Annotated in this window: 51 protein-coding genes, 2 pseudogenes and 1 riboswitch (2 of these 54 running past the window's edge); of the genes and pseudogenes, 41 read left to right on the top strand and 12 right to left on the bottom strand. The window is 72.0% G+C overall.

Annotated elements, in window-relative coordinates:
• From rimM to ACMATS_RS11425, 14 genes and pseudogenes are all read left to right on the top strand, one after another.
• On the top strand, positions 1-295 hold the 3' end of the coding sequence (rimM, locus tag ACMATS_RS11490; RefSeq protein ID WP_414167848.1) for a ribosome maturation factor RimM. It extends 302 nt beyond the left edge of the window; 295 of the gene's 597 nt are visible here — the last part of the coding sequence; the start codon falls outside the window, past its left edge; the stop codon is at positions 293-295.
• Entirely contained in the window at positions 295-1,104 is an 810-nt protein-coding gene (trmD, locus tag ACMATS_RS11485) for a tRNA (guanosine(37)-N1)-methyltransferase TrmD (RefSeq protein WP_390776735.1), read from the top strand. The genes rimM and trmD overlap by 1 nt, the downstream gene beginning before the upstream one ends.
• A gap of 131 nt (positions 1,105-1,235) precedes the next feature.
• A complete protein-coding gene (gene rplS / locus ACMATS_RS11480; protein ID WP_336415617.1) occupies positions 1,236-1,586 on the top strand; it encodes a 50S ribosomal protein L19 in 351 nt (116 codons plus the stop codon).
• 45 nt (positions 1,587-1,631) lie between these two features.
• Positions 1,632-2,462 carry a signal peptidase I gene (gene lepB / locus ACMATS_RS11475; protein WP_390776736.1) on the top strand — a complete coding sequence of 277 codons (831 nt, stop codon included), beginning with the start codon at positions 1,632-1,634 and terminating at the stop codon, positions 2,460-2,462.
• A pseudogene (gene lepB / locus ACMATS_RS11470) lies at positions 2,455-3,496 on the top strand (signal peptidase I). Before lepB (ACMATS_RS11475) ends, lepB (ACMATS_RS11470) begins: the two are co-directional and overlap by 8 nt.
• Complete coding sequence (gene lepB / locus ACMATS_RS11465) at positions 3,420-4,397, top strand: signal peptidase I (RefSeq protein WP_390776815.1); 978 nt, start codon at positions 3,420-3,422, stop codon at positions 4,395-4,397. The pseudogene lepB (ACMATS_RS11470) and the gene lepB (ACMATS_RS11465) overlap by 77 nt, the downstream one beginning before the upstream one ends.
• Before the next feature lie 83 nt (positions 4,398-4,480).
• Positions 4,481-5,242 carry a signal peptidase I gene (gene lepB, locus ACMATS_RS11460; protein ID WP_414167847.1) on the top strand — a complete coding sequence of 254 codons (762 nt, stop codon included), beginning with the start codon at positions 4,481-4,483 and terminating at the stop codon, positions 5,240-5,242.
• Complete coding sequence (locus ACMATS_RS11455) at positions 5,235-5,729, top strand: NUDIX hydrolase (RefSeq protein WP_390776738.1); 495 nt, start codon at positions 5,235-5,237, stop codon at positions 5,727-5,729. The genes lepB (ACMATS_RS11460) and ACMATS_RS11455 overlap by 8 nt, the downstream gene beginning before the upstream one ends.
• A 39-nt stretch (positions 5,730-5,768) precedes the next feature.
• On the top strand, positions 5,769-6,077 hold the full coding sequence (locus ACMATS_RS11450; RefSeq protein ID WP_007821609.1) for a DUF2469 domain-containing protein: 309 nt from the start codon (positions 5,769-5,771) through the stop codon (positions 6,075-6,077).
• 87 nt (positions 6,078-6,164) lie between these two features.
• The gene (locus ACMATS_RS11445; RefSeq protein WP_336415621.1) at positions 6,165-6,524 is read left to right on the top strand and encodes a YraN family protein; all 360 of its coding nucleotides are present in this window, start codon (positions 6,165-6,167) and stop codon (positions 6,522-6,524) included.
• Positions 6,524-8,134, top strand: coding sequence for a YifB family Mg chelatase-like AAA ATPase (locus ACMATS_RS11440; RefSeq protein ID WP_414167846.1), 1,611 nt, complete (start codon positions 6,524-6,526; stop codon positions 8,132-8,134). Before ACMATS_RS11445 ends, ACMATS_RS11440 begins: the two co-directional genes overlap by 1 nt.
• On the top strand, positions 8,131-9,312 hold the full coding sequence (gene dprA, locus ACMATS_RS11435) for a DNA-processing protein DprA (RefSeq protein ID WP_414167845.1): 1,182 nt from the start codon (positions 8,131-8,133) through the stop codon (positions 9,310-9,312). The genes ACMATS_RS11440 and dprA overlap by 4 nt, the downstream gene beginning before the upstream one ends.
• Positions 9,313-9,546: 234 nt before the next feature.
• Entirely contained in the window at positions 9,547-10,383 is an 837-nt protein-coding gene (gene whiG, locus ACMATS_RS11430; protein WP_390776741.1) for an RNA polymerase sigma factor WhiG, read from the top strand.
• 117 nt (positions 10,384-10,500) lie between these two features.
• Positions 10,501-11,040 carry a TetR/AcrR family transcriptional regulator gene (locus ACMATS_RS11425; RefSeq protein ID WP_390776816.1) on the top strand — a complete coding sequence of 180 codons (540 nt, stop codon included), beginning with the start codon at positions 10,501-10,503 and terminating at the stop codon, positions 11,038-11,040.
• Between the two features lie 153 nt (positions 11,041-11,193).
• Here ACMATS_RS11425 and ACMATS_RS11420 read toward each other — a convergent pair.
• Positions 11,194-11,655 (bottom strand): annotated as a pseudogene (locus ACMATS_RS11420) (peptidoglycan DD-metalloendopeptidase family protein); the annotation flags it as partial.
• Positions 11,656-11,950: 295 nt separating this feature from the next.
• Between ACMATS_RS11420 and rpsB the strand changes: the two are divergent.
• The 9 genes from rpsB to ACMATS_RS11375 all read left to right on the top strand — a co-directional run bounded on the left by rpsB (position 11,951) and on the right by ACMATS_RS11375 (position 21,742).
• Positions 11,951-12,808, top strand: coding sequence for a 30S ribosomal protein S2 (rpsB, locus tag ACMATS_RS11415; RefSeq protein WP_390776742.1), 858 nt, complete (start codon positions 11,951-11,953; stop codon positions 12,806-12,808).
• Between the two features lie 172 nt (positions 12,809-12,980).
• Positions 12,981-13,817, top strand: coding sequence for a translation elongation factor Ts (gene tsf, locus ACMATS_RS11410; RefSeq protein WP_391151762.1), 837 nt, complete (start codon positions 12,981-12,983; stop codon positions 13,815-13,817).
• 164 nt (positions 13,818-13,981) lie between these two features.
• Positions 13,982-14,755: a UMP kinase gene (pyrH, locus tag ACMATS_RS11405; RefSeq protein WP_390776744.1), complete on the top strand. Its 774-nt coding sequence runs from the start codon at positions 13,982-13,984 to the stop codon at positions 14,753-14,755.
• 179 nt (positions 14,756-14,934) lie between these two features.
• Positions 14,935-15,492, top strand: coding sequence for a ribosome recycling factor (frr, locus tag ACMATS_RS11400; protein WP_004944809.1), 558 nt, complete (start codon positions 14,935-14,937; stop codon positions 15,490-15,492).
• A complete protein-coding gene (locus tag ACMATS_RS11395) occupies positions 15,492-16,571 on the top strand; it encodes a phosphatidate cytidylyltransferase (RefSeq protein WP_390776745.1) in 1,080 nt (359 codons plus the stop codon). The genes frr and ACMATS_RS11395 overlap by 1 nt, the downstream gene beginning before the upstream one ends.
• A 79-nt stretch (positions 16,572-16,650) precedes the next feature.
• Positions 16,651-17,757: a 23S rRNA (adenine(2503)-C(2))-methyltransferase RlmN gene (rlmN, locus tag ACMATS_RS11390; RefSeq protein WP_414167844.1), complete on the top strand. Its 1,107-nt coding sequence runs from the start codon at positions 16,651-16,653 to the stop codon at positions 17,755-17,757.
• Positions 17,758-17,797: 40 nt separating this feature from the next.
• Positions 17,798-17,903: riboswitch (TPP riboswitch) on the top strand.
• A complete protein-coding gene (locus ACMATS_RS11385) occupies positions 17,899-19,008 on the top strand; it encodes a thiamine ABC transporter substrate binding subunit (RefSeq protein WP_414167843.1) in 1,110 nt (369 codons plus the stop codon). (Overlaps the previous riboswitch by 5 nt.)
• Positions 19,009-19,106: 98 nt before the next feature.
• Positions 19,107-20,720: an ABC transporter permease gene (locus ACMATS_RS11380; RefSeq protein ID WP_414170700.1), complete on the top strand. Its 1,614-nt coding sequence runs from the start codon at positions 19,107-19,109 to the stop codon at positions 20,718-20,720.
• Complete coding sequence (locus ACMATS_RS11375) at positions 20,720-21,742, top strand: ABC transporter ATP-binding protein (RefSeq protein WP_390776748.1); 1,023 nt, start codon at positions 20,720-20,722, stop codon at positions 21,740-21,742. The genes ACMATS_RS11380 and ACMATS_RS11375 overlap by 1 nt, the downstream gene beginning before the upstream one ends.
• A 71-nt stretch (positions 21,743-21,813) precedes the next feature.
• Here ACMATS_RS11375 and ACMATS_RS11370 read toward each other — a convergent pair whose 3' ends face one another.
• The 5 genes from ACMATS_RS11370 to ACMATS_RS11350 all read right to left on the bottom strand — a co-directional run bounded on the left by ACMATS_RS11370 (position 21,814) and on the right by ACMATS_RS11350 (position 26,867).
• Positions 21,814-22,740, bottom strand: a complete 927-nt coding sequence (locus ACMATS_RS11370) for a hypothetical protein (protein ID WP_390776749.1) — start codon at positions 22,738-22,740, stop codon at positions 21,814-21,816.
• 129 nt (positions 22,741-22,869) lie between these two features.
• Positions 22,870-24,078: a hypothetical protein gene (locus ACMATS_RS11365; protein ID WP_414167842.1), complete on the bottom strand. Its 1,209-nt coding sequence runs from the start codon at positions 24,076-24,078 to the stop codon at positions 22,870-22,872.
• Positions 24,060-24,797, bottom strand: coding sequence for an ABC transporter ATP-binding protein (locus ACMATS_RS11360; RefSeq protein WP_390776751.1), 738 nt, complete (start codon positions 24,795-24,797; stop codon positions 24,060-24,062). The genes ACMATS_RS11365 and ACMATS_RS11360 overlap by 19 nt, the downstream gene beginning before the upstream one ends.
• A gap of 217 nt (positions 24,798-25,014) precedes the next feature.
• Positions 25,015-26,394, bottom strand: coding sequence for an aspartate aminotransferase family protein (locus ACMATS_RS11355; RefSeq protein WP_414170698.1), 1,380 nt, complete (start codon positions 26,392-26,394; stop codon positions 25,015-25,017).
• Entirely contained in the window at positions 26,379-26,867 is a 489-nt protein-coding gene (locus ACMATS_RS11350) for an Lrp/AsnC family transcriptional regulator (protein ID WP_414167841.1), read from the bottom strand. Before ACMATS_RS11350 ends, ACMATS_RS11355 begins: the two co-directional genes overlap by 16 nt.
• 181 nt (positions 26,868-27,048) lie before the next feature.
• Between ACMATS_RS11350 and ACMATS_RS11345 the strand changes: the two genes are divergently transcribed.
• Positions 27,049-28,500 carry a gamma-aminobutyraldehyde dehydrogenase gene (locus ACMATS_RS11345; RefSeq protein WP_414167840.1) on the top strand — a complete coding sequence of 484 codons (1,452 nt, stop codon included), beginning with the start codon at positions 27,049-27,051 and terminating at the stop codon, positions 28,498-28,500.
• A 226-nt stretch (positions 28,501-28,726) separates the two neighbouring features.
• Positions 28,727-29,890, top strand: a complete 1,164-nt coding sequence (locus ACMATS_RS11340) for a spermidine/putrescine ABC transporter substrate-binding protein (RefSeq protein WP_390776819.1) — start codon at positions 28,727-28,729, stop codon at positions 29,888-29,890.
• On the opposite strand, the gene ACMATS_RS11335 is transcribed toward ACMATS_RS11340, so the two are convergent.
• Positions 29,856-30,575, bottom strand: a complete 720-nt coding sequence (locus tag ACMATS_RS11335; RefSeq protein ID WP_414167839.1) for a glycerophosphodiester phosphodiesterase — start codon at positions 30,573-30,575, stop codon at positions 29,856-29,858. The two genes, ACMATS_RS11340 and ACMATS_RS11335, sit on opposite strands and share 35 nt — an antisense overlap.
• A 47-nt stretch (positions 30,576-30,622) precedes the next feature.
• Positions 30,623-31,645, bottom strand: coding sequence for an adenosine deaminase (locus ACMATS_RS11330; protein ID WP_414167838.1), 1,023 nt, complete (start codon positions 31,643-31,645; stop codon positions 30,623-30,625).
• 114 nt (positions 31,646-31,759) lie between these two features.
• Between ACMATS_RS11330 and ACMATS_RS11325 the strand changes: the two genes are divergently transcribed.
• Complete coding sequence (locus tag ACMATS_RS11325) at positions 31,760-32,602, top strand: DUF4190 domain-containing protein (protein WP_390776756.1); 843 nt, start codon at positions 31,760-31,762, stop codon at positions 32,600-32,602.
• Here ACMATS_RS11325 and ACMATS_RS11320 read toward each other — a convergent pair.
• Positions 32,548-33,162, bottom strand: a complete 615-nt coding sequence (locus ACMATS_RS11320) for an NADAR family protein (protein WP_414167837.1) — start codon at positions 33,160-33,162, stop codon at positions 32,548-32,550. The two genes, ACMATS_RS11325 and ACMATS_RS11320, sit on opposite strands and share 55 nt — an antisense overlap.
• Positions 33,163-33,503: 341 nt before the next feature.
• Between ACMATS_RS11320 and ACMATS_RS11315 the strand changes: the two genes are divergently transcribed.
• The 4 genes from ACMATS_RS11315 to ACMATS_RS11300 are packed head-to-tail and all read left to right on the top strand — an operon-like array spanning position 33,504 to position 37,862.
• Positions 33,504-34,670, top strand: a complete 1,167-nt coding sequence (locus tag ACMATS_RS11315; protein WP_390776758.1) for an ABC transporter ATP-binding protein — start codon at positions 33,504-33,506, stop codon at positions 34,668-34,670.
• Positions 34,667-35,608 (top strand): ABC transporter permease, encoded by a 942-nt coding sequence (locus ACMATS_RS11310; RefSeq protein ID WP_414167836.1) that lies wholly within the window; start codon positions 34,667-34,669, stop codon positions 35,606-35,608. Before ACMATS_RS11315 ends, ACMATS_RS11310 begins: the two co-directional genes overlap by 4 nt.
• A complete protein-coding gene (locus ACMATS_RS11305) occupies positions 35,608-36,414 on the top strand; it encodes an ABC transporter permease (RefSeq protein ID WP_391151780.1) in 807 nt (268 codons plus the stop codon). The genes ACMATS_RS11310 and ACMATS_RS11305 overlap by 1 nt, the downstream gene beginning before the upstream one ends.
• A gap of 5 nt (positions 36,415-36,419) precedes the next feature.
• Positions 36,420-37,862: an NAD(P)/FAD-dependent oxidoreductase gene (locus tag ACMATS_RS11300; protein ID WP_414167835.1), complete on the top strand. Its 1,443-nt coding sequence runs from the start codon at positions 36,420-36,422 to the stop codon at positions 37,860-37,862.
• On the opposite strand, the gene ACMATS_RS11295 is transcribed toward ACMATS_RS11300, so the two are convergent.
• Both ACMATS_RS11295 and gabT read right to left on the bottom strand, forming a co-directional pair.
• Positions 37,822-38,661, bottom strand: a complete 840-nt coding sequence (locus ACMATS_RS11295) for a phosphatase PAP2 family protein (RefSeq protein WP_414167834.1) — start codon at positions 38,659-38,661, stop codon at positions 37,822-37,824. The genes ACMATS_RS11300 and ACMATS_RS11295 overlap by 41 nt on opposite strands.
• 107 nt (positions 38,662-38,768) lie before the next feature.
• Entirely contained in the window at positions 38,769-40,118 is a 1,350-nt protein-coding gene (gabT, locus tag ACMATS_RS11290) for a 4-aminobutyrate--2-oxoglutarate transaminase (RefSeq protein WP_414167833.1), read from the bottom strand.
• A gap of 217 nt (positions 40,119-40,335) precedes the next feature.
• Between gabT and ACMATS_RS11285 the strand changes: the two genes are divergently transcribed.
• From ACMATS_RS11285 to ACMATS_RS11235, 11 genes are all read left to right on the top strand, one after another.
• Positions 40,336-42,471 carry an ATP-binding protein gene (locus ACMATS_RS11285; protein ID WP_390776763.1) on the top strand — a complete coding sequence of 712 codons (2,136 nt, stop codon included), beginning with the start codon at positions 40,336-40,338 and terminating at the stop codon, positions 42,469-42,471.
• Positions 42,472-42,573: 102 nt separating this feature from the next.
• Positions 42,574-44,172, top strand: coding sequence for a PucR family transcriptional regulator (locus ACMATS_RS11280; protein ID WP_414167832.1), 1,599 nt, complete (start codon positions 42,574-42,576; stop codon positions 44,170-44,172).
• Between the two features lie 370 nt (positions 44,173-44,542).
• Positions 44,543-45,994, top strand: a complete 1,452-nt coding sequence (locus ACMATS_RS11275) for an aldehyde dehydrogenase family protein (RefSeq protein WP_390776765.1) — start codon at positions 44,543-44,545, stop codon at positions 45,992-45,994.
• 204 nt (positions 45,995-46,198) lie between these two features.
• A complete protein-coding gene (locus tag ACMATS_RS11270; protein WP_414167831.1) occupies positions 46,199-47,389 on the top strand; it encodes a sensor histidine kinase in 1,191 nt (396 codons plus the stop codon).
• A 28-nt stretch (positions 47,390-47,417) separates the two neighbouring features.
• Complete coding sequence (locus ACMATS_RS11265; RefSeq protein WP_390776767.1) at positions 47,418-48,110, top strand: response regulator; 693 nt, start codon at positions 47,418-47,420, stop codon at positions 48,108-48,110.
• A 133-nt stretch (positions 48,111-48,243) separates the two neighbouring features.
• Positions 48,244-50,178 carry an acyl-CoA dehydrogenase family protein gene (locus ACMATS_RS11260; RefSeq protein ID WP_414167830.1) on the top strand — a complete coding sequence of 645 codons (1,935 nt, stop codon included), beginning with the start codon at positions 48,244-48,246 and terminating at the stop codon, positions 50,176-50,178.
• 201 nt (positions 50,179-50,379) lie between these two features.
• On the top strand, positions 50,380-51,660 hold the full coding sequence (gene dxr, locus ACMATS_RS11255; RefSeq protein ID WP_390776769.1) for a 1-deoxy-D-xylulose-5-phosphate reductoisomerase: 1,281 nt from the start codon (positions 50,380-50,382) through the stop codon (positions 51,658-51,660).
• Positions 51,657-52,958 carry a M50 family metallopeptidase gene (locus ACMATS_RS11250; RefSeq protein WP_390776770.1) on the top strand — a complete coding sequence of 434 codons (1,302 nt, stop codon included), beginning with the start codon at positions 51,657-51,659 and terminating at the stop codon, positions 52,956-52,958. Before dxr ends, ACMATS_RS11250 begins: the two co-directional genes overlap by 4 nt.
• A 148-nt stretch (positions 52,959-53,106) precedes the next feature.
• Positions 53,107-54,261, top strand: a complete 1,155-nt coding sequence (gene ispG / locus ACMATS_RS11245; protein WP_414167829.1) for a flavodoxin-dependent (E)-4-hydroxy-3-methylbut-2-enyl-diphosphate synthase — start codon at positions 53,107-53,109, stop codon at positions 54,259-54,261.
• A 151-nt stretch (positions 54,262-54,412) separates the two neighbouring features.
• Positions 54,413-55,258: a GNAT family N-acetyltransferase gene (locus ACMATS_RS11240; protein WP_390782118.1), complete on the top strand. Its 846-nt coding sequence runs from the start codon at positions 54,413-54,415 to the stop codon at positions 55,256-55,258.
• A gap of 40 nt (positions 55,259-55,298) precedes the next feature.
• Positions 55,299-55,832, top strand: a complete 534-nt coding sequence (locus ACMATS_RS11235; protein WP_414167828.1) for a GNAT family N-acetyltransferase — start codon at positions 55,299-55,301, stop codon at positions 55,830-55,832.
• A gap of 69 nt (positions 55,833-55,901) precedes the next feature.
• Here the strand turns inward: ACMATS_RS11235 and ACMATS_RS11230 are convergent, their stop codons facing one another.
• On the bottom strand, positions 55,902-55,926 hold the 3' portion of the coding sequence (locus ACMATS_RS11230) for an aminoglycoside phosphotransferase family protein (protein WP_414167827.1). It continues 896 nt past the right edge of the window; 25 of the gene's 921 nt are visible here — the last part of the coding sequence; its start codon lies beyond the right edge, outside the window; its stop codon occupies positions 55,902-55,904.

Below are 55,926 nucleotides of genomic sequence, written 5' to 3'. Positions count from 1 at the left end.
GATGGACCTCGAGGTCGTCACCGTCGACGGCACGGTCGTCGGCCGGATCACGGAGATCTCCCACCTGCCCTCGCAGGACCTGTTCATCGTGGAGCGCCCCGACGGCGGCGAGGTCATGATCCCGTTCGTCTCCGAGATCGTCACGGAGATCGACCTGGACGCCCAGCGCGCGGTCGTCGACCCGCCCCGCGGGCTGCTCGACGGCGCCGAGGCCGAGGTCGCGAGCTCCCGCGAAGAGAGCTCAGGCGAGGAGAGCTCAGGCGAGGAGAGCTCCCGCGAGGAGGGTGACGCCTGATGCGCCTCGACGTCGTCACGATCTTCCCCGAGTACCTCGAACCGCTGAACGTCTCGCTCGTCGGCAAGGCCCGCGCCCGCGGGCAGCTGGACGTGCGCATCCACGACCTGCGCAGCTGGACGCACGACAAGCACAACACCGTCGACGACACCCCCTACGGCGGTGGCCCCGGCATGGTGATGAAGCCCGATCCGTGGGGCGAGGCACTCGACGAGATCATCGCCTCGGGAGAAGGGGCGCCCGTGATCGTGGTGCCCACCCCGAGCGGCAGGCCGTTCACCCAGGAGCTGGCCGTCGAGCTCTCGGAGAAGCCGTGGCTGGTCTTCACCCCGGCCCGCTACGAGGGCATCGACCGCCGTGTCATCGAGGAGTACGGCGACCGCGTCGACGTGCGCGAGGTCTCCATCGGCGACTACGTGCTGGCCGGCGGCGAGGCCCCGGTTCTGGTGATGGTCGAGGCCGTCGCCCGGCTGCTGCCCGGCGTGCTGGGCAACGCCGAGTCGCACCGCGACGACTCCTTCGCGCCCGGCGCCATGGCCGGCCTGCTGGAGGGCCCGGTCTACACCAAGCCCCCGGAGTGGCGCGGCCGCGGCATCCCGGACGTCCTGGTCAGCGGCCACCACGGGAAGATCGCCCGCTGGCGCCGCGACGAGGCGCTGCGCCGGACGACCGCGAACCGGCCCGATCTGATCGAGCGGGCCGACCCGGCGGCGTTCGACAAGAAGGACCGCGAAATGCTCTCGATCCTGGGCTGGGCCCCGGGTGAGGACGGCCGATTTGGGCGACTGGGCCAGGCCGTGGAAGAATGAGCCGTTGCCTTGCGTCCGGCGCGCGCCCCTGCCACAGGGGGAACGACGCCGCCCGTCGCTCGGGCACGATTTTCGACTTTCCCGAACCGTTCCGCCGATGACCTGTGGCATCGGCGAGGAAGCAGACTCCTATGTCTTCCCTGCTCGACAACGTCAACGCCGCGTCGCTGCGCACCGACGTCCCCGCCTTCCGTCCCGGTGACACCGTGAACGTCCACGTTCGCGTCATCGAGGGCAACCGCTCCCGCATCCAGCAGTTCAAGGGTGTCGTCATCCGCCGTCAGGGCGCGGGCGTCAGCGAGACCTTCACGGTCCGCAAGGTCTCCTTCTCCGTCGGCGTCGAGCGCACCTTCCCGGTGCACAGCCCGATCTTCGAGAAGATCGAGCTCGTGACCCGCGGTGACGTCCGTCGCGCCAAGCTGTACTACCTCCGTGAGCTGCGCGGCAAGGCCGCGAAGATCAAGGAGAAGCGCGACAACTGAACTGCTCGCGGGCGTTCCGACCGGGCCGGATAGGCTTTCGGCCCGATGGACACCGACGCACAGTTCGCACAGCTTCCGGAGCGCGACCACTCTCCAGAACCCGTCGAGGGGGAGGAGCAGGGGTCGCGCTCTGCGCGTGTCCGGGGCTCCTCCCCGCTGCGCGCCCTGCGGGAGTGGGCGACGGGCGGCGGGCCGCTGCGCCGGGCCGTGCTGCTGCTGGCCTGCTGCATGGTGTTCGTACTCCTGGTCAGCAGCTATCTGGTGCAGCCCTTCCTGATCCCGAGCGGCTCGATGGAGAACACGCTCCGGATCGGCGACCGGGTGCTCGTCAACAAGCTCGCCTACCGCTTCGGCGACACGCCCCGCCGCGGCGACGTGATCGTCTTCGACGGCACCGAATCCTTCGTCCAGGACCCGCCCGCCGAGAACCCCGTGACGGCCGTGATCCGCAAGGCGGGGTCGTCCGTGGGCCTGATGACCCCGGCGGGGACGGACTACGTCAAGCGGGTCGTGGGCATCGGCGGCGACCGCGTCACCTGCTGCGACAAGCGCGGGCTGTTGCAGGTCAACGGCCATCCGGTGCTGGAGGACGGCTATCTCCACCCCGGCGACGCCCCGTCCCGGGTACCGTTCGACATCGTGGTGCCGGAGGGAAAGCTCTGGGTCATGGGGGATCACCGCGACGACTCCCGTGACTCTCGTGATCATTTGGGGGAGCCCGGCGGGGGCACGGTCCCCGTGGAGCGGGTCATAGGGCGTGCCGACTGGATCGGCTGGCCGTTCGGCCGGATCCGCTCGCTGCCGAGGACCGGCGCCTTCGACGGCGTACCGGCCCCGGGGCCGGGGACCGCCCACGGCGGTATGCCGCATGGGTAGCCACAGTCGTACCGCCGCGAGGGGACGCGGCAGGGCGGCGGGGCGTGCGGCCGAGGAGCCCGTACCGGAGGGGCGGGCCGCACGGCGGAAGGCCGCGCGCCGGGTCGTACGGCGCAGGCGCCGGGCCACGATCCGGGAGGTGCCGGTCCTCATAGCGGTGGCGCTGCTGATCGCGCTGGTGCTCAAGACCTTCCTGGTGCAGGCGTTCGTCATCCCGTCCGGTTCCATGGAGCAGACCATCCGGATCGGCGACCGGGTGCTCGTCGACAAGCTGACGCCGTGGTTCGGGTCCACGCCGCACCGCGGCGACGTGGTGGTCTTCAAGGACCCGGGCGGCTGGCTGGAGGGCGAGCAGACGCACACCGGGCAGGATCCGGTGGGCATCCGCCAGATCAAGCAGGGGCTGACGTTCATCGGCCTGCTGCCGTCCGCCGACGAGCAGGACCTGATCAAGCGGGTGATCGGCACCGGCGGCGATACGGTCAAGTGCTGCGACAAGGACGGCAAAATCACGGTCAACGGAACGCCGTTGGACGAGCCGTACATCCACCCGGGCAACCCGCCGTCCCAGATCCGCTTCGAGGTGAAGGTCCCTCGGGGGCGGCTGTTCGTCATGGGGGACCACCGGTCCAATTCGGCCGATTCCCGCTTCCATCTGGACGAGGCCGGGCAGGGGACCGTACCGGAGAACCTGGTGGTCGGGCGGGCGATCGTGATCGCCTGGCCGTTCGGCCACTGGAGCCGGCTGGCCGAACCCGGCGGATTTTCATCGGTCGGGGACGCGCCGCGGGCGGGAGCGCGAGCGGAGGTCCCGGAGCATAGGGTGTCCCCCACGGATCAGGACGGAATGATCCGGCTCCCGACCCCTGCGGAACTCCCGCTCGTTATGGGAGTGGTGGGCCTGCGTCGTATGTACGACAGGCGGCAGCGTGGAGTGAGGAGTGGATTGTGGGGGATTTGGCGGTCGGCGCACGGTCCGGTCACGGAGAGCCCGAGAAGCGGCCCGGCGGGCCGGACGGGTCACCGAGGGGTGACGCGTCCGATGAGGCCATGTCCCAGGCGGCGGTCGGACCGGCCGGGCCGGAGCACGACGAGGTGACGTCCGGGGAGGAGCCCGGGCGGCCGGCCGGCCGGGGTGCGAACAGCATGGTGCCCAAGAAACAACGATCCTTCTGGAAAGAGCTGCCGATCCTGGTCGGCATCGCTCTCGTCCTCGCGCTCATCATCAAGACCTTCCTGGTGCAGGCGTTCTCGATCCCCTCGGAGTCGATGCAGAACACCCTGCAGCGCGGCGACCGCGTGCTGGTCGACAAGCTCACGCCGTGGTTCGGCTCCAAACCCGAGCGCGGCGAGGTCGTCGTCTTCCACGATCCGGGCGGCTGGCTCGGCGAGACCCCGCAGCAGGACAACGGTCCGATCGCGGGCGGCCTGCAGAAGGTGCTCAGCTTCATCGGCCTGATGCCCTCGGCCGAGGAGAAGGACCTCATCAAGCGGGTCATTGCGACCGGCGGCGACACCGTCGAGTGCAAGGGCAACAACGACCCGGTGGTCGTCAACGGCAAGCCGCTCAACGAGCCGTACATCTTCCCGGGCAACACGCCCTGCGGTGACAAGCCGTTCGGCCCGATCAAGGTCCCCAAGGGCCGGATCTGGGTCATGGGCGACCACCGCCAGGACTCCCTCGACTCCCGCTACCACCAGGAGCTGGACAAGTACCAGGGCACGGTCTCGGAGGACGAGGTCGTCGGGCGCGCCATCGTCGTCGCCTGGCCGCTGAACCGCTGGTCCACGCTGCCGGTGCCGGACACCTTCAACCAGCCGGGGCTGAGCGCCGCCGCCGCTGCGGCACCGCCGGCCCTGGGGCTGGCGGGCGCGGTGCCGCTGGTGCTGTGGCGCCGCCGCCGGATCGCCGGGAAGGCCGCGCAGAAGGGCTGACCGGCGCCGGTACCCCCGGGTAGGGTGCGATTCCATGCCGCCGCGGGCGGAGGGATGCGGATCCGAGGCACACGGGGGTCGCGATGAGCACAGCGGAACGTACGGGCGAGGGCCACGGCCGCCCGGGCAGGGCACTGTCCGGGCTGGCCGTGGCCCTCGGCTGTGTGCTCTTCCTGGGCGGCTTCGCCTGGGGCGCGTTCCTGTACCGGCCGTACGCGGTGCCCACCGACTCCATGGCCCCGACCATCGGCCGGGACGACCGGGTGCTCGCCCAGCGCATCCACGGCGGGGACGTGCGCCGCGGGGACGTGGTCGTCTTCCGGGACAAGGTCTGGGGCGACGTGCCGATGGTCAAGCGGGTCGTCGGGGTGGGCGGGGACACCGTCGCGTGCTGCGACAAGCAGGGGCGGCTGACGGTCGACGGCCGGTCCATCGACGAGCCCTACCTCGGTACCGAGGGGCCCGCTTCGCCCACCGGTTTCTCGGCCACCGTCCCGGAGGGCCAGCTCTTCCTGCTGGGCGACCACCGCACCGACTCCCTCGACTCCCGGTACCACCTCACCGACCCCGGCCACGGCACGGTGCCGCGCGACGCCGTCCGGGCGCGCGTCGACGCCACGGCCTGGCCGGCATCCGGCTGGGGCATGCTCGGCCGCCCGGCGTCCTTCGCCGCGCTCCCGGGCGGCACCTCGCAGCCCGGACCGCTGCCGCAGGTGGTGACCGCAGTGATCGCCGGTGCCGTGCTCATCCTGGGAGGTGCGGCGTACGGTCCCCTCGCACGCCGGGCGGAGGGACGGGCGGCGCGGCGGGAGAAGCACGGGAAGGCGGTGGCGTCCCATGGCTGAGCACGACGCGCTCCGCAGAGCAGCCCGGGTGGTGCTGCTCGACCGGCAGGACCGCATCCTGCTGCTGCACGGCTACGAACCGGACGACCCCTCCGACACCTGGTGGTTCACCCCGGGCGGCGGGCTGGAGGGCGCCGAGGACTGGGCGGACGCGGCGCGCCGGGAACTGGCCGAGGAGACCGGGATCACAGAGATCGACCTGGGCCCGGTGCTCTGGCGGCGCATCTGCTCCTTCCCGTTCGACGGGCGGCGCTGGGACCAGGACGAGTGCTATTTCCTGGCCCGGACGGACCAGGAGCCCGACTGGACCGGCGGCGGGACGGAGCTGGAGCGGCGGAGCCTCACGGGTCTGCGGTGGTGGACCTGCGAGGAACTGCTCGCGACCCGTGAGACGGTGTATCCGACCAGGCTCGCCGAGCTGCTGCAGAGGCTGCTCGACGAGGGTCCCCCGAGCTCACCGGTGCGCCTGGAGACGGAGCGCGCCTGAAGCACAATGGGGGGACGCACGGCTGAAGGGGAACATGCCATGAGCGCCGAGGACCTCGAGAAGTACGAGACCGAGATGGAGCTGAAGCTCTACCGGGAGTACCGCGATGTCGTCGGGCTGTTCAAATACGTGATCGAGACCGAGCGGCGTTTCTACCTCACGAACGACTACGAGATGCAGGTCCACTCCGTGCAGGGAGAGGTCTTCTTCGAGGTCTCGATGGCCGACGCGTGGGTCTGGGACATGTACCGGCCGGCCCGGTTCGTGAAGCAGGTACGGGTGCTCACGTTCAAGGATGTGAACATCGAGGAGCTGAACAAGACCGACCTCGACCTCCCGGGAGGGTGACGGGGTTTTCCACAACCGCCGGGTTATCCACCAAGATCCAACAGTTTCCGGCGCAGGCGTCACTCTCGGTGCGGGAGGTGGTGCCGAATGGACGCTCGACGAGCGCTCGGACGCTACGGGGAGGACCTGGCGGTGCGCCGGCTGGCCGCGGCCGGGATGACGGTGGTGGCGCGGAACTGGCGGTGCCGCGAGGGCGAGCTGGACATCGTGGCCCGTGATGCGGACGCCCTGGTCGTGTGCGAGGTGAAGACCCGCAGGGCCGGGCGGTACGAGCATCCGCTGGCGGCCGTGCGGCCCGGCAAGGCCGGCCGGCTGAGACTGCTGGCCGAGCGCTGGCTGGAGCGGCACGGCGGGCCGCCGCCGGGCGGTGTGCGGATCGACGTGGTGGGTGTGACCGTCCCCGACCGCGGTGCACCCGTGGTGGAGCACGTCAGGGGGGCGGCCTGATGGGCTTCGCCCGTACCTGCTCGGTCGCCCTGGTCGGCGTCGAGGGCGTCGTGGTCGAGGTCCAGGCCGGCCTGGAGCCCGGCGTCGCGGCCTTCACCCTGGTCGGCCTGCCCGACAAGAGCCTGGTCGAGTCGAAGGACCGGGTCAGGGCGGCCGTGGTCAACTCCGGTGCCGAATGGCCGCAGAAGAAGCTCACCGTGGGCCTCAGCCCGGCCTCCGTCCCCAAGGGCGGCAGTGGCTTCGACCTCGCCGTGGCCTGCGCCGTCCTGGGCGCGGCCGAGCGCGTGGACCCGCGGGCCATCGCCGATCTGATGCTGATCGGCGAGCTGGGCCTCGACGGCCGGGTCCGCCCGGTCCGCGGCGTCCTCCCGGCGGTGCTGGCCGCGGCCGACGCGGGATACCGGCACGTCGTCGTCCCCGAGGCCACGGCCGCCGAGGCGGCGCTGGTGCCCGGGATCTCGGTCCTCGGGGTGCGCAGCCTGCGCCAGGTCATCGCCGTCCTGGCCGACGAGCCGGTGCCCGAGGAGGACGAGAGCCTGCCGGGCGAGGGCCACCCGGACCCCGTGATGGCCGGGCTCCTCCTGCCGGGAGCCGCCCTGGGCGTGCCCCTGCCGGACGCCCTCGACCGGCCCGACCTGGCCGAGGTCGCCGGGCAGCACCGTGCCCGCCGGGCCCTGGAGGTGGCCGCCGCCGGGCGCCACCACCTCCTCTTTCACGGCCCTCCGGGAGCAGGGAAAACGATGTTGGCCGAGCGGCTGCCCGGGCTGCTGCCGCCCCTCACCCGTCAGGAGTCACTGGAGGTGACGGCGGTGCACTCGGTGGCCGGGGTGCTTCCGCCGGGGCAACCCCTCATCGACCGCGCGCCGTTCTGCGCGCCCCACCACTCCGCCTCCATGCCGTCCCTGGTCGGCGGCGGTTCGGGGATGCCGCGGCCGGGGGCGGTGTCGCTGGCGCACCGGGGCGTGCTGTTTCTGGACGAGGCCCCGGAGTTCCCCGGGCGGGTGCTCGACGCGCTGCGGCAGCCCCTCGAATCCGGTCACGTGGTCATCGCCCGCTCGGGCGGGGTGATGCGCCTCCCGGCCCGCTTCCTGCTCGCGCTGGCCGCCAACCCCTGCCCGTGCGGCCGGCACGGTATGACGGGGGACGGCTGCGACTGCCCGCCGCGGGTGATCAGGCGTTATCTCGCCCGGCTCTCCGGGCCGTTGATGGACCGCGTGGACCTGAGGGTGACGGTCGAGCCGGTGGCCCGCTCCGAGCTGACCGGCCCGGGCACCGCCGAGCCGACCGCCGTGGTCGCCTCCCGGGTGCTCGCCGCGCGCGAGCGGGCCGCCGACCGGTACATGGGCACGCCGTGGCGCACCAACAGCGAGGTGCCCGGGCACGAGCTGCGCACACGCTGGCGTGCCGGTCCGGGGGCGCTGGCCGAGGCCGAGCGGGACATGGAGCGCGGCCTGCTGACGGCCCGTGGGCTGGACCGGGTGCTCCGGGTGGCCTGGACCGTGGCCGACCTCGCCGGTCACGACCGCCCCGACGCCGAGGACGTCGCCCAGGCCCTGGAGCTGCGCACCGGCATTCAGCGGGGTGCGGTCCTGGCGGGAGGACGGCCGTGACGGGTCCCGGCCGCGACGAGCGGCTGGCGCGGGCGGCGCTGACGCGGCTGACCGAGCCCGGTGACGAGACCGTCGGCCGATGGCTGCGGCAGATGGGGCCCGTGGGGCTGGTGCGAGGGCTGACGGGCAACGGGCCGCCGCCGAAGGGCGCCCGGGAGGAGCGGCTGGCCGGGTGCAGGGCCCGTGCCGAGATGCTCGACCCCGTGGCCGACCTCGCCGCCGTCGCCCGGCTCGGCGGCCGTTTCGTCTGCCCCGGCGACCTCGAATGGCCCGGACAACTGGACGACCTGGGCGACGCCCGGCCCATCGGCCTGTGGGTGCGCGGGAGTCCGGGCGTGCGGACGTGGGCGCTGCGCTCCGTGGCGGTGGTCGGCGCCCGGGCCTGCACCGGCTACGGCTCCCATGTGGCGGCCACCCTGGGCGCCGGGCTCGCGGAGCGCGGCTGGGTCGTCGTGTCCGGGGCGGCCTACGGAGTCGACGGCGCCGCCCACAGGGGAGCGCTCGCCGCCGACGGGGCGACGGTGGCGGTGCTGGCCTCGGGAGTGGACGTGCCCTATCCGCGCGGGCACACCGAGTTGCTCGACCGCATCGCGGAACAGGGGCTGCTGCTGGCCGAGTTGCCCCCGGGCGGGCACCCGACGCGCAGCAGGTTCGTCCTGCGGAACCGGGTCATCGCGGCCCTGACGCGCGGCACCGTGGTCGTCGAGGCCGAGTACCGCAGCGGATCGCTCGTCACGGCGCGGCGGGCCCGGGAGCTCGGACGACACACCATGGGCGTGCCCGGGCCCGTCACTTCGGGGCTCTCGGCCGGGGTGCACGAACTGCTGCGCGAGGGCGCGTGCCTGGTGTCCGACGCCGATGACGTCGCCGAGCTCGTCGGCGGCATGGGGGAGCTGGCACCGCTGCGCCGGGGGCCGGTGGTGGCCCGGGACCTGCTCGACCCCGAGGCGGCCAGAGCACTGGAGGCGGTGCCCGCGCGCCGGGGCGCGCAGGCCCGCGCGATCGCCCGCGAGGCCGGGATGGGACGGGAGCGGACCCTGGCCCGGCTCTACGAGCTCCAGGCCCTGGGCTTCGTGGAACGACAGGGTGATCTCTGGCAGTTGGCTGCCACGACGTCAACATCCAGCACCCCCAAGCCCCCCGGACGGCAAGCCGGTGTGCGGCGAGGCGGTGCTTGACCTGGGGTGATCGGGTGAAAGGGTGAAGAGGGCGACCGCTGCGGCCCTACGACGGGCCCCTGCCGTCGCGGGCGCCCCGCGGCCGTCGCCGTGACGTGCGGTCCGCGGAACGTATCTGCGCACACCGAAGGGGTCTCCTCGCGCACCGCAGTCCTCCAGTCACGCTACGCTCACGGGATTCCAGCCATCCGCACCACCCGATCCACGTCACAGCAGAACGGCTCAAGACGACGCATGCACCGGCACACCTCGGGTTCCGACCGCGCGGCGGCCCCTCCCGCGGCCCGCGGCGCCGTGCGCCCGCCCGCGCCCGCCACGCTCGACGAGCTGTGGCAGGCGTACAAGACCTCGGGCGACGACCGGCTGCGGGAGCAACTGATCCTCCACTACTCGCCGCTGGTGAAGTACGTGGCGGGGCGCGTCAGCGTGGGCCTGCCGCCCAACGTCGAGCAGGCGGACTTCGTCTCGTCCGGAGTCTTCGGACTCATCGACGCCATCGAGAAGTTCGACCCCGCGCGGTCGATCAAGTTCGAGACCTACGCCATCACCCGGATCCGCGGCGCCATGATCGACGAACTGCGCGCGCTGGACTGGATCCCGCGCTCGGTCCGGCAGAAGGCGCGGGCCGTCGAGCGTGCGTACGCCACCCTGGAGGCCGCCCTGCACCGCACGCCCACCGAGGCCGAGGTGGCGGCGGAGATGGGCATTCCGCTCGACGAACTGCACGCCGTCTTCAGCCAGTTGTCGCTGGCCAACGTGGTGGCCCTGGAGGAGCTGCTGCACGCGGGCGGCGAGGCCGGCGACCGGCTGAGCCTGATGGACACGCTGGAGGACACCACCGCCGACGACCCCGTCGAGGTCGCCGAGGACCACGAGCTGCGCCGGCTGCTGGCCCGCGCCATCAACACCCTTCCCGACCGGGAGAAGACGGTGGTGACCCTCTACTACTACGAGGGCCTCACCCTCGCCGAGATCGGCCACGTGCTCGGCGTGACGGAGAGCAGGGTCAGCCAGATCCACACCAAGTCGGTGCTCCAGCTGAGGGCCAAGCTGGCGGACGTGGGACGCTGAATCGTCCCTCCAATTCCTCCCCTATTTCCTCCCTCCAACGTCGTCCCCGGCAAAGCCGGTCCGTAGAGTGGGACCGTGCCCAGGATTCGAGCGGCCTCAGTGGCCGAGCACCGGACCATGCAGCGCGGCGCCCTGCTCGACGCCGCCCGCTCCCTGCTGTCCGAAGGCGGTACGGAGGCGCTGACCTTCCCCGCCCTCGCCGAGCGCACCGGGCTCGCGCGGTCCTCCGTCTACGAGTACTTCCGCTCGCGCGCGGCCGTGGTCGAGGAGCTGTGCGCCGTCGACTTCCCCGTCTGGGCCGCCGAGGTCGAGGCCGCGATGGAGCGCGCCGCCACCCCCGAGGACAAGATCGAGGCCTATGTGCGCCGGCAGCTGGCGCTCGTCGGCGACCGCCGGCACCGGGCCGTGGTCGCCATCTCCGCGGGCGAGCTGGACGCCGGTGCCCGCGAGAAGATCCGCGCCGCGCACGGCGGGCTGATCGCCATGGTCGTGGAGGCCCTCCAGGTGCTGGGCCACGAGCAGCCCCGGCTGGCCGCGATGCTGCTCCAGGGCGTCGTCGACGCCGCGGTGCGCCGCATCGAGCTCGGCGCGGCCGAGGATCCCGGGCACATCACCGAGGCCGCCGTCTCCATGGCCCTGAGGGGCGTCCGCGGCTGAGGCCGCGGACGCGGCCGCACTCTCCAGGCTGCCCGTCAGCGGCAGCAGCCGCGACGGCGGGCGCCGCAGCATCCACGGCGGCAGCAGGCTCAGCGGGTCGAGATAGACGTCCCCGCGCAGCAGGCCCCAGTGCAGGCAGCCCGCCGCGCAGTGCCCGAAGTCCGCGTCCAGCACCGCCACCACCTGGCCCGCCGCCACGTGGTCGCCCTCGTGCACCGTCGCCCGCACCGGTTCGTACGTCGTCCGCAGGGGCGGGCTGCCGGTCCCGTCCAGCTCCACCGACAGCACCCCGCGGCCCGCGACCGTGCCCGTGAAGGACACCCTGCCCGGCGCGGCCGCCCGCACCGGGGCTCCCGCACGGGCGCCGAGATCCACCCCGCGGTGCCCGGCCGCCCAGCGCACCGGGGGCGGCTCCCAGCCCCGCACCACCAGCGGCCGGCCGCCCCGGGCTCCGGCCACGGGCCAGGCCCGGTCCGCGCTGCGGCCGGCCGGAGCCGCCGGCAGCAGCGCCGCACCGGCGGGCGGGGCGCAGACACAGAGCGCCACCGCCAGACAGAGGAGGCAGAGAAGACGGAGAGGACCGGGAGCGTGCCGTCGCACGTGGTTCCATCGCATGTGCCCACGGTGACGGAGCGCGGCGGATTGCGGGGATCATGACCGGGTTCTGTGGACTACTCGCGGGTTGTGCACAACGCCGTCACCCGGGCCTTCTCCGGTCCCGTACACTTCTCATGGCGATCCGGGTCACCGGGTCGACTTCGCACGCCCCGCCACCGGTCTCCCGGTGGACGTGTCCCTCGGTCCGACGATCTCCTGTGCCTGCACGGAGTGTCACGGCTGGCGCGTCGGGGCGTCAGGAGCGGCGGCCGGCCGGCCGCCGTGGAAACCGAGTATCTCAAGGAGCGCGGCCATGGCCGTCGTCACGATGCGGGAGCTGCTGGAGAGCGGCGTCCACTTCGGTCACCAGACCCGTCGTTGGAACCCGAAGATGAAGCGTTTCATCTTCACGGAGCGCAACGGCATCTACATCATCGACCTGCTCCAGTCGCTGTCGTACATCGACCGCGCCTACGAGTTCGTCAAGGAGACCGTCGCGCACGGCGGCTCCATCATGTTCGTCGGCACGAAGAAGCAGGCCCAGGAGGCCATCGCCGAGCAGGCGACCCGCGTCGGCATGCCCTACGTGAACCAGCGCTGGCTGGGCGGCATGCTCACCAACTTCTCGACCGTCTACAAGCGCCTGCAGCGCCTGAAGGAGCTCGAGCTCATCGACTTCGAGGACGTGGCCGCCTCCGGCCTCACCAAGAAGGAGCTCCTGGTCCTCTCCCGCGAGAAGGCCAAGCTGGAGAAGACCCTCGGCGGCATCCGCGAGATGCAGAAGGTGCCGAGCGCCGTCTGGGTCGTCGACACCAAGAAGGAGCACATCGCCGTCGGTGAGGCGCGCAAGCTCCGCATCCCGGTCGTCGCCATCCTCGACACCAACTGCGACCCTGACGAGGTCGACTACAAGATCCCGGGCAACGACGACGCCATCCGCTCCGTCACCCTGCTCACCCGCGTGATCGCCGACGCCGTCGCCGAGGGCCTCATCGCCCGCTCCGGTGTCGCCACCGAGGGCAAGGGCGAGAAGGCTGCCGCCGAGCCGCTGGCCGAGTGGGAGCGCGACCTGCTCGAGGGCGAGAAGAAGGCCGACGAGCCCGCCGCCGAGGCCGCTGCCGAGGCCCCCGCCGAGGCCGAGAAGCCGGCCGCGGACGCCGAGCAGGCCTGACCCTCCGCACCGCACCGTGGGGGCCCTGTGCCCCCGCGGTGTCCCGGTGGATCCACGGCCGGATCCCGTCCGTTGGACGGGGCCCGGTCGTTGTGGTGACCTCAAGACGGACCAGCCCATGCCCGGTGCCCATGGCCCGGGACCAGGCGTAGTGCACGAGAAGGATTCAAGGATGGCGAACTTCACCGCCGCTGACGTCAAGAAGCTCCGCGAGCTCACCGGCGCCGGCATGATGGACTGCAAGAAGGCGCTCGACGAGGCCGAGGGCAACCTCGAGAAGGCCGTCGAGATCGTCCGCGTCAAGGGCCTGAAGGGCGTGGCCAAGCGCGAGAGCCGCACCACCGAGAACGGTGCGGTCGTCTCGAGCATCGCCGCCGACAACACCTCCGGCGTCATCGTCGAGCTCAAGTGCGAGACCGACTTCGTCGCCAAGGGCGAGAAGTTCGTGGCCGTCGCCGAGGCCCTGGCCGCCCACGTCGCCAAGACCGCTCCGGCCGACGTCGAGGCCCTGATGGCCTCCGAGATCGAGGCCGGCAAGACCGTCCAGGCGTTCGTGGACGAGGCCAACGCCACCCTCGGCGAGAAGATCGTCGTGGACCGCTTCGCCGCCTTCGGCGACGGTTACGTCTCCGCGTACATGCACCGCACCGCCGCGGACCTGCCCCCGCAGGTCGGCGTGCTGGTCGAGCTGGACAAGGAGAACGCCGAGGTCGCCAAGGACGTCGCGCAGCACATCGCCGCCTTTGCGCCGAAGTTCCTCTCCCGCGACGCCATCCCGGCCGACGTCGTCGAGAACGAGCGTCGCGTCGCCGAGGCCACCGCTCGCGAGGAGGGCAAGCCCGAGGCCGCCCTGCCGAAGATCGTCGAGGGTCGCGTCACCGGCTTCTTCAAGGAGCAGGTCCTGCTGGACCAGCCCTTCGCCAAGGACAACAAGAAGACCGTCCAGAAGATCCTGGACGAGGCCGGTGTCACGCTGAAGCGCTTCGCGCGCATCCGCGTCGGCGCCTGAGCCGCCCGGCAGGACAGCGAACGACCTGCGACCCGCTAGGGTCGTATGCAGCCGACCGTCCACCAGTCGGCCGCTGATGTGACGAGGAGGCCATTGCCGCAGAGGGATTCGAAGAGAACCCGTCCGGCAATGGCCTTCTTCGTATGTGCACGAGGAGATTTCCAATGAATCAGGGTGCGGACGCCACGCAGGCCGCCGAGAACAGCGCCATCAAGGGCACTCGCCGGTTCCTGCTGAAACTGTCAGGTGAGGCCTTCTCCGGCGGCGGCGGGCTCGGCGTCGACCCCGATGTCGTGCACGCCATCGCCCGTGAGATCGCGGCCGTGGTCCGCGAGGGCTACGAGATCGCCGTCGTCATCGGCGGCGGCAACTTCTTCCGCGGCGCCGAGCTCCAGCAGCGCGGCATGGACCGGGCCCGCTCGGACTACATGGGCATGCTCGGCACCGTGATGAACTCCCTCGCCCTCCAGGACTTCCTGGTCAAGGAAGGCGTCGAGACGCGGGTGCAGACCGGCATCACCATGGGCCAGGTCGCCGAGCCGTTCATCCCGCTGCGCGCCGTGCGCCACCTGGAGAAGGGCCGCGTCGTGATCTTCGGCGCGGGCATGGGCATGCCCTACTTCTCCACGGACACCACCGCCGCCCAGCGCGCCCTGGAGATCCACGCCGAGGCGATCCTCATGGGCAAGAACGGCGTCGACGGCATCTACGACGCCGACCCGAAGAAGAACCCCGACGCGGTCAAGTTCGACGCGCTGGAGTACGGCGAGGTGCTCGCCCGCGGCCTCAAGGTCGCCGACGCCACGGCCATCAGCCTGTGCATGGACAACAAGCTGCCGATCCTCGTCTTCGAGCTGCTCGCCGAGGGCAACATCGCCCGTGCGGTCAAGGGTGAGAAGATCGGCACGCTCGTGAGCGACCAGGGCTCGCGGGACTGAGAGCCCGCACGGCCGCCCGTACCGCCCGCCGACGGCCTCGGCGGGCCCGGGGCGGCAACTCCGTGCCGCGGGAAGACCCTCGGCACGGGGATGGACAACTGCCTGCCGGTCGGACACCGTGCAGGAGAAGACGCGCGCAGGGGCGAGGCTCTGCTTACTGATAACACCAGGAGCAAGTGGTGATCGAAGAGATCCTCCTCGAGGCCGAGGAGAAGATGGAGAAGGCCGTTGTGGTCGCCAAGGAGGACTTCGCGGCGATCCGCACCGGGCGTGCGCACCCCGCGATGTTCAACAAGATCGTGGCCGACTACTACGGCGCACTGACGCCCATCAACCAGCTGGCGTCGTTCTCGGTGCCCGAGCCGCGCATGGCCGTCGTCACGCCGTTCGACAAGAGCGCGCTGCGCAACATCGAGCAGGCCATCCGCGACTCGGACCTGGGCGTCAACCCGAGCAACGACGGCAACATCATCCGTGTGAACTTCCCCGAGCTCACCGAGGAGCGCCGCCGCGAGTTCATCAAGGTCGCCAAGGGCAAGGGCGAGGACGCGAAGGTCTCGATCCGCTCCATCCGCCGCAAGGCCAAGGACGCCCTGGACAAGCTCGTCAAGGACAAGGAGTCCGGCGAGGACGAGGTGCGCCGCGCCGAGAAGGAGCTCGACGACACCACCGCGAAGTACGTCGCGCAGGTGGACGAGCTGCTCAAGCACAAGGAATCCGAGCTCCTCGAGGTCTGATGAACGACGCATCCTGGGGAGCTCCGCCGCACATGGGACACCGGTGGTCCCCCGACGGGGGTCCCTCCGGCCCGGCGGGTCCTCTGCACGAGGCGGGCGCGGCGGCGCAGACTCGCCCCATGCCCATCGTGCCCGACGCAGGCGGAGACCAGGACGACCGTGAGCAGGGTGCCGCTCATGTCGGCGGCCCCCTGTTCCGCGATGAACAGGAGCCCGACATCCTGCCTCAGGAGCCCGCCGCCCCCCAGGCGGCGCAGGCGGGGAAGAAGAGCGCGGGCCGTGACCTGCGGGCCGCGATAGGGGTCGGGGTCGGCCTCGGCGCGGTCATCCTCGCCTCCCTGTTCGTCTACAAGCCCGTCTTCCTCGGCGTGATCGTGCTCGCCGTGGTGGTCGGGCTGTGGGAGCTGACCTCCCGGCTCGCGGAGCGGAAGGGCATCAAGGCCCCCCTGGTGCCGCTGGCGATCGGCGGCGCGGCGATGGTGGTCGCGGGCTACGTCAACGGTGCCGAGGGCGCGTGGGTGGCCATGGCCTTCACGGCGCTCGCGGTGCTCGTCTGGCGGATGACGGAGCCGCCGGACGACTACCTCAAGGACGTCACCGCCGGCCTCTTCGCGGCCTTCTACGTGCCGTTCCTGGCGACCTTCGTGGCGCTGATGCTGGCCGCGGGGGACGGCGCCTGGCGGGTGCTGACCTTCCTGATCCTGACGGTGGTCAGCGACACCGGTGCCTATGCGGTGGGCTGGCGGTTCGGCAAGCACAAGCTGGCGCCGCGCATCAGCCCCGGCAAGACCCGCGAGGGCCTGGCCGGTGCGGTGGCGTTCGCGATGGTGGCGGGCGCGCTGTGCATGCAGTTCCTGATCGACGACGGCGTCTGGTGGCAGGGCCTGCTGCTGGGCCTCGCGGTCGCGGTCAGCGCCACCCTGGGCGACCTGGGCGAGTCCATGATCAAGCGGGACCTGGGCATCAAGGACATGGGCGCCCTGCTCCCCGGCCACGGCGGGATCATGGACCGGCTGGACTCCCTGCTGCCGACCGCTCCGGTGGTCTGGCTGCTGATGGTGGTCTTCGTCGGCTCCTGAACTGCACTTTTGCTATACGGGGCCCGCAGTCCGACGGACGGCGGGCCCCGTTCCGTACGTCTGCGACACTGGAAGAACCATGCCTAAGCCCGGAGAACTCACTTTCGTCGCCCCCCGCGGAGCCAAGAAGCCCCCGCGGCACCTTGCCGACCTCAGCCCTGCAGAGCGCCGTGAGGCGGTCGCCGCGATCGGCGAGAAGCCGTTCCGCGCGAAGCAGCTGTCCCAGCACTACTTCGCCCGGTACGCGCACGACCCGGAGGCATGGACCGACATCCCCGCCGCCGCCCGCGAGAAGCTCGCGAGCGAGCTGCTGCCGGAGCTCATGAGCGTCGTGCGGCACATCTCCTGCGACAACGACACCACCCGCAAGACCCTCTGGCGGCTGCACGACGGCAAGCTCGTCGAGTCGGTGCTGATGCGCTACCCCGACCGCGTCACCATGTGCATCAGCTCCCAGGCGGGCTGCGGCATGAACTGCCCGTTCTGCGCCACCGGCCAGGCCGGTCTGGAGCGCAACCTGTCGACCGCCGAGATCGTGCACCAGATCGTGGACGGCATGCGCGCGCTGCGCGACGGCGAGGTGCCCGGCGGTCCGGCGCGGCTGTCCAACATCGTCTTCATGGGCATGGGCGAGCCGCTCGCCAACTACAACCGCGTGGTCGGCGCCATCCGCCGGCTCACCGACCCCGAGCCGGACGGCCTCGGGCTGTCCCAGCGCGGCATCACCGTCTCCACGGTCGGCCTGGTGCCCGCGATGCACCGGTTCGCGGACGAGGGCTTCAAGTGCCGCCTCGCGGTCTCGCTGCACGCGCCCGACGACGAGCTGCGCGACACCCTGGTGCCGGTCAACACCCGCTGGAAGGTCCGCGAGGTCCTGGACGCCGCCTGGGAGTACGCGGAGAAGTCCGGCCGCCGGATCTCCATCGAGTACGCCCTGATCCGGGACATCAACGACCAGGCCTGGCGCGGCGACCTCCTGGGCCGGCTGCTCAAGAACAAGCGGGTGCACGTCAACCTGATCCCCCTCAACCCCACCCCGGGGTCGAAGTGGACGGCCTCCCGCCCCGAGGACGAGCGGGCCTTCGTCGCGGCGATCGCCTCGCACGGCGTGCCGGTGACCGTCCGGGACACCCGCGGCCAGGAGATCGACGGGGCCTGCGGCCAGCTCGCCGCCACCGAGCGCTGAGCCCGGCTGATACTGTCCGTCTGCATCATTCGCACAAATGAACATCCGACAGGGGAGCGCACACAGCGCTGAGAGTGCGGCACGGCCCGCAGACCCTCGGACCTGATCCGGTTAGTACCGGCGTAGGGAGTCAGCTCGACCATGAACACCACCTTCCGGCGTGCCCTCGGGGCCGCCCTCGTCGGCGTGCTCGGCCTGCCCGCACTCGCCGCGTGCGGCGGCTCCGGCAGCTCGAAGAGCTCCGAGTCGTCGGGCGGCAAGGGCGACAGGACCGTCACGCTCGTCTCGCACGACTCCTTCGCGGCCTCGGACTCCGTGCTCAAGGAGTTCACGCAGCAGACCGGCTACACCGTCAAGGTGATCAAGAGCGGAGACGCCGGGCAGGCCGTCAACCAGGCCATCCTCTCCAAGAGCCACCCGCAGGGCGACGTCTTCTTCGGCGTCGACAACACGCTGCTCTCGCGCGCGCTCGACAACGGGCTGTTCACTTCCTACGAAGCCAAGGGCCTGAGCCGGGTGCCTCAGGATCTTCAACTCGACGCCGCGCAGCACCGCGTCACGCCCATCGACACCGGCGACATCTGCGTCAACTACGACCGGGCCTACTTCGCCGACCACAAGCTGGCCCCGCCGCAGACCCTCGACGACCTGATCAAGCCGGAGTACAAGAACCTCCTGGTCACCGAGAACTCCGCCACCTCCTCCCCGGGCCTCGCCTTCCAGCTCGCCACCATCGCCAAGTTCGGCGACGAAGGCTGGCAGAACTACTGGAATGCTCTGAAGGACAACAACGTCGAGGTCGTCGACGGCTGGGAGCAGGCCTACAACAGCCGCTTCTCCGGCTCCGCCGCCGGCAAGAAGGCCAAGGGCGACAAGCCGCTCGTCGTCTCCTACGCCTCCAGCCCGCCGGCCGAGGTGCTCGACATGAAGCCGCAGCCGGACCCCAAGGACGCCCCGACCGGCGTCGCGACCGGCACGTGCTTCCGGCAGACCGAGTTCGCCGGACTGCTCAAGGGCGCCAAGAACACCGAAGGCGGCAAGGCCCTGATCGACTTCCTGCTGGGCAAGACGTTCCAGGAGGACATGCCGCTCCAGATGTTCGTCAAGCCGGCGAACCAGGACGCCAAGCTGCCCGAGGTGTTCACCAAGTACGGTGCGCAGATCGACAGTTCGGCCACCGTCGACCCGCAGAAGATCGCCAAGAACCGTGACCAGTGGGTCAAGGCATGGTCCTCGCTCGTCCTGAAGTAGATCGTCCTGAAGCAACGGACCGTCCCGAAGTGACCGCGCGGGGCGCCGACAAGGCGTCCCGTGCGACCCTCCGGCAGACGGTTGTGCGGCTCGGTCTGATGGCCCTGCCGCTCGTTTTCTTCGGGGTCTTCTTCGCCTTCCCCGTCGCCTCGATCGTTTCCCGGGGGCTGAAGAGCGACGGGCAGTGGCAGTTCGGCCGGATCGGCGAGGTGCTCTCCGACCCGGAGACCGTCCACGTCCTGTGGTTCACCACATGGCAGGCCGCCGCCTCCACGGCCCTCACCCTCGCGCTCGCTCTCCCCGGCGCGTACGTCTTCGCACGCTTCGACTTCCCCGGCAAGCAGGTGCTGCGGGCCGTGGTCACCGTCCCGTTCGTGCTGCCGACGGTCGTCGTCGGCTCGGCCTTCCTGGCGCTGCTGGGCCACGGCGGACTGCTGGACGAGTGGTGGGGCATCCGCCTGGACACCACGGTCTGGGCGATCCTGATCGCCCACGTCTTCTTCAACTACGCCGTGGTCGTACGGACCGTCGGTGGCCTGTGGGCCCAGCTCGACCCCCGCCAGGAGGAGGCCGCCCGCGTGCTCGGCGCAGGCCGCCTGGCCGCCTGGCGGCGCGTGACGCTGCCCGCACTCGCACCCGCCGTCGCGGCGGCGGCGCTCATGGTCTTCCTGTTCACCTTCACCTCCTTCGGCGTCGTCCAGATCCTCGGCGGACCGCGCTACGCCACGCTCGAGGTGGAGATCTACCAGCAGACGGCACAGCTGCTGGACCTGCCCACGGCCGCGGTGCTCACCCTGCTGCAGTTCCTGGCCGTGGCCCTGCTGTTCGCGGTGCACGCCAGGACCGTGCGCCGGCGCGAGGCCACCCTCAGGCTGGTGAGCGCGGCACGGACCGCGCGCCGCCCGCAGGGGGCGGGCCAGTGGGCCCTGCTGGCCGCCGTCCTCGCCACGGTCGTCCTCCTGGTGCTCGTACCGCTCGCCGTCCTCGTCCTGCGCTCCTTCGACGGGCCCGACGGCTACGGGATCGCCTTCTACCGCGCCCTCGCCTCGGCGGGCGACAACGGCGGCACGTTCGTCGTCGCCCCGCTGGAGGCCATCGGCAACTCCATGGCCTACGGGCTGGCCGCCACCGGCATCGCCGTCGTCGTGGGCGGGCTCGCCGCCGCAGCGCTCGCCCGGCGGGAGGGCAGGCTCGTCCGCGGCTTCGACGCCCTGCTGATGCTGCCGTTGGGCACCTCGGCCGTCACCGTCGGATTCGGCTTCCTCATCAGCCTCGACGAACCCCCGCTGGACCTGCGGACCTCCTGGATCCTGGTGCCGCTGGCCCAGGCGCTGGTGGGCGTGCCCTTCGTCGTGCGGACCATGCTGCCGGTCCTGCGTGCGGTCGACCACCGGCTGCGCGAGGCCGCCGCCGTGCTGGGCGCCTCGCCGCTGCGGGCGTGGCGCGAGGTCGACCTGCCCCTCGTGGGGCGGGCGCTGGCGGTCGCGGCGGGCTTCGCCTTCGCCGTCTCGCTGGGCGAGTTCGGGGCGACCGTCTTCATCGCCCGCCCCGACAGCCCGACCCTGCCGGTGGCCGTGGCCCGGCTGCTCGGCCGTCCCGGTGAGTTCAACTACGGGCAGGCGATGGCCCTCAGCACGATCCTGATGCTGGTGTGCGCCGTGGCGCTGCTGGTGCTGGAACGCCTTCGCACCGACCGCACGGGAGAGTTCTGATGTCCATGCTGCGACTCGACGGCGTGACCGTCCGCTTCGGCGAGCGTGCGGTGCTGGACGCCGTCGACCTCGACGTCGCCGAGCACGAGACCGTCTGCGTGCTCGGTCCGAGCGGCAGCGGCAAGTCCACGCTGCTGCGGGTCGTCGCCGGGCTGCAACGCCCCGACGCCGGGCGGGTGTTCCTCGCGGGCGAGGACCAGGGCGGCGTGCCCGTGCACAAGCGCGGCGTGGGCCTGATGTTCCAGGACCACCAGCTCTTCCCGCAGCGGGACGTAGCGGGCAACGTCGGCTTCGGACTGCGCATGCGCAAGGCCGGGCGGGCGGAGACGGAGCGCAGGGTCGCCGGGCTGCTCGACCTCGTGGGGCTGCCGGGTGCGCAGCGGCGTGCGGTCGCGGCGCTCTCCGGCGGCGAACAGCAGCGCGTCGCCCTGGCGCGGGCCCTCGCCCCGGAACCGCGGCTGCTGATGCTGGACGAGCCGCTCGGCCAGCTCGACCGGGGCCTGCGCGAGCGGCTGGTGGCGGAACTGCGCGAGCTGTTCGGCCGGTTGGGGACGACCGTGCTGGCCGTCACGCACGACCAGGGCGAGGCGTTCGCCCTGGCCGACCGGGTGGTGGTGATGCGCGACGGCCGTATCGCGCAGTCGGGCACCCCGCTGGAGGTGTGGCAGCGCCCGGCGTCGGAGTTCGTGGCGCGCTTCCTCGGTTTCGACAACATCGTCGAGGCGACGGTGAGCGGCGAGCGGGCCGAGACGGTGTGGGGCGCGATGCCGGTGCCGGCGGGTACGCCGGAGGGTGTGTGCCGGGTGCTGGTGCGGCCGGCGGGGGTTCGGCTGGGGCCGGTTGCGGAGGGGGTGCCGGGCGAGGTGGTGGCGCGGACGTTCCGTGGGGATCATGTGGCGGTGCGGGTGCGGCCTGCGGCCGGGCCCGAGTTGGAGGCGGTGTGCCGGCTCGGCGAAGCGCCGGAACCTGCTGAGCGGGTGGGGGTGCGGTTCGATGTGGCCGAGGTGGTCGTCCTCCGCTGAGGCCGTGACCCGGGGGCTTCGCCCCCGGACCCCCGGTTTTCGCCCGCCCACCCACCCGATTGCCCCGAACGTTACGACCTGGCCGGTTCAGGTTCCCGTTCCGTCTTCGGCTCCGGAGCAGCCGAATGCGCGTCCGGTTCGCCGAACCATGCCACCGCCACCGCGCCCGCAACTGCCAGCAGGAAGCCCAGGATCGCCACCCACGCGAAGCCGTCGCGGGAGGCGTCGCCGAGCCAGACCACGCCGATGATGCCGGGCAGTACCGTCTCGCCCACGACCAGGGCCGCCGTGGCGCCGTTCACCGAGCCGATCTGCAGGGCGACCGTGTGCAGGTACATGCCGACGGTGCCCGAGATGAGGATCGCGTAGAGGGCCGGGTCCGCGATCAGGGTCGGCAGGTCGAAGGGGTCGATGCCGTTCAGGATGCGGACGCCCACGCCGATCGCGCCGAAGCCGAGGCCGGACAGCAGGCCGGCGAGGATCGCGGCGCGCGAGCCCATCAGGCGCACCGCGACGGTGCCGCCGCCCATCAGCACGACCGAGATGACCAGCAGCCACCAGTGCGTGGACATCGCGGCGTCGCCGCTGCCCTCGTGACCCGCTGCCGTGGCCAGCAGCACCAGGGCCGAGCAGACGACGCCGATGGATATCCACTCCGGCCTGGTGAGCCGGATGCCCAGGAGCTTGATGCTCAGCAGGGCGGTGACGATGAGGTTGGCGCTGATGACCGTCTGGGAGAGGAACAGCGGCAGCATCCGTGCGGCCAGCGCGCCGAGCCCGAAGCCCACGAAGTCCAGCACCGTGCCGACCATGAACTCCCAGGTCACCGCGGCCTTCGCGGTCGAGGAGAGGCTCGGTCCGCCGTGCTGGGTGGTCCCGGTGCCGGAGGCCGCGGCGGCCTCCCTGCGGGCCGATTTCCGCGAGCCCACGGCTTGCAGGACCGAGCCTGTGCCGTAACAGACCGAGGCCGCGACAGCCGTCACAAGGCCGATGATCACCACTTGCTCCGTTCACCCGAAAACGTCAGTAAACCGTCGTGCCTGTAGCAGACGTGGTTTTCGGGGCCGGAGTTGCTTGGAGTCAAGAACTGGTCAAAAGTCGTGACCAGCAGGGTTTTCCGTCCGGGGTCACCTGGTGAGCGGGAGCGCCGCCAGCTCCGCGACGGCCCACGTGAGCGGCGTCAGCACGGCCAGCATCGCGCAGGTCCGCACGGCGGCGGCGCCGCGCAGCAGGGTCAGTGGAATCCCCAGGCGCAGCAGGGCCGTTGTGGCTTCGCCACGGGTCTGCCGGGCCTCCAGGGCCGCGGTGATCGCGGTGGCCGTGACGCAGGCCATCACCACGGCGGCCCCCAGGCCGGTGAGCGGACCGAACGGGCGGGGACCCGAGTGCTCCCAGGCCGCGCCGTACAGCTCGACCGCGGCCAGGGCGCCGGAGGCGACCGCGCACAGCACCCCGAGGGGCCTGCCGATCCGGGTCGCCGCGTCCTGCAGTATCCGCCCGGCCAGCAGCCGCACGGCCCCCGGCCGCCCGGTGGCCAGCAGTGCTCCGCACCAGTGCGTCAGGCCCGGCCCGGCCAGCACCAGGCCGGCACAGGCCAGCAGCCAGCCGCCCAGCAGGCCGGGGGAGGCGGCGCCCTCCCGGCCCGGCAGCGCCAGCAGGGCGCCCGGCTCGGGCGCCGGGGCGTGGCCCACGTACGCCTCCAGGGCAAGGCCCGTCGCGATGACCGCGATGCCCCAGGGCAACCCGGCGTAGGACGGCCGGGGGTCGTGGCGCGCGGCTTCCGCGGCGCCCGGCTCGACGGGCTCGGCAGCCCGGTCCTTGCGCTCCTTGCGCGGGCGCAGCAGCACGGCGCACGCGCCCGCTGCGAGCGCGGGCAGTAGTCCCAGCAGGGTGAGGGCCGCGCCCCACGGGAGCCCGGCGTCCGCATCCAGCAGGTGCGCCGCCGCACCGCTGAGCGGGGTGCCGCCCAGGTCGCCGCGGAGCTCCAGGTAGACCAGGAGGGCGACGCCGCTGCCGGCCAGGCAGGCCACGGCGGTCGAGGCCGCGGCGAGCAGCGACAGCTGCACCGGGCCGAACCCGGCCGCGTCCAGCCCGTCGCGCGGACGGGTCGCCGGGTCCGAACGGGCCACGGCGACCGCGAACTGCACCGCGGCGGCCAGCGGGACCACGCACCACAGCAGCCGCACCAGCGACTCCTCCGGCTGCCCGGGGTGCGCCACCGCGAACCCCAGCGTGCACAGCAGCAGGAAGCCGACCCCCGACGCGGCCAGCGCGACCAGCAGCCGGCGCAGCAGGACGAGCGGGTGCGCCCCGCGCGCTAGGCGGAGACTGAGCACGCCGCTCTGCCCTCCCCCTCGGTCGCGTCCGGCACCGGGATGCCGCCGCCGCGGCGGCCGTCGACCAGCGTGACCGAGCGGTCGGCCAGGGCGCCGCTCTCGTCGTCCAGCGTGGCCAGGACGACCGTGATGTGGTGCGAGCGGGCGGCCGTGGTCAGGGTGCGCAGCACCTGGGCGCGGTCGGCGCTGTGCAGGGGGGCGGTCGGCTCGTCGGCGAAGACCACGGTCGGCTCGGCGGCCAGCGCGCGGGCGATGGCGATCCGCTGGCGCTGTGCCTGCGTCAGCGCACCGGGCTTCCTGCGCGCACAGTCGCCGACGTCGAGCCGCTCCAGCCATTCCAGGGCCGTCTGTTTGGCCGCCCGGTGGGCCGTGCCCCGCACCAGCAGCGGGAGCGCGGCGTTCTCCCAGCCCGACAGCTCCGGGACCAGGTGCGGGGTGGAGTCGATCCAGCCGAAGCGCTCGCGGCGCAGCCGCTCGCGGGCGGAGCGGGAGAGCGTGTGGACCGGCGCGCTGTTGAACCACACCTCGCCGGGGTCGGGCAGCAGCTGGCCCGACAGGCACTTCAGAAGCGTGGTCTTCCCGGCGCCGCGGGGCCCCGTGACGGCCAGGACCTCGCCTTCGCGGACACCGATCGAGACGCCCGTGAGGGCGGGGGAACCGCTGTAGGAGTAGTGCAGGCCACGTGCCCAGAGCACGTCGTTGTCCGGCGGGGCCACCATGTGAAGCACACCTCGGGTCGCTGAAGGGTCCGTTCCCCTGTGCGGGTGAACGAACCGGAGGCCATTGGGTCACTGGCACCGTACGGAACCGGGATCCTAGCCTCGGTCCAGGCTCGGCGCGGGAGAGCCCGACTTTCCTCCCATCGGACTCATCCCATCGGTCTCAACCGCCCCGAGGACTACCCGTGTGCTGCGGCGGCCATGCGCCGGACGTCGGTCAGATCCTGCTCCACGCCTCCGTCAGGACGCCGCGGACGATCTGCTCGATCTCGTCGAACGTCGACTGGTCCGAGATCAGCGGCGGCGCGAGCTGGACGACCGGGTCGCCGCGGTCGTCGGCCCGGCAGTAGAGCCCGTTCTCGAAGAGCTTCTTGGAGACGAAGCCGTACAGCAGCTGCTCGCACTCCTCCGCCGTGAACGACTCCTTGGTGGCCTTGTCCTTCACCAGCTCGATGCCGTAGAAGAAGCCGTTGCCGCGCACGTCGCCGACGATCGGCAGGTCGTGCAGCTTGGACAGGGTGCCGTGGAACGCGGCCTCGTTGTCGAGGACGTGCTGGTTGAGGCCCTCGCGCTCGAAGATGTCGAGGTTGGCGAGCGCGACCGCCGCGGAGACCGGGTGGCCGCCGAAGGTGTAGCCGTGCAGGAAGGTGTTGCTGCCCTTGAAGAACGGCTCGGCGATGCGGTCGGAGACGACGGCCGCACCGATGGGGGAGTAGCCGGAGGTCATGCCCTTGGCACAGGTGATGATGTCCGGCACGTAGCCGAACTTGTCGCACGCGAACATCGTGCCGAGGCGGCCGAAGGCGCAGATGACCTCGTCGGAGACGAGCAGCACGTCGTAGGTGTCGCAGATCTCGCGCACCCGCTGGAAGTAGCCGGGCGGCGGCGGGAAGCAGCCGCCTGCGTTCTGCACGGGCTCCAGGAAGACCGCGGCGACGGTGTCCGGGCCCTCGAAGAGGATCTGCTGCTCGATCTGGTCGGCGGCCCAGCGGCCGAAGGCCTCGGGGTCGTCCCCGAAGAGGGGCGCCCGGTAGATGTTGGTGTTGGGCACCTTGTGGGCACCGGGGACCAGGGGCTCGAAGGGGGCCTTGAGGGCCGGGAGGCCGGTGATGGCCAGGGCGCCCTGCGGTGTGCCGTGGTAGGCGACGTTGCGGGATATGACCTTGTACTTCGTGGGGTTGCCGGTGAGCTTGTGGTACTGCTTCGCCAGCTTCCACGCGGTCTCGACGGCCTCGCCGCCGCCGGTGGTGAAGAAGACCTTGTTGAGGTCGCCGGGGGCGTAGTGGGCCAGGCGCTCGGCCAGTTCGACGGCCTTGGGGTGCGCGTAGCTCCACACGGGGAAGAAGGCCAGCTCCTGCGCCTGCTTGGCGGCCGCCTCGGCCAGTTCGGCGCGGCCGTGGCCGGCCTGCACCACGAACAGGCCGGCGAGACCGTCGAGGTAGCGCTTGCCCTGCTCGTCGTAGACGTAGGTGCCCTCGCCGCGCACGATGACGGGCACCGGGTTCTTCTCGTACGACGACATCCGGGTGAAGTGCATCCACAGGTGGTCGTACGCGGTTCGGGAGAGGTCCTTGCTCACGGCTATCGGGTTCCCCAGGTATAGGTCTGCTTGCGGAGCTTGAGGTAGACGAAGCTCTCCGTGGAGCGCACGCCGGGCAGGGTGCGGATCCGCTTGTTGATCGTTTCGAGGAGATGGTCGTCGTCCTCGGCCACGATCTCGATGAGGAGGTCGAAGGAGCCCGCCGTCACCACGACGTACTCCACTTCGTCCATCGCCGTCAGGGCATCGGCGACCGGGTCGAGGTCTCCCTCGACGTTGATGCCGACCATCGCCTGCCGCCGGAATCCCACGGTGAGCGGGTCGGTGACGGCGACGATCTGCATCGCACCCTGGTCGAGCAGCTTCTGCACGCGCTGCCGGACCGCCGCTTCGGACAGTCCGACCGCTTTGCCGATCGCCGCGTAGGGGCGGCGGCCGTCCTCCTGGAGCTGCTCGATGATCGCCAGGGAGACGGCGTCGATCGGCTGCGCGCCGGTCACGCTCTTGAGGTCTGCGTTACGAGTGGCCACGGGCACCACTGTGCATGAGGACTCGTCTGTGTGGCAAGCCCGGATCGATGAAATTCGTTGTCGAGGATCTTATAAATCACTGATTCCGTTGTTCATGTCGTGTGGGTATGTCGAAAGCGTGGCCCGACTGACTAGGGTGGGCATCTCAGCAATCGGACATGGACAGAAGGGGTGGCGCATCGTGACCACCGAGCTGCGTCGACTGCGCAACTACATCGACGGGGAGTTCAGGGACGCCGCCGACGGGCGGACCACCGACGTGGTCGATCCGGCCACGGGCGAGGCCTACGCGACCGCCCCGCTGTCCGGCGCCGCCGACGTCGACGCCGCCATGGCCGCCGCACAGGCCGCGTTCCCCGTCTGGCGCGACCTGGTCCCCGGCGAGCGGCAGAAGGTCCTCCTCAAGATCGCCGACGCGGTCGAGGCGCGCGCCGACGACCTGATCGCGACCGAGTCCCGGAACACCGGCAAGCCCCTCGCGCTCACCCGCAGCGAGGAGGTGCCGCCCATGGTCGACCAGATCCGCTTCTTCGCCGGCGCCGCCCGGATGCTCGAGGGCCGCTCGGCCGGCGAGTACATGGAGGGGATGACCTCCATCATCCGGCGCGAGCCGGTGGGCGTCTGCGCCCAGGTGGCGCCGTGGAACTACCCGATGATGATGGCCGTGTGGAAGTTCGCCCCGGCGCTCGCCGCGGGCAACACCGTCGTCCTCAAGCCCTCCGACACCACCCCCGCCTCCACCGTGCTGCTCGCCGAGATCATCGGCGGGGTCCTGGAGGAACTGGGCCACCCCAAGGGCGTGTTCAACGTCATCTGCGGCGACCGCGAGACGGGCCGGCTGATGGTCGAGCACCCGGTGCCCGCGATGGCCTCCATCACCGGCTCCGTGCGGGCCGGCATGCAGGTCGCCGAGTCCGCCTCCCGCGACCTCAAGCGCGTCCACCTGGAGCTGGGCGGCAAGGCGCCGGTCGTCGTCTTCGAGGACGCCGACATCGCCAAGGCCGTCGAGGAGATCTCCGTCGCGGGGTACTTCAACGCCGGCCAGGACTGTACGGCCGCGACGCGCGTGCTGGTCCACGAATCGGTGCACGACGAGTTCGTGACGGCCCTGGCCAAGGCCGCCGCCGACACCAGGACGGGCCTGCCGGACGACGAGGACGTGCTCTACGGCCCCCTCAACAACGCCAACCAGCTCAAGCAGGTCTCCGGCTTCATCGAGCGCCTGCCCGCCCACGCCAAGGTCGAGGCCGGCGGTCACCGGGTGGGGGAGAAGGGCTACTTCTTCGCGCCCACCGTGGTCTCCGGGCTCAAGCAGGACGACGAGATCGTCCAGCACGAGGTCTTCGGCCCGGTGATCACCGTCCAGTCCTTCGCCGACGAGAAGCAGGCCGTCGAGTACGCCAACGGCGTCGAGTACGCGCTGGCCTCCTCGGTGTGGACCAGGGACCACGCGCGGGCCATGCGGATGTCCAAGGCCCTCGACTTCGGCTGCGTCTGGATCAACACGCACATCCCGCTCGTCGCGGAGATGCCGCACGGCGGCTTCAAGAAGTCCGGCTACGGCAAGGACCTCTCCTCCTACGGCTTCGAGGACTACACCCGCATCAAGCACGTGATGACCTCGCTGGGCTGAGCGAGCGCCCCGTCAGGGGCGCGGGGAACTGCGCGATCGGTCACGATGCGCCCGTGGCTGGTCGCGCCCACGCGGCGGAGCCGCTGGGGGTACCTCCCAGCGGTAGCTGGGGGAGCAACAGCCCCGCGCCCCTTCGTGGCACCCCTGCCGGGCGGGATATCATCGGCCCCCGCCGCCCACCGTGACCAGCCGTCCTGCCGGAATGCGAGAGAAGCCCGTGAAGCCCCTGTCCCGCCGGACCCTGCTGCGGGCGCTGGGCGCCGGCGCCGGGGCCGCCGCACTCGCCGGTTGCGGCGTGCCCGCCGCCTACGTCGCCCCGCGCGACCGGGCCGCGGCGGATCGTTCCGCCACGGACAGGCGGCTGGTCTTCGCCAACTGGCCGCTCTACATCGACACCGACGACAAGGACCCGCAGCGCCGGCCGACGCTGGACGACTTCGAGAAGCGCACCGGCATCTCGGTGAAGTACACCGAAGAGATCAACGACAACGACGAGTTCTTCGGCAAGATCAGTCCGGCGCTGATGAACCACCAGCAGACCGGCCGGGACATCATCGTCGTCAGCGACTGGATGTGCGCCCGCTACGTCCGGCTGGGCTGGGTCCAGGAGATGGACCGGGACCGCCAGCCCCACGTGGCCCGCAACCTCGACCCGCTGCTGCGCAAGCCGTCCTTCGACCCCGGGCGGCGGCACACCGTCCCCTGGCAGTCGGGCATCACCGGCATCGCCTACAACCGCAAGAAGCTCGGCCGGGAGATCCGGCACACCTCGGACCTGTGGAAGGACGACCTGCGCGGCCGGGTCACCCTGCTGGCCGGGATGGACGAGGCCTTCTCCCTGCTGATGCAGGGCAACGGCACCGACGTCACCCGCTGGACCGCCGACGACTTCCACCGCATGGCCGACCAGCTGCGCGAGCTCGTCCGCACCAAGCACATCCGCCGCTTCACCGGCAACGACTACATCAAGGACCTGTCCTCCGGCGACGTGCTCGCCTGCCAGGCCTACTCCGGCGACATCATCCAGCTCCAGGCCGACAACCCCGACATCGAGTTCGTGGTGCCGGAGGAGGGTGCCGAGCTGTGGGCGGAGAGCATGATGATCCCGAACCTGGCGGCGCACAAGAGCAACGCCGAGCGGATCATCGACTACTACTACGAGCCGGAGGTGGCCGCCCGGCTGGCGGCCGCCGTCAACTACGTCTGCCCGGTGCCCGCGGCGCGCGAGGTCCTGGCGTCGTCCAAGAACAAGGACGAGGCGGCGCTCGCGGAGAACCCGCTGGTGTTCCCGACCGAGGACATGCGCAAGCGGCTCGCGACGGCACGGGACATGACGGCCAAGGAGCGACCGGGATTCACGAAGACGTGGAACGAGATCGTGGGGCTGTGAGCCCGCGCAGGGTCCCGATCCGGTTCGTCGTGATCGAGTCCACCCCTGCGGCCAGCAGCCGCCGCATCGTGCGCCGCGTGTCCGCCGTCCACGCCGAGACCAGCAGGCCGTCCGCATGGTTGCGGGCCACCAGTTCCGGACTCACCAGCCCGAAGCGGTAGTTGAGCCACCGCGGCCGCACCTCCGCGAGGAGGGCCGGCCGGGGCGGGACCAGCGTGGTCCAGGTCAGGGCGATCTCCGCATCGGCGTCCGCGCGGCGCACCGCGAGCATCGACGGGGCGCCGCCGCAGTAGTACACGCGACCGGCCGCACCGGACGCGTGCACCTCGGCGACGGCAGCGGCGGCGGCCGACGGGTCGGGCAGGTCGACGAACAGCCGTGCCCCGTCGGCTCCTTCGGCCGCCTCCGCGAGCGTCTCCCGCAGCGTCGGCACCCCACCGCCGGTCCGTCCGCGCACCTCGTCGGCGGTGAGCGCGCCGAGCGGCCGGTCCACGCCCCACAGTCGCTGCAGCGTCGCGTCGTGCAGCAGGACGGGCACCCCGTCGCGGGTCAGCCGGACGTCGATCTCCACGGCCCCGGCCCCCGCCCGCACCGCGGAGCGGATCGAGGGCAGGGTGTTCTCACGGTGGACGTACGGGTCGCCGCGGTGGGCGACGGCAGTGAACGCTGTGGCCATGGGGCTCATTGTGGCGGAGGCGTGGCGGAGACGCGGCGGAGTCCGGGGGCGGACCGTCAGCCGCGCCAGGCCGCCGTGTAGGCGTCGATCTCCGCGGCGAGCGCCGACTTGCCCGCCGCGTCCATGAACGAGGCCTCGACCGCGTTCTTGGCGAGGGCGGCGACGCCCGGGGCGTCGAGGTCCAGGAGGCGGGCCGCCACGCCGTACTCGGTGTTGAGGTCGGTGCCGAACATGGGCGGGTCGTCGCTGTTGACCGTCACCAGGACGCCGGCCGAGACCATCTCCCGGACCGGGTGCCGATCCAGGTCCGCCACGGCCCGGGTGGCGAGGTTGGAGGTCGGGCAGACCTCCAGCGGGATGCGGTGCTCCGCGAGGTGGGCCAGCAGCTTCGGGTCCTGGGTGGCGCTGGTGCCGTGGCCGATGCGCTCGGCGCGCAGCTCGGTGAGGGCGTCCCAGATCGTCTGCGGGCCCGTCGTCTCGCCGGCGTGCGGGACGCTGCGCAGCCCGGCTGCGATGGCGCGGTCGAAGTACGGCTTGAACTGCGGCCGCGGGACGCCGATTTCGGGGCCGCCGAGCCCGAACGAGACCAGGCCGTCCGGCTGCAGGTCGCACGCGATCCGGGCCGTCTCCTCGGCGGCCTCCAGCCCGGCCTCGCCGGGGATGTCGAAGCACCAGCGCAGCACCACGCCCAGCTCGGATTCCGCCGCCTTGCGGGCGTCCTCGATCGCCTCGACGAAGGCGCCGTCCGGGATGCCGCGCTTGGTCGAGCTGTACGGGGTGACGGTCAGCTCGGCGTAGCGGATGTTCTGCCGGGCCATGTCGCGGGCGACCTCGTACGTCAGCAGGCGCACGTCCTCGGCGTCGCGGATCAGGTCGACCACGGACAGGTAGACCTCGATGAAGTGCGCGAAGTCGCGGAAGGTGAAGAAGTCGGCCAGCGCCTCGGGATCGGTCGGCACCGGGGAGTCGGGGTGCCGGGCGGCCAGTTCGGCGACGATGCGCGGTGACGCCGAGCCCACGTGGTGCACATGCAGCTCTGCTTTCGGCAGTCCTGCGATGAACGGGTCGAGTGCGGACATGCGGGCCTCCAGGGCTGTGGGCACGGCTGGTGCGACTGCCCGTCATCGTATGCGGGGCGGGCGCGGGGCCTTTGTCCAGGCCTTAGCATGACGGGGTACCGAGTGGGGAGGACCATGTCCGGCAAGGACGGCAACAGCGAAGCGCAGCACGAGCAGCGGGAGCAGCGGGAACAGAACCCGTGGGCTCCGCCCGGGGAACGGGTCTCGCTGGACAAACCGGACAGCGCGGCGGTGCCGCCGCAGGCACCGGCCGGGGGAGAGGCCCCGGCGGCCGCTTCCCCTTCCGACGCCGCTCCGGTGCAGGACGCAGCAGTGGCCACCGCAGCCGCCGCACCCGCCGCGGATCAGCCGGCCGGCCCGCAGGCCGTGCCGCCGATACCGCAGGCCCCGACCGGGCCGGGCACGCCGAGTGCGTACCCGGGCGGGCCGTATCCCCAGTACCCGCAGCACCCGCAGCAGCCCCAACCGCCGTACTGGCAGGGCGGCATACCCGGCCCGCACCCGCAGCAGCCCCAGGGGCCGTACGCCCCCGGGCCGTACGGATACGCGCAGCCGGCCTACGGCACCGCATGGGGCGCCCCCGGCTGGCAGCCCGCGCAGCGGGCGATGCCCGACAACGCCCTCGGCACCGCAGCCCTGGTGCTCGGCATCGTCGGCACCGTGTTCGCGCCGACGATCCTGTTCGGCGTCATCCTCGGGGTGCTGGCCATCGTGCTCGGCGCGATAGGCCGCAACAAGGCGAAGACCGGCCTGGCCACCAACGGCGGGCAGGCGCTGGCCGGGCTGGTGCTCGGCGGCGTGGCGCTCCTCGCCACCGCGCTGATGCTCGCCCTCTACATCACGGCCGCGGGCCACCACAGCAGCCGCACCCCCGAGGACGACCCCGACGCCACCTACGGCGCCTATATGCACCGGCCTGCCGCACCCGGGCCGCTGGTGCTCCCCGCCAGGCGCTGACGCGCCTCCATCAGGGCGAAGCCCAGCAGATTCAGCCCGCGCCACTGCGCGGGATCCTGCGCCCGCTCGTCGTCGGCGGCCAGCCCGATGCCCCAGACCCGGTCCAGCGGGCTGGCCTCCACCAGCACCCGGTCGCCCGTGCCCAGCAGGTAGGCGCGCAGCTCCGGGTGCTGCGCGAACTTGTGGACGCTGCCCTGCACGACCAGCTCGAAGCGGTGCCGGCGCCACTGCTCCTCGTCGAAGCCGCGCACCGAACGGCCCGCGTCCTTGGCCTGTTTGGGATGAGCCGCCGCCAGCGCCGCGGCCTCCGCCCCGGCATCGCCGAACAGCCGTGCCTTGCCCGCCATCATCCAGTGCTCGGCCGTGGCGTAGACCGTGCCGTCCACCGTGAAGGGCGACGGCCACCACTGGCTGAGGCACCCCGGCCCCACGCTCCCGTCGCGGCGCGGGCGGTGCCCCCAGAAGTGCACGTACGTCACGCGCTCGCCGCGCCCGACGGCTGCCGTCAGCTCCGCCGCCGAACGGGCGGCGTGCGGTGGTTTCTCCCCCGTGTCGTTCATGCCGTCATTCTTGCAGCGGCCTCTGACAACACACCGATTCCGTCGCCGAGTTAAGAAACTGCTACGGAATCCCTTGTTGTCATCGCATCGCTCTGCCAGGATCGGCAATCAATTCCGGTCGGTCGATGCGGAGGAGGGTGCGCGGACGACATCACCGCAGGTGCCCGCACGGGCCGGCAGCGCGCCGTCTTCGGGACGTGTCGAGCCCTTGGCGCGCGGGCGATTTATCCGGCATTGGGGATGCATGTCCCCGGTGGCGGCACGCCCGTACAAAAGCGGGCCCCGGCGTATGTCACTGTTACGTGTTCTCCGTCCCCGCGAACCCCCCTGGACCCAGCCCCATGACGACCACCGCACCGGCCGGCACCAGCGGCACCGATGTCCGCCTCACCGGCATCAGCAAGACCTACGGCGCCTTCACGGCCGTGCACCCCCTGGACCTCTCCGTCCCCGCGGGCTCGTTCTTCGCGCTCCTCGGTGCCTCCGGCTGCGGCAAGACCACCACCCTCCGCATGATCGCCGGCCTGGAGGAGCCCAGCACCGGCACCGTGGAACTCGCCGGCAAGGACGTCACCGGTCTGCCCGCCTACAAGCGGCCCGTCAACACCGTCTTCCAGAGCTACGCACTCTTCCCGCACCTGGACATCTTCGAGAACGTCGCCTTCGGCCTGCGCCGCCGCGGCATCAAGTCGGTGAAGAAGCAGGTGGACGAGATGCTCGAGCTCGTCCAGCTCGGCGATCTGGCCCGCCGCAAGCCGCAGCAGCTGTCCGGCGGACAGCAGCAGCGCGTCGCCGTCGCCCGCGCCCTGATCAACCACCCGCAGGTGCTGCTGCTCGACGAGCCCCTCGGAGCCCTGGACCTCAAGCTGCGCCGGCAGATGCAGCTGGAGCTCAAGCGCATCCAGCACGAGGTCGGCATCACGTTCATCCACGTCACCCACGACCAGGAGGAGGCCATGACCATGGCCGACACGGTGGCGGTCATGAACGCCGGCCGGATCGAACAACTCGGCGCCCCCGCCGACCTCTACGAGACCCCGCGCACCACGTTCGTCGCCAACTTCCTCGGCACGTCCAACCTCATCACCGCAGACGTGCTCGATACGTCCGGCGACGACATCCTTCTGCGGGCCTCCCATACCAAACTCGCCCTTCCGGCGACACGATGTACAGCCACCGCCCGCACGGGCGAGAAGCTCCTGGTCGGCATACGGCCGGAAAAGATCACCCTGACCCACGCCGACGACGCGGGCAGCATCCCCGACGGCCGCAACCGGATCCCCGGCCGGATCACCGAGTCGAGCTTCACCGGCGTCTCCACCCAGTACCTCGTCGACAGCCCCGCCGCCTCCGGCCTGTCGGTCTACGAGCAGAACATCGAGCGCGACTCCCGCCTGGTCCCGGGCGCCGAGGTCGTCCTGCACTGGAACCCCGGGCACAGCTTCGGCCTGGACGCCGCCCAGAACATCGAGGCCGGCACGGACGTGGAAGCGGAGGGCGCAGGATGACCCTCACGACCACCCACGGCGAGCCCCCCGCCTCCGCGGCCGGACCCGTACCCGGCTCGCCCGCGGCCGCCCGCCGCCGCAAGAAGCTCGTCCCCTACTGGCTGCTGGTCCCCGGCATCCTCTGGCTGCTCGTCTTCTTCGCCGCCCCGCTCGTCTACCAGGCCTCCACCTCCCTGCAGACCGGATCGCTCGAAGAGGGCTTCAAGCTCACCTGGCACTTCGGCACCTACGCCGACGCGCTGAGCGAGTACTACCCGCAGTTCCTGCGCTCGGTCGGCTACGCGACCGCGGCCACCGTGCTGTGCCTGGTGCTCGGCTACCCGCTGGCGTACCTCATCGCCTTCCGCGCCGGCCGCTGGCGCAACCTGCTGATGATCCTGGTCATCGCACCGTTCTTCACCAGCTTCCTGATCCGCACGCTGGCCTGGAAGACGATCCTGTCCGACGGCGGCATCGTCGTCTCCACGCTCGACTCGCTGCACGTCCTCGGCCTGACCAACGCGCTCGGCATCACCGAGGGCCACCGGGTCCTCGCCACCCCGCTCGCCGTCGTCTGCGGACTGACCTACAACTTCCTGCCGTTCATGATCCTGCCGCTCTACACCTCGCTGGAACGCATCGACAGCCGTCTCCACGAGGCCGCCGGCGACCTCTACGCCCGGCCGCTGACCACCTTCCGCAAGGTGACCTTCCCGCTGTCCATGCCGGGCGTCGTCGCCGGCACGCTGCTGACCTTCATCCCCGCCGCGGGCGACTACATCAACGCCGAACTGCTCGGCTCCACCGACCAGAAGATGATCGGCAACGTCATCCAGTCCCAGTTCCTGCGCGTCCTGGACTACCCGACCGCCGCCGCCCTGTCCTTCATCCTCATGGCTGCGATCCTCGCCCTGGTCACGCTCTACATCCGCAAGTCCGGGACGGAGGAACTGGTCTGATGGCTCCTCTGGCCACCCCCGCACGCTGGCTGCGCCGCCACTTCGTGGTGATCGCGGGCCTGGGCACGCTCGCCTATCTGCTGCTGCCCAACGTCGTCGTGACGGTCTTCTCGTTCAACAAGCCCAACGGCCGCTTCAACTACCAGTGGCAGCGGTTCTCCACGGACGCCTGGACGCACCCCTGCGGCGTCGCCGACCTGTGCGGCTCGCTCTCGCTCAGCCTGCGCATCGCCGTCTGGTCCACGCTCGGCGCGACCGCCCTGGGCACGGCCATCGCCTTCGCGCTGGCCCGCTACCGGTTCCGCGCCCGCTCGTCCGTCAGCACCCTGATCTTCCTGCCGATGGCCATGCCCGAGGTCGTCATGGCCGCCTCGCTGGCCACCCTCTTCCTCAACATGGGCATCACCTTCGGCTTCTGGACCATCCTCATCGCCCACATCACGTTCTGCCTGAGCTTCGTGGTGACGGCGGTCAAGGCCCGCGTGATGAGCATGGACCCACGCCTGGAGCAGGCCGCGCAGGACCTCTACGCCTCCCCGCTGCAGACCTTCCTGCGGGTCACCCTGCCCATCGCCGCCCCCGGCATCGCCGCGGGCGCGCTGCTCTCCTTCGCCCTGTCCTTCGACGACTTCATCATCACCAACTTCAACGCCGGCTCGAGTGTGACCTTCCCCATGTACGTCTGGGGAGCAGCACAACGGGGCACACCCGTTCAAATCAATGTCATCGGAACGGCGATGTTCGCCATCGCCGTGCTGTGCGTCCTCGCCGGACAACTGGTCGGGAGACGCCGAAAAAGGAGCTGAGAACCATGGCCCCCAGTGCCATGCTGCATTCTTCCGGGGGAACCCCCCGGCCCCCCGCTGCCAAAGCACTTTCCGATGCCGCACTGCGGCCCTACTGGCTCGACGACCCCTCCCGGCCGGAGGCGCTCCCCGCGCTCGTCGGCGACGAGCACTGCGACCTGCTCGTCGTCGGCGGCGGATACTCCGGTCTGTGGACCGCGCTCCTCGCCAAGGAGCGCGCTCCCGGCCGGGACGTCGTCCTCATAGAAGCCCAGGAGACCGCCTGGGCCGCCTCCGGCCGCAACGGCGGCTTCTGCTCCGCCTCCCTCACCCATGGCTGGGCCAACGGCGCAGCCCGCTGGCCCGACGAGCTCGTCAAACTTGAACAGCTCGGCCATCACAACCTCGACGCCCTCGAAGCCGACCTCGTCCGGCACGGCATCGACTGCGACTTCGAACGCACCGGCGAGATCGACATCGCCACCGCCCCGCACCAGGTCCTGGAGCTCCAGGAGGCCGCCGAGGAGGCCGCCTCGCTCGGCGTGACCGGCCACGAATTCCTCGACCGCGACGCCCTGCGCGCCGAAGTGGACTCCCCGACCTTCCTCGGCGGCCTCTGGAACCGCACCGGTGTGGCCATGCTGCACCCCGCCCGGCTCGCCTGGGGCCTCAAGCGCGCGTGCCTGCGCGCCGGAGTGCGGATCTACGAGCACACGCCCGGCACCCGGCTCTCCTCGCGCGGCGCCGGGGTGGCCGTGGGCACGCCCTACGGCCGCGTCTTCGCCCGGCACGCGGCCCTCGCCACCAACGCCTTCCCCGGCCTGGTCAAGCGCCTGCGCCCGTACATCGCACCGGTCTACGACTACGCCCTGATGACCGAGCCGCTCACGGCGGAGCAGCTCGCCTCCATCGGCTGGAAGCGCCGCCAGGGTCTGAGCGACAGCGCCAACCACTTCCACTACTTCCGCATCACCGCGGACCACCGCATCCTGTGGGGCGGTTACGACATCGTCTACCGCTACGGCGGCGGCGTCCGGGCCGAGTACGACCACCACCCTGCCACCTACCAGCGCCTGGCCGAGAACTTCTTCCACTGCTTCCCGCAGCTGGAGGGCGTGCGTTTCACGCACACGTGGGGCGGTGCGATCGACACGTGCTCGCGCTTCTCGGCGTTCTTCGGCGCCGCGCACGGCGGCCGGGTCGCCTACGCGCTCGGCTACACCGGGCTGGGCGTCGGCGCGACGCGCTTCGGCGCCGAGGTGATGCTCGACCTGCTGGCCGGCGAACGCACCGAGCGGACCGGACTGGAGATGGTGCGCAGCAAGCCGCTGCCGTTCCCGCCGGAGCCGGTGCGGTCGATGGGGATCGGCATCACCCAGTGGGCGATGACGCGGGCCGACCGCAACGGCGGTCGGCGGAACCTGTGGCTCAAGGCGATGGACAAGGTCGGGCTCGGTTTCGACAGCTGAGGGCCGGCCCCCACAGCACCACCCCCGACAGGCACCACGCCCCCGCCACGTCCAGCGGCCAGTGGTAGCCGCAGCGGACCAGGCCGACGCCGACGGCGGCGTTCAGCAGCGCGTACCCGGCGGCGGCCCACCGGGCCCACCGGGAGCCGCGGAACAGCAGCAGCACGGCGGCCCCGTACGCCACCGCCGCCGTGGCCGCGTGGCCCGACGGGAAGAAGCCCTCGTGGACCCCGGCCATGGGCGGCGGGCCGGGGCGCGCGATCCAGGTCTTGAGCGGGACGACCAGCGCCGGCACCGCCGCCATCGCCAGCGCGGCGGCGAGCGGCGGCAGCCACGGCCGGGCCGCGGAGTGCCGGAAGCGCAGGAACCACACCGCCATGGCCACGACGAGGACCGGCACCGCCACCGTCGCGTTGCCCAGGTCGGCGAGGAAACCGGCGAGCGGCCGCGGGAAGGCGGAGCCGGCGACGGCCCGGCCGAGGTGCTCGTCGAGCGTGCGCAGCGGGCCGTGCGCGGCGACCTGCCAGGCCGTCAGCGCGAACAGCAGCGCGCAGAGGAGAGGGAGAAGAAAGAGACGAGAAGACGGCGACCCCGGAACAGGGGGGATGGTTCCGGAGTCGCCGTTCCGGCCGTCGGACCGCGCGCCCCGGGGGGTATGGGACGAGCAGCCGTTCGATCGGTGAGGATGCCCGGGGCCTGCGGCCCCGGTGGTGTGCGCGAGGGCACGGCCTGACCGGCGCTGGGGAGGCACCGGCTCGGCGTCGCCCGCAGTCCCCTGCGGGCCGGGTGTTGCGTTCATCTGAAGAAACCGTACGGCAGGCAAGAGGGGGCGGAGAAGCCGGATCACCCGTCCACCACCCGCCCCGCACAGGTTCTTCACTCACTCACAAGGGGCGCACATGGGGCTCACAGGCGCGCGAACGCGGCCTCGATGATGTCCAGGCCCTCGTTGAGCAGGTCCTCGCCGATGACCAGCGGCGGCAGGAAGCGCAGCACGTTGCCGTAGGTGCCGCAGGTGAGCACGATCAGGCCCTCCGCGTGGCAGGCCTTCGCCAGCGCACCGGCCGCCTCGGCGTTGGGCTCCTTGGTGCCGGACTTCACCAGCTCGATGGCGATCATGGCGCCGCGGCCACGGATGTCACCGACGATGTCGTGCTTCTCCTGCATGGCCGCCAGACGGCCCTTCATGACCTCCTCGATGCGCTTCGCCTTGGCGTTGAGGTCCAGCTCGCGCATGGTCTCGATCGAGCCGAGCGCCGCCGCGCACGCCACCGGGTTGCCGCCGTAGGTGCCGCCGAGGCCGCCCGGGTGCGCCGCGTCCATGATCTCCGCGCGGCCGGTGACGGCCGCCAGCGGCAGGCCGCCCGCGATGCCCTTGGCGGTGGTGATCAGGTCGGGGACGATGCCCTCGTCCTCGCAGGCGAACCACTGGCCGGTGCGGCAGAAGCCGGACTGGATCTCGTCCGCGACGAAGACGATGCCGTTGTCCTTGGCGAACTGGGCGATCGCCGGGAGGAAGCCCTTGGCCGGCTCGATGAAGCCGCCCTCGCCGAGCACCGGCTCGATGATGATCGCGGCGACGTTGTCCGCGCCGACCTGCTTGCTGATCATGTCGATGGCCGCGGCGGCCGCCTCGGGGCCGCAGTTCTCCGGGCCGGTCGGCCAGCGGTAGCCGTAGGCCAGCGGGGCGCGGTAGATCTCGGGCGCGAACGGGCCGAAGCCGTGCTTGTACGGCATGTTCTTGGCGGTGAGCGCCATCGTCAGGTTCGTCCGGCCGTGGTAGCCGTGGTCGAAGACGACGACCGCCTGGCGCCTGGTGTACGCACGGGCGATCTTGACCGCGTTCTCGACGGCCTCCGCACCGGAGTTGAACAGCGCCGACTTCTTGGCGTGGTCGCCCGGGGTCAGCTCGGCGAGCTGCTCGCAGACCTCCACGTAGCCCTCGTACGGGGTCACCATGAAACAGGTGTGGGTGAAGTCGGCGAGCTGCGCGGACGCGCGGCGCACCACGGCCTCCGCGCTGGCGCCGACCGAGGTCACGGCGATGCCGGAGCCGAAGTCGATCAGGGAGTTGCCGTCCACGTCCTCGAGGACGCCGCCGCCCGCGCGGACGGTGAACACCGGCAGCGTCGAGCCCACGCCACCGGCCACGACGGCGGTGCGGCGGGCCTGGAGCTCCAGCGACTTCGGGCCGGGGATCGCGGTGACGAGGCGGCGCTCCTGGGGGAGGGCCGCGCCTCCGGTCTTGTCGGTCATGAGGGGCTCCCGAGGGGTGGAAGGACAGGCTTTCCCCCGCAGGCTAGGGGCGGGTGCCCCGGCCGGGCATGTTCCGTTCGGGAGAAGTGCGCGCGTCGCGTTGTCCGTACCGGATATGGCGGACCGGCACGGCGGGGAAAACGCCGGTAGGTTGAGCCGGTCGGACACGTCGGACACACGTGGGCGCGAGAGGGCTCGCGGGGGGCGAGGGGCAGTGATGGACACCGAGGGCACGCACGACTCACCCGGTACCCGGCGCGACCGGGTGCCGCGTCCCGCCGAGCCCCCCGCCATGCCGTCGGCACCCCCGCGCCCCGCCGCCCTGCCCGGGGCCGGGGTGGAAACGCCCGTCGTGCCGCCCCCGTTCCTCACCTGGCTGCGCACCCCGCGCCCGGCCGCCGCGCCCGGCATCTGGCGCTACGGGCACCGGCCCAAACCGCCGGAGGAGCCCGACCGCATCCCCGGCCGGCAGCTGTTCAGCGGGGCCCTGATCTCCCTGCTCTGCGGCTGGCTGCTGTGGTCCCTGCTGTGGAACGGCTACCTCGGCCACTACTGGATGTGGCCGCTGTACGCGCTGACGCCCGACTCCTGGCGCGACGGCATGGTCGCGGTCTGGACCGTCTACATCTACTACGGGCTCTGCATGCTCGTGCTCGTCGTCGTCTTCGGCCGCCTCGGCCGCTGGCCCCAGGTCTGGCGCCGCTGGGCCGTGCCCGCCCTGCGCCGGCTGTGGGACGACTCCGGCAACCCGCCGCCTGTCGCCCCCGCCCCGCAGGAGGACCCGGCCGAGTGGCCGCTGCTGCGCGCCGCCGGGGCGCACGACGCCGCCGACCGGCTCGCGGCGGACGCACAGGCCGGGCTGATGAGCGACGTCGACCACGCCCGCATCGAGCGCGCCTGGCAGTCCGTCCGCGCCCAGCCCGGCCGCCTCGCCTCCTTCACCGACACCGTGCTGCGGCACGGCGCCGCGGCCTGCGCCCACCCGTCGGGGGCGCGCGACCTGCCCGTACGCGCCGCCCCGCACGACCTGATCACCCGTCAGGTGCGGCTGGGTGTTGCCGCCGTGGACGCCCGCAACCCCTACGAGCACCGCGGCGCGGGCTGCGCCCTGGACCCCGCACTGCTCGGCACGTCCCTGCTCGCCGTCGGACCGCCCGGCTGCGGCAAGACCGGCCGCCTGGTACGGCCCGTCCTGGAGTCCCTGTGCCTGCAGGCCCTCGCCGGGCGGGCCGCGGTCGTCGCCGTCGGCGCGGCGGGCGCACCGCTCGCCCCGGACGAGGCCTTCGACGTCGTCGTGAAGATCGGACGCCCCGACTCCGCCTACGACCTCGACCTGTACGGCGGCACCGACGACCCCGACGAAGCGGCCGGCGTGCTCGCCGAGGGCCTGGTCGGCGACCTCGCCCCCGGCACGCCCGGCGAGGACGGCCGGCGCGCCGCCACCGCCCTGGCCCAGCTCCTGGGCCCGTTCCGGGCCGTCCATGGCCGCTTCCCGTCCGTCCCCGAACTGCGCGAACTGCTCGACGGCACCGCCGCGGCCCTCGACGCCCTGCGGACCGCCCTCAAGGCAGGCGGGCACGATGCGCTCGCCCGCGAACTCGACGCCCGCGAACGGCAGGCACAGCGCCCCGGCGACGCCGGCTCGCTGCTCGCCGACCGGCTCGCCCTCCTCGACCGGCCCGCCTTCGCCGGCTTCTTCGGCACCTCCGACCCCGCCCGCACCTTCTCGCTGCGCGCCCTCGAACACCCGCTGCGCGTACGGATCGACCTGCCCGAGCGCGGGCACGCCGAGGCCTCCCGGATGCTCGCCCGGCTCGTCCTCGCCCAGTTCACCGAGAGCGCCGCCGGGCGCGCCGACCGCTCGCTGTTCGCCTGCCTCGTCCTCGACGACGCCACCCGCACCGTCACCCCCGAGTCCGTCCGCGGTCTGCAGCGGCTGCGCTCCGCCCACGCGGGCGCCGTCCTCACCCTGCGCACGCTCGACGACGTGCCCGAGACGCTGCGCAGCGCCCTGCTCGGCGCGGTCGGCTGCCGGATGGCCTTCTCCGGCGTGACCACCTGGGACGGCGCGCGCTTCGCCGAGGTGTGGGGCAAGGAGTGGGTCGAAGCCCGCGACGTCACCGACCGGCAGGTCATCGCCCACGAGCCGTTCACCCGGGCCACGCACGTCGTGCGGCGCATCGTCACCGGCCGGGCCGTCACCGCGCAGTCGGTGACCGTCCGCAAGGTGGAACGGGAGCGCTGGTCCGCGTCCGAGCTGGCGCACGGGGTCCCCGCCGGGCATGCGGTGCTGTCCGTGACGTCCGTGCGCGGCGAGAGCACGCCCCCGGTGCTGGTGGACCTGGAGGGCTGACTCCTTGGTGACATGTCGCCCATTGCTCCACTGAGGCAGAATCGGGGACAGCCGTTCATACGGGACGGCAGTGTTGCTTCATGTTGCTCCACCGAAGGTGCCATGCCCCCCACGCTCGCCTCGCTCGTCCACCACTCCGCGCTCAAGCTCGGCGTCCTCGCCGGGCGGGACCGGCTGGACACGCCCGTCCGCTGGGCGCACGTGAGTGAGCTGCCCGACCCCGTGCCGTGGATGGACGGCGGCGAACTGCTGCTGACCACCGCCCTGCAGATCGATGCCGAGGACCCGGTGGCGGCCCGCGACTACGTCCGCCGGCTGGCCCGGGCCGGAGTCGTGGGCCTGGGCTTCGCGGTCGGCGTCAACTACGAGCAGGTGCCCGGGGCGCTCGTCGAGGCCGCGGAGGCCGAGGGGCTGCCGCTGCTGGAGGTGCCGCGCCGCACCCCGTTCATCGCCATCACCAAGGCCGTCTCCGCGGCCATCGCCGCCGACCAGTACCGCGCGGTGACCGCGGGCTTCGAGGCCCAGCGCGAACTGACGCGGGCCGCGCTGAGTCCCGAGGGGCCCGCCGCACTGCTGGCGCGGCTCGCCGCGCACCTCGACGGGTGGGCCGCGCTGTACGACGCGTCGGGCGCCGTCGTGGCCGCCGCGCCCGACTGGGCGGCACGCCGGGCGGCCCGGCTCGGCGCGGACGTCGGCCGCCTGAAGGAGCGGCCCGCGCCCGCCACGGCGGTCGTCGGCTCCGTGACCCCCGACGGGGCCGGTGACGAGGCCGACGGCGAGGGCGGCGACCGCGTCGAGCTCCAGTCCCTCGGCTCCGGGCGGCGCGCCCGGGGCGTGCTCGCCGTCGGCACGGGCGCACCCCTGGGCACGGCCGAGCGCTACGCGGTGCAGTCCGCGATCGCGCTCCTCACCCTCACCACCGAGCGCTCCCGAGCGCTCCAGGACGCCGAGCAGCGGCTCGGCGCGGCGGTGCTGCGCATGCTGCTCGCGGGGGAGCCGGACCATGCGCGGGCCGTCGCGGGGGAGTTGTACGGAACGCTGCTGGACGCGCCCTTCCGGGTGCTCGTCGCCGAGGCCGCGGCTCCTGCGGAGGGCTCGGAGGCCGTGGTGCCGGCCGATCCGCTCGGGACGCTGGCGGACGCGGTGGACACCGCGGCGAGCCGGGGGGCCGAGACGGTCCTGGCCGTCCCCGAGGACGGGCGGCTCGTGGTCCTCGCGCCCGACGGCGGTGCGGCGGTGGCCGCATGCGCCGGGGCCCTCGGCGTCGCGGTCGGGCTCTCCGCACCGGCGGGACCGGCCGGGGCCGCGGCCGCGCACCGGCAGGCCGAACAGGCCCTGTCCGTGGCCCGGCGGCGGGGCCGCGCCCTGGTGGAGCACGAGGACGTCGCCGCGGGCTCCGTCCTGCCGCTGCTGGCCGACGACGCGGTACGCGCCTTCGCGGACGGCATGCTGCGGGCCCTGCGGCAACACGACGAGACCGGGCGCGGCGACCTGGTCCGCTCGCTGCACGCGTGGCTCTCCCGCCACGGCCAGTGGGACGCGGCGGCGGCGGACCTGGGGGTGCACCGGCATACGCTGCGCTACCGCATGCGGCGGGTCGAGGAGATCCTCGGTCGCTCTCTGGACGACCCGGACGTGCGGATGGAGTTGTGGCTGGCCCTCAAGGCGACGGGGTCGCCATCCGGGGCCGGGGAAGCCTGAGCGGCCGTCGGCCGGGTGCGCTGCGCGCAGGCCGAGGGGCCGGGTTGCGGCGGGGTCAAGGGGGCGGGCGCCCCCTTGACCCCGCGCAGGTGCGCAAGGAGCCGAAGAGGCCTGCCTCTTCGAATCCGCCGCAACGGCGAGCAACCACGACGCCGGAGTCCGGCGGTGCCGAACCCGCCGCAACCCGGCCGCCCCGCCCCGTGGGCCGGCACCGCCACGGCCGCCCCCGACCAGGGCATGCCCCGAACCCTTCCAGTGCGGCACCCCGTGCCGCCCCACCGCTCCATCGCGGACAAACCGGCCCCGGCCGTGCGGCCCCTACCGTGGGGGAACCACATCGCACACCACCACTTGGGAAGGGGCCGGGACTGTGACTGACGCTGCCCCGCGCGGATTCTGGCTGGCCGGCCGCGAGGCCACCGGCGAGGAGTCCTTCGAGGTCACGAACTCCTGGGACGGCCGTCTCGTCGGCACCGTGAGCGTGCCCACCGAGGCGCAGGTCGAGGAGGCCGTCGCCGCCGCGCACGCCGTGCGGGACGAGTTCGCCGCGACGCCCGCGCACGTACGCACCGCGGCCCTCGACCACGTCGCCCGGCGGCTGACCGAGCGCGCCGAGGAGATCGCCCTGCTGATCTCCGCCGAGAACGGCAAGCCCGTCAAGTGGGCCCGCGGCGAGGTCGGCCGCGCCGTCTCCGTCTTCCGCTGGGCCGCCGAGGAGGCCCGCCGCTTCAACGCGGGCGAGGCCCAGCGCCTGGACACCGACGCGGGCGGCACCGGCCGCCTCGCCCTGACCCGCCGCTTCCCCCGCGGCGCCGTCCTCGGCATCGCGCCGTTCAACTTCCCGCTCAACCTGAGCGCGCACAAGGTCGCCCCGGCCATCGCCGTCGGTGCCCCGATCATCCTCAAGCCGGCCCCGGCGACCCCGCTCTCGTCCCTCGTCCTGGGCGAGATCCTGGCCGAGACGGACCTGCCCGCCGGCTCCTGGAGCGTGCTCCCGGTGCCCAACGACCGGATGCCCGCACTGGTTCAGGACGAGCGCCTGCCGGTCATCTCCTTCACCGGCTCCGGCCCGGTCGGCTGGTCGATCCTCGACTCCGCCCCGCGCAAGCACGTCACCCTGGAGCTCGGCGGCAACGGCGCGGCCGTCGTCCTGGCCGACTGGTCCTCCGAGCAGGACCTGGACTGGGCGGCGCAGCGCATCGCCACCTTCTCCAACTACCAGGGCGGCCAGTCCTGCATCTCGGTGCAGCGCGTCATCGCCGACGCCTCCCTCTACGAGCGCCTGGTGCCGAAGGTCGTCGCCGCCGTCGAGGCCCAGGTCACCGGTGACCCGTCGGACGACGCCACCGACGTCGGCCCGCTCGTCAGCGAGGACGCGGCCAAGCGCGTCGAGGCCTGGGTGGACGAGGCCGTCGAGGCGGGCGCGAAGCTGCTCGCCGGCGGCAAGCGCGACGGCGCCACCTACGCCCCGACCGTGCTCGCGGACGTCCCCGCCGGGGTCACCATCGCGTGCGAAGAGGTCTTCGGACCGGTCCTCACGCTCACCCGCGTCGACGGCGAGGAGGCCGCCTTCGCCGCCGTCAACGACTCGCCGTACGGCCTCCAGGCGGGCGTCTTCACGCACGACCTGCAGACCGCCTTCCGCGCCCACCGCGCGCTGGAGACCGGCGGCGTCATCATCGGCGACGTGCCGTCGTACCGGGCCGACCAGATGCCGTACGGCGGCGCCAAGCAGTCGGGTGTCGGGCGCGAGGGTGTGCGGTACGCGATGGACGACTACACCTATGAGCGGGTGCTCGTCCTTACCGGGCTCGACCTCTGAGTGCTTCGTCTGCAGGCCGAGTTGGGCTGATCGCGCCCACGCGGCGGAGCCGCAAAATGTAGCTGCCCCGCGCCCCTTCGGGGCGCGGGGTTCCACCGTCAACCCCATGCGGTAGCCGCCCCTCCGCCTGCAACCGGTGCAGTAGGCGGCACTGCCTCCGTATGACCGATGTCCGGCCGTCCTCAAGGCCGTTACGCTGCGGTGATGTGGACGGTCCGGACGCTGGGACGGCGCGTCGCCGGCTGGCCGCGGGCGGCCCTCGACGTGCCGCTGGCGGCCGGATTCGCCGTCGTCGCCCTGCTGTTGGGGCATGAGCCGCCCCCCGAGGGCTGGCGTCCGCTGGACCCCGTCGGCTACGCCCTCACCGTCACGCTGTACGCGTCGCTCGTGGCCCGCAGGCGGGCGCCGGTGGTCGTCCTCGCCGCGCTGCACTCCCTGTGGCTGCTGTACATCGCCCTCGGCTACTGGCCGGTGGTCGAGTCCGCTGGCGCCATGCTCGCCTTCTACACCGTCGCCGCCTCCCGCCCGCCCCGGGTCACGGCCGGGTGCGCCGTGGTCCTGTGGGTGGTCTGGATGGTCGCCGGGCTCTCCAACCCCGGCCACAGCGACATGTGGACCGTCACCGCCCAGAGCACCCTGGTCCCCTGCGTCTTCTGGTGGTTCGGCAACAGCGCCCGCCGACTCGCCGAACGCAACGCCCAGTTGTCGGCCGTCACCGCACAACTCCGCCGGGAGCAGGCCGAGAACGCCCGCCGCGCCGTCGCCGAGGAACGCGTCCGCATCGCCCGCGAGCTCCACGACGTCGTCGCCCACCACATGTCCGTGATATCCGTTCAGGCCGGGCTCGCCCACTACGTCTTCGCCACCGACGCCGACACCGCCCGCACCGCCCTGGGCACGATTTCGGCCACCAGCGGCGAGGCCCTCGAAGAGCTCCGCCGGCTGCTGTCCGTCCTGCGCGTCGGCCCCGAGGGCGTCGGGGAGACCGCGGGCGAGGGCGCGTACCAGCCGGCCCCCGGGCTCGACCGACTGGAGGAGACCGCCGAGCGGGTGCGGGCCGCCGGCGTGGCGGTGACGGTCGAGGTCACCGGGGAGCGGCGCCCCCTGGCGCCCGGCCCCGACCTGTGCGCCTACCGCGTCGTCCAGGAGGCCCTCACCAACGTCATCAAGCACGCCCGCCCCGCCCGCGCGGCCGTCCGCCTCGACTACGGCGCGCACCGGCTGACCGTCCGCGTCACCGACGACGGGACGGGAACGGTTCCGGCCATCCCGGGCCCCTCCACCGGACACGGGTTGATCGGCATGCGCGAGCGCGCCAGGATCTACGGGGGGACCCTGGCCGCCGGGCCGCGCGACGAGGGCGGGTTCGAGGTGTTGCTCACGCTCCCGCTCTGAACTCCCCCCGGCCGCACGGGAGTGGGACATGACCGGCAAGCAGGAGGACATACGCGTCCTCGTCGTGGACGACCAGGTCCTCATCCGCGCAGGCGTCGCCGCCCTGCTGCGCGCCGCCCCCGGCATGGAGGTCGTCGGCGAGGCCGCCGACGGCGAGGAGGCCGTCGCCCTCGCCGCCGCACACCGGCCCGACGTCGTCCTGATGGACATCCGCATGCCCGGCATGAGCGGCATCGCCGCCACCGAACGCATCCTGGAGGACGCCCCCGACCCCGCACCCCGGGTGCTCGTCCTGACCACCTTCGACCTCGACGAGTACGTCTACGCCGCCCTGCGGGCCGGAGCCGCCGGATTCCTCCTCAAGGACGCCGGCCCGCAGCGCCTGCTCGCCGCCGTCACGGCCGTCGCGGGCGGCGACACCCTCTTCGCCCCGACCGTCACCCGCCGCCTGATCGAGTCCTTCACCCGCAGACAGTCGCTCGAAGCAGGACCGGAGCAGCCCGCCGCCCTGGAGGTCCTCACCGGCCGGGAGCGGGAGGTCCTGCGGCTCACCGGCCGCGGCCTGTCCAACGGCGACATCGCCGACGAGCTCGTCATCAGCGAGGCCACCGTCAAGACCCACCTCAACCGGGCCATGGCCAAGCTGGGCCTGTGCAGCCGCGCCCAGGCCGTCGTCGCCGCCTACGAGAGCGGGCTCGTCGTCCCCGGCTCGCCCGGCTGAACGCCGGACCGGGCCGCGGGCCGGAACCTTGCGCGGGGTCTGGTAGAGGGCGTAAGGATCGGGTAGGTACATACGGACGAGTAGCACCGGTCGGTAGTCGACCGGGACCACCGACTCAGCGGTGAGGTGCCAGATGACCGCACCATCCGTACGACCGGTATCCGAGCGAGAGGCGCGCCAGGTCGCCGAGGCGGCCCGGGAGCAGGACTGGAAGAAGCCCAGCTTCGCCAAGGAGCTCTTCCTCGGCCGGTTCCGGCTCGACCTCATCCACCCGCATCCCACGCCCCTGCCCGACGACGTGCGCCGCGGCGAGGAGTTCCTGGCCAAGCTGCGCGACTTCTGCGAGACCCGCGTCGACGGCGCCCGCATCGAGCGCGAGGCGCAGATCCCCGACGAGACGGTCGCCGGGCTGAAGGAGCTCGGCGCCTTCGGCATGAAGATCGACACCAAGTACGGCGGCCTCGGCCTCACCCAGGTCTACTACAACAAGGCCCTCTCCCTCGTGGGCTCGGCCAGCCCCGTCGTCGGCGCCCTGCTCTCCGCGCACCAGTCCATCGGCGTGCCCCAGCCGCTCAAGCTCTTCGGCACCCAGGAGCAGAAGGACGCCTTCCTGCCCCGCTGCGCCCGCACCGACATCTCGGCCTTCCTGCTCACCGAGCCGGACGTCGGCTCCGACCCGGCCCGGCTGGCCACCGCCGCCGTGCCCGACGGCGACGACTACGTCCTCGACGGCGTCAAGCTGTGGACCACCAACGGCGTCGTCGCCGACCTGCTCGTCGTGATGGCCAGGGTCCCGAAGAGCGAGGGCCACAAGGGCGGCATCACGGCCTTCGTCGTCGAGACGGCGGCCGAGGGCGTCACCGTCGAGAACCGCAACGCCTTCATGGGCCTGCGCGGCATCGAGAACGGCGTCACCCGCTTCCACCAGGTCAGGGTCCCCGCCACGCACCGCATCGGCCCCGAGGGCGCCGGCCTGAAGATCGCCCTGACCACGCTCAACACCGGCCGCCTGTCCATCCCCGCGATGTGCGTCTCCAGCGGCAAGTGGGCGCTGAAGATCGCCCGCGAGTGGTCCCTGGCCCGCGAGCAGTGGGGCAAGTCCATCGCCGAGCACGAGGCCGTCGGCGCCAAGATCTCCTTCATCGCCGCGACCACCTTCGCCCTGGAGGCCGTCCTCGAGCTGTCGAGCCAGATGGCCGACGAGGACCGCAACGACATCCGCATCGAAGCCGCCCTCGCCAAGCTCTACGCCAGCGAGATGGCCTGGCTGATGACGGACGAGCTGGTCCAGATCCGCGGCGGCCGCGGCTACGAGACCGCCGACTCCCTGGCCGCCCGGGGCGAGCGCGCCGTCCCCGCCGAGCAGATGCTGCGCGACTCGCGCATCAACCGCATCTTCGAGGGCTCGACCGAGATCATGCACCTGCTCATCGCCCGCGAGGCCGTCGACACCCACCTGTCGGTCGCCGGCGACCTCATCGACCCCGACAAGTCCCTCGGCGACAAGGCGAAGGCGGGCGCCAAGGCCGGCGGCTTCTACGCCCGCTGGCTGCCCAAGCTGGTCGCGGGGCCGGGCCAGCTGCCGCGCACCTACGCCGAGTTCCACCCGGCGGGCCACCGCGACCTCTCCGGCCACCTGCGTTACGTCGAGCGCTCCGCGCGCAAGCTCGCCCGCTCCACGTTCTACGGGATGTCGCGCTGGCAGGGCCGGATGGAGACCAAGCAGGGCTTCCTCGGCCGCATCGTCGACATCGGCGCCGAGCTGTTCGCCATGAGCGCGGCCTGCGTGCGCGCCGAGCACCTGCGCTCCCGCGGGGAGCACGGGCCCGAGGCGTACCAGCTGGCCGACGCCTTCTGCCGGCAGGCCCGGGTCCGGGTGGAGGAGCTCTTCCACCGCCTCTGGGCCAACACGGACGAGCTGGACCGCAAGGTCGTCTCCGGGGTGCTGAAGGGTTCGTACGAGTGGCTCGAGAGCGGCATCGTCGACCCCAGCGGCGAGGGCCCGTGGATCGCCGATGCCACTCCCGGCCCTTCGAAGGCCGCCAACCTTCACCGACCCATTCGCTGATCGGCGGTACGGCCACAGTGACTCCGCCGTCCCTCCCGGGACCGCTTCCCACTCGGCTCCGGAGAGTCTCGTGGCGGTCAAGCCCTGACCGCTGCCCGAGGGCAGGGCAGCACCGTACTACGCCGCTGTGCGGCCGCGTCGGCGAAGCGTGCGTTTCCCTCCCGAGGCCGGGGAGGGAAACGCACGGGGGATGATGGAGGGATGACGGACTCTCTCGCTGACCCGCACCTGCGCTATTCCGCCCCCGCCGACGCCGCCGGCGGCCCGCGCGAGATCGTGATCCTCGGCTCGACCGGCTCGGTCGGCACCCAGGCCATCGACCTGGTCCTGCGCAACCCCGAGCGCTTCACGGTCACCGCCCTGTCCGCGGCCGGCGGCCGGGTGGAACTGCTCGCCGAGCAGGCGCACCGGCTGCGCGTGCGCACGGTCGCGGTCGCGCAGGCCGACAAGGCCGGCGCCCTGCGCGAGGCGCTGGCCGCCCGGTACGGCGGCGAGCCGCTGCCGGAGATCCTGGCCGGGCCCGACGCGGCCACCGAGCTGGCCCGCAGCGAGTGCCACACCGTCCTCAACGGCATCACCGGTTCCATCGGCCTCGCGCCCACCCTCGCCGCCCTGGAGGCGGGTCGCACCCTGGCGCTGGCCAACAAGGAGTCGCTGATCGTCGGCGGCCCGCTGGTCAAGGCCGTCGCCAAGCCGGGGCAGATCATCCCGGTGGACTCCGAGCACGCCGCGCTCTTCCAGGCCCTGCTCGGCGGCACCCGCGCCGAGGTGCGCAAGCTCGTCGTCACGGCCTCCGGCGGCCCCTTCCGCGGCCGGACGAAGGCGGAGCTGGCCGGGGTCACCCCGGCCGACGCCCTGGCCCACCCCACCTGGGCCATGGGCCCGGTGATCACGATCAACTCGGCCACCCTGGTCAACAAGGGCCTGGAGGTCATCGAGGCCCACCTGCTCTACGACATCCCCTTCGAGCGCATCGAGGTTGTCGTCCACCCGCAGTCCTATGTCCACTCGATGGTGGAATTCACGGACGGTTCCACCCTGGCCCAGGCGACCCCGCCGGACATGCGCGGACCCATCGCCATCGGCCTCGGCTGGCCCGAGCGGGTGCCCGACGCGGCCCCCGCCTTCGACTGGTCGAAGGCCTCCACGTGGGAGTTCTTCCCGCTCGACACCGAGGCCTTCCCCTCCGTGGGCCTGGCCCGGCACGTCGGCGCGCTCGGGGGCACGGCACCCGCCGTCTTCAACGCGGCCAACGAGGAGTGCGTGGACGCGTTCCTCAGCGGACACCTGCCGTTCAATGGGATCGTGGACACCGTCGCGGAAGTGGTGGCGGAACACGGCACTCCGGCCGCGGGAACCCGCCTGACGGTCTCGGACGTCCTGCAGGCGGAGGCCTGGGCCCGCGCCCGGGCCCGGGAACTGGCAGCACGTACGGCCCCCGCGGTGCGTACGGCGACGGCGAGCTCGGAGGCTCCTGCATGACGGCACTGATGACGGTCCTCGGCATAGTCGTCTTCGTGGTGGGCCTGCTCTTCTCCATCGCCTGGCACGAGCTGGGCCACCTCTCCACCGCGAAGATGTTCGGCATCCGGGTGCCGCAGTACATGGTGGGCTTCGGGCCGACGATCTTCTCGCGGAAGAAGGGCGAGACCGAGTACGGCGTCAAGGCCGTGCCGCTCGGCGGCTACATCCGCATGATCGGCATGTTCCCGCCCGGGGAGGACGGCCGGATCAGCGCCCGCTCCACCTCCCCGTGGCGCGGCATGATCGAGGACGCCCGCTCTGCGGCCTTCGAGGAACTGCAGCCCGGCGACGAGTCGCGGCTGTTCTACACGCGCAAGCCCTGGAAGCGCGTGATCGTGATGTTCGCCGGGCCGTTCATGAACCTGGTCCTGGCCGTGGCGATCTTCCTCGGCGTGATGATGTCGTTCGGCGTCAACACCCAGACCACCACGGTCTCCACCGTCTCCGACTGCGTCGTGGCGGCCGGCGCCAAGACCGACAAGTGCCCGGCCGGGGCCAAGGACTCCCCGGCCAAGGCCGCGGGCCTGCAGCCGCGCGACAAGATCGTGGCCTTCGACGGCCACAAGATCGACGACTGGGCCACGCTCCAGAAGGACATCCGCAAGACCACCGGCCCCGCCACGATCACCGTCGAGCGGGACGGACAGCGGCGGACGCTCAGCGCGGACCTGATCTCCAACCAGGTCCAGAAGTACGACGGCAAGGGCGCCCCGGTCCAGGGCCAGTACGTCACGGCGGGCTTCCTCGGCTTCACGCCCGCCAGCGGCGTCGTCCAGCAGTCCTTCGGCCAGTCGGTCGACCGGATGGGCGACATGGTCCAGTCCGGGGTGGAGTCCCTGGTGGCCCTGCCCGGCAAGATCCCCGACCTGTGGAACGCGGCCTTCGACGGGGCCGAGCGCAAGCCCGACTCCCCGATGGGCGTGGTCGGTGCGGCGCGCGTCGGCGGCGAGGTCTTCAACCTGGACATCCCGCCGTCGCAGCAGATCGCGACCATGCTCTTCCTGGTCGCCGGCTTCAACCTCTCGCTGTTCCTGTTCAACATGCTGCCGCTGCTGCCGCTGGACGGCGGGCACATCGCGGGAGCCCTGTGGGAGTCCCTGCGCCGCGGGCTGGCCAAGGTCTTCCGCCGCCCCGACCCGGGCCCGTTCGACGTCGCCCGGCTGATGCCGGTCGCGTACGTGGTCGCCGGGATCTTCGTCTGCTTCACGCTGCTCGTGCTGATCGCGGACGTGGTGAATCCGGTCCGGCTCACCTGACGCCGGGCCCTGCGCGACGGTCCACCCGGAGGGCAACTGTCCGGGCAGCGGATGTGCCCCGGGTGGATCGCGTGCCGTAATCTCGAAGGCCGAGGCCGGAGCACGCCGATCTCGGGACCTTGAATCAGACCTTGGGGTTGCTCACCAGATGACTGCGATTTCGCTGGGAATGCCGTCCGTACCGACCAAGCTGGCCGACCGCCGTGTCAGCCGCAAGATCCAGGTCGGATCCGTGGCCGTCGGTGGTGACGCTCCGGTGTCGGTCCAGTCGATGACGACCACGCGGACGTCCGACATCGGTGCGACGCTGCAGCAGATCGCGGAGCTGACGGCGTCGGGCTGCCAGATCGTGCGGGTGGCGTGTCCGACGCAGGACGATGCGGATGCGCTGAAGGTGATCGCGGCGAAGTCGCAGATCCCGGTGATCGCGGATATCCACTTCCAGCCGAAGTACGTGTTCGCCGCGATCGACGCGGGCTGTGCGGCGGTGCGGGTGAATCCGGGCAACATCAAGCAGTTCGACGACAAGGTCAAGGAGATCGCCAAGGCGGCCTCCGAGGCGGGCACCCCGATCCGTATCGGGGTGAACGCGGGTTCGCTGGACCGGCGGCTGCTGGAGAAGTACGGCAAGGCCACGCCCGAGGCGCTGGTGGAGTCGGCTTTGTGGGAGGCGTCGCTGTTCGAGGAGCACGGCTTCCGTGACATCAAGATCTCGGTCAAGCACAACGACCCGGTGGTGATGGTCAACGCCTACCGGCAGCTGGCCGCGCAGTGCGACTACCCGCTGCACCTGGGTGTCACCGAGGCCGGTCCGGCTTTCCAGGGCACGATCAAGTCGGCGGTGGCGTTCGGTGCGCTGCTGAGCGAGGGCATCGGCGACACCATCCGTGTCTCGCTGTCCGCGCCGCCGGCGGAGGAGGTCAAGGTCGGTATCCAGATCCTGGAGTCGCTGAACCTGCGCCAGCGCCGTCTGGAGATCGTCTCCTGCCCCTCCTGCGGCCGTGCGCAGGTGGATGTGTACAAGCTGGCGGACCAGGTGTCGGCGGGTCTGGAGGGCATGGAGGTCCCGCTGCGGGTTGCGGTCATGGGCTGTGTCGTCAACGGTCCCGGTGAGGCCCGTGAGGCCGATCTGGGTGTGGCGTCCGGCAATGGCAAGGGGCAGATCTTTGTGAAGGGCGAGGTCATCAAGACCGTGCCGGAGTCGAAGATCGTCGAGACCCTCATCGAAGAGGCGATGAAGCTCGCCGAGCAGATGGAGAAGGACGGCATCGCCTCCGGCGAGCCCGAGGTCAGCGTCGGCTGACGCTCCTCCCGTGCGTACCGGTGCCCCGCCCCTCGTGGCGGGGCACCGCCATATCCGTACACAAGGGAGGTGCGCGGAGGAGACGGGAGGTACAGTTCCAGGACCTGTTTCCCCTGGCCTCCGGCCCTGCGACGGTGAGGCAACCCCAGAAGTGCTGACGACGACCACCACCAAGGTCCTGGAGCCCGGCGAGCTCGACGCCGCACTGGCCGTGCTCGACCGCGACCCCGTCGCCAACGCCTTCGTCGCAGCCCGTGTCCGCATCGCCGGACTCGACCCCTGGCGGCTCGGCGGCGAGATGTGGGGCTGGTACGCGGGCGGCCGCCTGGAGTCCCTGTGCTACGCGGGCGCCAACCTCGTCCCCATCGGCGCCGGACCCGAGGCCGTCCGGGCCTTCGCCGACCGCGCCCGCCGGGCCGGCCGCCGCTGCTCCTCGATCGTCGGCCCCGCGGGCCCGACCGCCGGGCTCTGGTCGCTCCTCGAACCCCACTGGGGCCCGGCCCGCGAGGTCCGCGCCTGCCAGCCGCTGATGGTCGCCCGCGGCATGCCCGCCGGGATCGCGCCCGATCCGCTGGTGCGCCGCGTCCGCAGGGACGAGATGGACGCCGTCATGCCGGCGTGCGTGGCCATGTTCACCGAGGAGGTCGGGGTCTCCCCGCTCGCCGGGGACGGCGGCCTGCTCTACCAGGCCCGCGTCGCCGAACTCGTCGGCTCCGGGCGCTCGTTCGCCCGCTTCGAGAACGGCCGGGTGGTCTTCAAGGCCGAGATCGGCGCCGCCACGCCCCAGGCCTGCCAGATCCAGGGCGTGTGGGTGGCCCCCGAACACCGCGGGCGGGGGCTGTCCGTGACGGGCATGGCCGCCGTGCTGCAGTACGCGCTGCGCGAGGTCGCGCCCGTGGTGAGCCTGTACGTCAACGACTACAACACGGCGGCCCGGGCCGCGTACCGGCGCGTGGGCTTCGAGGAAGTCGGCGCGTTCATGAGCGTGCTCTTCTGACCGCAGGCCCCGGGCCGTACGGGCGGGTAGCCTCCCGGACATGGATGACATCGCGGTCGGACCGCTCGACCTCGCCGCGCGGGTGGACGACGCGCTGGCCGTACAGGCGGTCGCCTTCGGCCTCAGCGCCGAAGAGGTCGGCGTACGGCGCCACATCGTGCTCAGGCACCTCACCTGCCCCGGTGCGCGTGCCCTGGGGGCCACCACCGGGGACGGCCGGCTGGTGGGCTTCGTCTACGGCATGCCGAACGACCGCGCCCACTGGTGGTCGACGATCGTCGAACCGTATCTGCGGGCGACCGGGTACGAGAACTGGCTCGACGACTCGTTCGTCATCACCGAGCTGCATGTGCACCCGGCGTTCCAGAACCGGCGGATCGGGCGGACGCTGATCACGTCCATCACGGCGGACGCCGACGAGCCGCGGTCGATCCTCTCCGCGGTCGACCGGGAGAGCCCGGCGCGGGCGCTGTACCGGAAGCTGGGGTATCAGGATCTGGCGCGGCAGGTGCATTTTCCCAGTGCGCCGATGCCGTATGCGGTGATGGGGGCGAAGCTGCCGTTGCTGGGGTGAGGGGGCTCCCCTGCGAGTGCGGGTCCGCTGTGGTTGCTCGCGCAGTTCCCCGCGCCCCTTCGGGGCGCGTTACAGCAACCCCGCGAACTCCAGC

Source organism: Streptoverticillium reticulum, assembly GCF_047456005.1.
Lineage (GTDB): Bacteria > Actinomycetota > Actinomycetes > Streptomycetales > Streptomycetaceae > Streptomyces > Streptomyces reticulum.
The sequence above is the reverse complement of the archived record's forward strand: the minus strand, read 5'-3'. Positions and strand labels throughout refer to the sequence as shown.

Bases quoted from the DNA above. Each gene is read 5' to 3' on its own strand.
- ACMATS_RS11450 (WP_007821609.1), top strand. From the start codon at position 5,769: ATGAGCGCCGAGGACCTCGAGAAGTACGAGACCGAGATGGAGCTGAAG.
- ACMATS_RS11380 (WP_414170700.1), top strand. From the start codon at position 19,107: ATGGCCCTGCCGCTCGTTTTCTTCGGGGTCTTCTTCGCCTTCCCCGTC.
- lepB (WP_390776736.1), top strand. From the start codon at position 1,632: ATGGACACCGACGCACAGTTCGCACAGCTTCCGGAGCGCGACCACTCT.
- ACMATS_RS11325 (WP_390776756.1), top strand. From the start codon at position 31,760: ATGTCCGGCAAGGACGGCAACAGCGAAGCGCAGCACGAGCAGCGGGAG.
- whiG (WP_390776741.1), top strand. From the start codon at position 9,547: ATGCACCGGCACACCTCGGGTTCCGACCGCGCGGCGGCCCCTCCCGCG.
- ACMATS_RS11395 (WP_390776745.1), top strand. From the start codon at position 15,492: ATGAACGACGCATCCTGGGGAGCTCCGCCGCACATGGGACACCGGTGG.
- ACMATS_RS11265 (WP_390776767.1), top strand. From the start codon at position 47,418: ATGACCGGCAAGCAGGAGGACATACGCGTCCTCGTCGTGGACGACCAG.
- ACMATS_RS11250 (WP_390776770.1), top strand. From the start codon at position 51,657: ATGACGGCACTGATGACGGTCCTCGGCATAGTCGTCTTCGTGGTGGGC.
- ACMATS_RS11425 (WP_390776816.1), top strand. From the start codon at position 10,501: ATGCAGCGCGGCGCCCTGCTCGACGCCGCCCGCTCCCTGCTGTCCGAA.
- rlmN (WP_414167844.1), top strand. From the start codon at position 16,651: ATGCCTAAGCCCGGAGAACTCACTTTCGTCGCCCCCCGCGGAGCCAAG.
- dxr (WP_390776769.1), top strand. From the start codon at position 50,380: ATGACGGACTCTCTCGCTGACCCGCACCTGCGCTATTCCGCCCCCGCC.
- ACMATS_RS11320 (WP_414167837.1), bottom strand. From the start codon at position 33,162: ATGAACGACACGGGGGAGAAACCACCGCACGCCGCCCGTTCGGCGGCG.
- pyrH (WP_390776744.1), top strand. From the start codon at position 13,982: ATGAATCAGGGTGCGGACGCCACGCAGGCCGCCGAGAACAGCGCCATC.
- ACMATS_RS11260 (WP_414167830.1), top strand. From the start codon at position 48,244: ATGACCGCACCATCCGTACGACCGGTATCCGAGCGAGAGGCGCGCCAG.
- tsf (WP_391151762.1), top strand. From the start codon at position 12,981: ATGGCGAACTTCACCGCCGCTGACGTCAAGAAGCTCCGCGAGCTCACC.
- ACMATS_RS11360 (WP_390776751.1), bottom strand. From the start codon at position 24,797: ATGGTGGCCCCGCCGGACAACGACGTGCTCTGGGCACGTGGCCTGCAC.
- rplS (WP_336415617.1), top strand. From the start codon at position 1,236: ATGTCTTCCCTGCTCGACAACGTCAACGCCGCGTCGCTGCGCACCGAC.
- ACMATS_RS11280 (WP_414167832.1), top strand. From the start codon at position 42,574: ATGCCCCCCACGCTCGCCTCGCTCGTCCACCACTCCGCGCTCAAGCTC.
- trmD (WP_390776735.1), top strand. From the start codon at position 295: ATGCGCCTCGACGTCGTCACGATCTTCCCCGAGTACCTCGAACCGCTG.
- ACMATS_RS11305 (WP_391151780.1), top strand. From the start codon at position 35,608: ATGGCTCCTCTGGCCACCCCCGCACGCTGGCTGCGCCGCCACTTCGTG.
- ispG (WP_414167829.1), top strand. From the start codon at position 53,107: ATGACTGCGATTTCGCTGGGAATGCCGTCCGTACCGACCAAGCTGGCC.
- ACMATS_RS11300 (WP_414167835.1), top strand. From the start codon at position 36,420: ATGGCCCCCAGTGCCATGCTGCATTCTTCCGGGGGAACCCCCCGGCCC.
- ACMATS_RS11270 (WP_414167831.1), top strand. From the start codon at position 46,199: ATGTGGACGGTCCGGACGCTGGGACGGCGCGTCGCCGGCTGGCCGCGG.
- ACMATS_RS11310 (WP_414167836.1), top strand. From the start codon at position 34,667: ATGACCCTCACGACCACCCACGGCGAGCCCCCCGCCTCCGCGGCCGGA.
- ACMATS_RS11335 (WP_414167839.1), bottom strand. From the start codon at position 30,575: ATGAGCCCCATGGCCACAGCGTTCACTGCCGTCGCCCACCGCGGCGAC.
- ACMATS_RS11235 (WP_414167828.1), top strand. From the start codon at position 55,299: ATGGATGACATCGCGGTCGGACCGCTCGACCTCGCCGCGCGGGTGGAC.
- rpsB (WP_390776742.1), top strand. From the start codon at position 11,951: ATGGCCGTCGTCACGATGCGGGAGCTGCTGGAGAGCGGCGTCCACTTC.
- lepB (WP_414167847.1), top strand. From the start codon at position 4,481: ATGAGCACAGCGGAACGTACGGGCGAGGGCCACGGCCGCCCGGGCAGG.
- ACMATS_RS11330 (WP_414167838.1), bottom strand. From the start codon at position 31,645: ATGTCCGCACTCGACCCGTTCATCGCAGGACTGCCGAAAGCAGAGCTG.
- ACMATS_RS11440 (WP_414167846.1), top strand. From the start codon at position 6,524: ATGGGCTTCGCCCGTACCTGCTCGGTCGCCCTGGTCGGCGTCGAGGGC.
- ACMATS_RS11315 (WP_390776758.1), top strand. From the start codon at position 33,504: ATGACGACCACCGCACCGGCCGGCACCAGCGGCACCGATGTCCGCCTC.
- ACMATS_RS11375 (WP_390776748.1), top strand. From the start codon at position 20,720: ATGTCCATGCTGCGACTCGACGGCGTGACCGTCCGCTTCGGCGAGCGT.
- ACMATS_RS11445 (WP_336415621.1), top strand. From the start codon at position 6,165: ATGGACGCTCGACGAGCGCTCGGACGCTACGGGGAGGACCTGGCGGTG.
- ACMATS_RS11455 (WP_390776738.1), top strand. From the start codon at position 5,235: ATGGCTGAGCACGACGCGCTCCGCAGAGCAGCCCGGGTGGTGCTGCTC.
- ACMATS_RS11295 (WP_414167834.1), bottom strand. From the start codon at position 38,661: ATGAACGCAACACCCGGCCCGCAGGGGACTGCGGGCGACGCCGAGCCG.
- gabT (WP_414167833.1), bottom strand. From the start codon at position 40,118: ATGACCGACAAGACCGGAGGCGCGGCCCTCCCCCAGGAGCGCCGCCTC.
- ACMATS_RS11285 (WP_390776763.1), top strand. From the start codon at position 40,336: ATGGACACCGAGGGCACGCACGACTCACCCGGTACCCGGCGCGACCGG.
- ACMATS_RS11385 (WP_414167843.1), top strand. From the start codon at position 17,899: ATGAACACCACCTTCCGGCGTGCCCTCGGGGCCGCCCTCGTCGGCGTG.